Source organism: Bacillus sp. A260 (assembly GCF_009861435.1).
Classification (GTDB): Bacteria; Bacillota; Bacilli; order Bacillales; family Bacillaceae_G; genus Bacillus_A; species Bacillus_A cereus.
The window spans coordinates 3,439,338-3,497,008 of record NZ_CP046398.1; the positions used below are offsets into that span (position 1 = coordinate 3,439,338).

Here is a 57,671-nt window from a genome sequence, read left to right on the forward strand (position 1 = left end):
GAATGAGATAACACGCAGTTCGAATTGCTTCTAAACCAGCACCACATTGCCGATCAATCGTTACACCAGGAATATGATAGCCAAGTCCCGCCTCTAAAGCAGATAGTCTCGCAACATTCCCTCCTGGCCCAACAACATTACCTAATATGACATCATCTATTTCCCTCTCAATCCCTTTACTTAAAAACGTAAGAAGCGGCGTTGTTAATTGCTGAACTTCATACTCTTTTAACATCCCATTCTTCTTACCAATAGGTGTTCTTTTCGCCTCTACAATGACTGCTCTATTCATATATTTTCTCCCGGTTTTCAATCATACTTTTTGCTTCCATACGAGCGATTTTCCCACTATTTGTATAAGGTATTCCATCTACAAAATGCCATTCTTTCGGTATTTTAAAAGAGGATAATCTCTGTAAGCAAAAACTCTTTAATTGTTGTTTCGTAGCACTTCCTTTTACGATCGCGACGGGCTTTTCACCCCAGTAACTATCTTTCACACCAATTACAACTATTTCATCAACAGCTGGGTGTTCATGTAATACACTTTCTATTTCTTCTGGATAAATATTGATTCCTCCAAATAAAATCATATTCTTCTCTCTACCAACAATATATATAAAGCCTTCTTCATCTTCATAGCCTACATCTCGCACTGTCATCCAACCTTCTGCATTCAACTCCCGTGTTAAAACCCCATCTATTATGTATCCCATAAAAAACTGATCACTTTTCACATAAACAGTTCCTATTTCACCTTTTTGTACTTCTTCGCCTGCTTCATTACATATTCGAACTTGCACATTATGACAAGGTTTTCCTACTGAATTTGGCCTTCTTTCGCTTTCTGCATCGACTAGTGCTGTTACAAAACTTAACTCTGATGCACCATAAAATTCATATCTTTTCGCATAAGGAAATATATTCTTTATTTTTTCTTTCGCTTCAGCTTCCCATTTCGCTCCTGACGAAATAATTTTCACTTTATTTTCTATTAATCTACTTTCTTTATATAAAGATTCAAGCATTGTCGGAACTGTATACATAACTGATATATTTTCAGTTTCTAACTTATCTAATACTTGATTTGGAAAGAACTTTCTCATAATGTGCACTGTTTGTCCTACATATAATGCACTTATTGCCCCGTATAAGAAAAGAGAATGAACGAGCGTCCCAGCTATTAAAATTGAATCCTCCCTTTTCATATGAAAGTCATGTACATTACAATCAAAACTATGAACCCACGATTGCTGTGCACGTAAAAATGCTTTTGCTGTTCCTGTTGATCCTGATGTAAATCCCATATAAAAAGGAGCATGTTGTACACTTTCTACAGTGGAATATGTAGGAAGATATTTCTCTATCATTCTTTTCCACTCATCAATTTCAATTACTCTTCCTTCTTCATCCAATAGATCATTCACCTTATATCGTTCTGTCACAATCATATCCGGATTACTAATTTCAATTCTTTCTCTGAGCTCATCTTGTTTCCACTTTATATCTAACGGAACACAAACCCACCCGGCCATAGCGGCACCAGAAAATAGTTGTAAAAACTCTATATGATTTTCTAATAGGATTGCTATCGTTTTATTCTTCGATTTTTTTTCATTTAACCAGCTTGCTACTTTACAAACTGATTCAAACCACTCTTTATATGTTAAAACTCTATCATTTTCCTTTATCGCTATTTTATTTGGTTGTAAAGAGGCATGCTTTTTATATTCTTTTGTAATCCCCATATGAGACGTCCTTTCTTTACAATAATAATAAAAAGAAACACGCAATTAACGTGTTTCTTCCCTTTATCATCCCGCATTTGTATATTTTCCATTCTTTAAAGCGGGCGTAATAATATGTTTCAATGAACGATGTAATTTTGTTACGAGAACTGCCGCAATAATTGCTTTTATACAATCCCCTGGTAAAAACACAGCACTCACTTTCATTGTCTCCCATACAGAAACATCCATTAAGAACGCTTGTACAGTAATACCAAATACATAAACTACGAAAATACCACCAATTATATTAATACATAATACTTTTATAATAGAAACTTCACGTAAACGCTCAATTAAATAACCAATAACAAACGCCCCAATGATGTAACCAAGTAAATATCCTGCACTTGGTCCAACAAATACACCAAGGCCACCGCGTCCACCAGCAAGCAATGGTGCTCCAACTCCTACAATAAGTAAGAAAATAAGCTGACTTAACGCACCTAGACGTGATCCTAACAACCCACCCGCAAGCATAACACCGAGTGATTGCAATGTAATTGGAACTGGTGTAATAGAAAGAGCAATCGGAGGTATTAACCCTAACACTCCCATAATAGAACTAAATAAAGCGACAAAAACTAAGTTTTTTGTATTCATATTTGCTTCTCCTATTTGTAAACTTAAAATTTATTTTAGGTAACATATCACAAAAATCATATTATCTTTCCATTCTTCTTTTGTCAACCATTAATGTATTAGAGTTTACAAATAGAAGTTCACTTATTTCTCTCTATGCAAATGCTCCAGTTCTTTCCGAAGCGCCTGTTTTAAAAACTTCCCAACAGATGTTTTCGGTATTTCTTCCATAAAGACAATATCGTCTGGCAACCACCACTTCGCAAACTGTGGTTTTAAAAACTCATATATTTCTTCTTTTGTAACCGTACTATTTTTCTTTTGAACAACGCAGGCAATTGGTCGCTCTTGCCACTGAGGGTGAGGAACTGCAACGACAGCCGCTTCAAATATAGCATCATGTGCCATTAAAGCATTTTCAAGATCGACCGAAGAAATCCATTCTCCCCCGCTTTTAATAACATCCTTCGTACGGTCAACAATTTTCACGCAACCTTCCTCATCCACTGTGACAACATCACCAGTATATAACCATCCATCGCGAAAACCTTCGACAGTACGATCATCGTTATAATAGCTTTCAGCGATCCAAGGTGCTCGTAAACATAGTTCTCCCATCTCCGTACCGTCCCACTTCACTTCACCATTTGTACCGACTACTTTCATCTCTACACCAGGGACAAGATACCCTTGCTTTGATCTAATTTCTAATTGCTCTTCATACGATAATTCTGTTTCATAACTTTTTAAACGTGCAAGTGTTACGAGTGGGCTTGTTTCGGTCATACCATATGCATGGATGAAAGGAACATTGTGTTTCTGTTCAAATGCTTTAATAACACTTTTCGGTGCGGCTGCACCACCACATAGTATTCTCGTCATACTAGATAAATCATAACTATTATTTTCTAACTCTTGTAATACACCGAGCCAAATTGTCGGCACACCGGCAGCTAACGTCACTTTTTCAGATTGGATCATTTCTAATAAAATTTTCGGCGTAAACATCGGTCCTGGAAGAACTTGTTTTGATCCAAACCAAGTAGCAGCGAAAGGAAGTCCCCAAGCATTCACATGGAACATCGGTACAATTGCCATCGCCGCGTCACTTTCCGATAAAGCAGCTGTATCCGCTAAACCGAGTGCCATGCAATGCAGTACAGTACTACGATGCGTATATACAACACCTTTCGGATTTCCTGTAGTCGCTGACGTATAACACATACCAGCTGGTGTATTTTCATCAATATCTTTTACAAATTGGAAATTGGGATCGCCTTCTTCTAATAGCTTTTCATAATGATATACAGGCTTCAGCGTAGTGTTTGGGAGTTCATCTTTATCAGTCATAATAATGTAAGCTTGTACAGTTGATAATTGTGATTGAATATTTTCAACAAGCGGTACGAGATCTTCATCTATAAGTAGAATTCGGTCTTCTGCGTGCTGAATAATGTATGAAATATGTTGAGGAGATAAACGAATATTAATTGTGTGTAAAACGGAAGCAATACCAGGAATAGCAAAATACGCCTCCACATGTCGATGATGATTCCACGCTAACGTTCCTACACGTTCGCCTTCCTTAATCCCAAGCTTTTTTAACGCACTAGAAAGTCTTCTCGTCCTTTCTCCTAGCTGCTTATACGTTAATGTCGTAATGGTATCATGTGTACGAGAAACAATTTCTTTCTTTGAGAATAACTTTTCTGCTCTTTCCATCATAGAACTAATTGTTAGCGGTACATTCATCATCATATTGGTTACATCCCCCTTTAAAGCGTTTTCATTTTTTCGTTTATTATAACAGACTTCCGCAAATGATTACGACATTTTTCTGTATTTTCTGAATTATTTCTTTGGAAATAATTCAGAACGATAAACTATCTACCTTTTTTCTTACTTTCTTTTTCAGTTTAAAAATAAAACGATTACTGTATTCCTTATTTTCTACTAAAATTCGATATATCTCCCATACTCCTAACACACGAACAAAAAGATAAACTCCGATTTGTTGTTATCAAAATAAAAAAACTCCTTGATTTATTTAAAGGAGTTTTTCAATGTAAGATATTTCATTGATTCATATATCCTTCTCTAGATATACAATATCTTTTTGTATCGCGATTCTTACCTTTAATAAACATATCCTTCTGAATTGTATATTTGTACTCCATATTCAAACGTTTCATTAATTTTTCAGATGCTTCATTTTCTGAATCACATCCCGCTTCAATACTATTAAGATGCAACTCATGAAAACCATAGTAGAAAAAAGCTAATGCAGCCTCCGTGGCTAATCCTCTTCCCCAATATTTTCGAGATAAGGCGTATGCAATTTCTGCTGTATGTGTGACCAAATCATATTTTATAAATCCACACGTGCCTATAAGTTTTTTCTCCTCTTTTAATACAATTCCAAGAGGTGCTACTTGCCCTTCATTATATTGCCCCACAATCTCTTCTACATAGTTATATGTGTCACATAACGATAGATGAGCATCCCATACAGTAAAAGTTGTCATCTCTTTATCTGTAGCATACTCATATATATGTAAACTATCACTCATATTCATTTTCCTTAACATAAGTCGTTTCGTATACAACGTTGGATATGACCATTTCTCAATGATCATAACGGCTTCTGCTTAAACTTTTCATAATGTCGTACTTTTAATAGAAGGATATTCCCACAATCTGTACAAATATACGCATCCACCGGTGAAGATGTGAACATCGTTTCCTTTTTCCGTATTTGTGCATATCCGACAAACTCACCTTCTCCTATGTTTTGAGAACCACAATTAGAGCATGTCTGCACGGTTTTTTGTTTCATGAGAGCACCACCTTTAATCTGTTTCCACTCCCTTCGACAGCTCACTTCCATTTCCCTTCCAAAAAAACTCTTATTCTCTCACATTTCAACAGGAATCTCAAAACAAAAATCGTATATGTACTATGAAATATATTTATTAACGGAGGAATTTTATGACTACTGTTATGACACACGATATAGCAACAGAAATTGAAAATGCAGAAATTGACATGCTCTCTTCTAGATTAGAGAGACTACAAACAATAAGCGGAAACCCAATGCAAGTGCAAATGAAAAAATTCGGTAGCGCCACTGCCTTTTCATCAAAAATAATTGCTGGTCCTGCTTTTAATACAGTAAAAGGTATTACAAATGCAGATGCGATTGATGCAATCATTTCTTATTATGAATCACTACAAATCCCTTGTCGTTTTGAAATTACCCCAGCACAAGGTACAACTGAATTATTTCAATACTTATCTCAAAAAGGGTTTTATCAATCTAGCTTCCATACTGCTTTGTATAGTATACCGAGAGAGGGTTCATCACTTCTTCCTTCTAATATTACAATACGAAAACTAAAAGAAAATGAGTTTGATATTTTTGCAGACATTTATGTACGTGGATTTAATATGCCATCCTTTACAAAAGATAGCGTGCGCCAAAATAATGAAATTCTTTACAATGAACCAGGGTGGCATTTTTTCATAGCTGAAGTTCAAAATATCCCTGCTGGTATTGGTGTCCTGTATATAAATAAGGGTGTCGCATCATTAGCTGCTTCTGCTACTTTGCCAGAATTTCAGCGTAAAGGCTGTCATACTGCATTAATTCAAAAACGAATTAAGACAGCTATTGAATCCAATTGTACTTTAATAGTTGGACAAGCAAGGTTCGGTAGCGGCAGTCAAAATAACATGGAACGTGCTCACATGAAAATCGCTTATACAAAATCAATATGGACCGCAAAAGACATATTATAATTTACTTTATTTCTCCTTCCGTTACATTTTTAAACATTTTATGACAATTCCTTTTCTATCCTATTAATCATTTGAATATTCAAACTAGATTTGTTACGATATTACTAGATACATCATTCAACTTGCAATATGAAAAGAGAATTCTAATCAAACTACAAGGAGGAGAAATGTATGACTAAACATGATCATGGTTTAAAAGAAAAAGTAGAAGGTGCCATTGATAAGGTAAAAGGTGAAGTAAAAGAAGTTGTTGGGAAAGTAACTGACAATAAGAAATTACAAGCTGAAGGAAAATGGGATAAGGTGAAAGGCACTGCTAAAGATACAGTTGGTAATGTGAAAGAAAAAGTACATGAATATAAGGAACATAAGAAAGAAAAATAAAAAAGAGCCCATCGGCTCTTTTTTTATTTCCCTTCATTTTTCTCTAACACGTATAAATCTTCTTCCATATTCGTTAATTTCTCACTTACAAGCTTTCTTGCATCTCCAATTGCTTGATTGTATGCAAATGGTCCAACTAATTTAATCATTTCTTCTATTAAACGCTCTGCTTGGAAACGTCCAATTTCATCTAGATCTTCTTCCATGAAAAATTGCTGAATTTGTGCTACAAGCTCTTCTTTTTTATCATTTGGTATTTTTATATTCATCATCGTTGTTACTCCTCTATATTTAAGATAATATCTTCCTTAACTCTACCATAGAAAAACGATTACCAGGACAGCTTTTTGTAACTCCTTCTAACTCCCTATGACCTAGTATATTTTCTTTCTTTATAGCAAATTGCTTCATAAACATTTTGCATAAAGAATATAATGCATTCACTTGCGGGGGAGTGGGATCGTATTTATCGAAATTTCCCGTCATACATATTCCAATTGTATGACGGTTATGGTCTTTCGCGTGCGCTCCAATATGTAAACCTCGCCCTTCCACTACAGTTCCATCCTTTTCGATAAAATAGTTGTAACCAATTCCGCTCCACCCCCTTACAGTTTGATGAAATTCATGCGTTTTATACACGTCCCATCCATCTTCAGCTGTATGGTGAATAATCAGTTTGTTTACTTTTTCTAAAGGAACTAATTCATCTTGAAATGTTAGATTGACACGTTTAATTTCCATTTGAACTGCCTCCTCTTAAAAATCAATCATAATAATCGTTTTATCATCTGGCCTTATTCTCTTTTCCGCTTCTAGCTCTTCAATAATTGCTATATATTCGTTTATACTATTCTTTCTTATATATGCAACAGTTTGTTCTAATGACCAATCTGGGTGAAATAACCCGTCTGAACAAATAAAAATCCCACTCACTTCATCTGTATGTAATTCACCATGTTGTAAATAATGTATCGCTTCTTTCATTCCATTTGCAACTGAATAACCATTTGGCATATTTGCAAGATAACGATTGTATTTTAACTGTTCTCGAACATCTTGAAAAACATATTCTTCTGGTACAGATAACCCTTTTTTACGATCTTCTTCCCTCTTCTTTTTTGCTCTTTTACTAATTCCTTCAACTGTGTCTTTCGTTAATACTTGCATCGTTCCATTTTGAAAAGTTGCGACAATCATACAGTCCCCAAGCTGCGCATATTCAATTTTCTCACCAACTATTTGGACTGCCGCGATACATGTGCACCACAAATGCTCTTTTTTTCTCGTGTCTACTTCATATTCTAACATTTTGCTTTGCAATGCTTCATTTGCTTTGGCAACTGCAAATTGTAAACTATGATTCTCTCGTAATGCAGTAAAATAACTTGCAAATAAATGCGAAGCGATGTATGCTCCATTATGTCCCTTTTCATCACGAAACGGGACAAGTGGTGTTGCACCGTCACATACACCATAAATCTTTTTTTCTTTATTACAAAAATAAGAATCCTCACATTCTTGCTTCAACGGGCTTTTCTGTTGATATGTTTTTATCTTCACAACTGTATCCCCTTTCAAATGATAAAATACTCAAATTCTTTTGATTAATCTAATTTACCTAAATAAACTGTTTTTACCCAAAACTTTCAATATCATATATAATCTTGAAATAATATGAATTTTTCAGTGAAGGACGGGAAAGAAATGGTCAGATTCCTTGGTGTTATTATCGGTTCTATTATTATTGCGGTTGCCTTTAATCTTTTCCTTATCCCCCACAAAATTTTAAGTAGTGGAATTGGCGGAATTGCTATTATTTTAGGGATTGTAACCCCTGTAAACACAGGCATTATTAACTTTGTATTAAACTTACCTATCCTTATTTTAGGGTACATAGGTCTTGGAAAAAAAGTAATTTTTAACACAGTTGTCTCTGTAGTTGTATTATCTGTTGCATTATACTACGTTCCAGTAAAAGTCGTAGCAACAGATCCATTGTTATCTTCTATCTTCGGAGGTGTAATCGCTGGAGCTGGTATTGGTCTTGTTTTTAACTGTAATGGATCCACTGGTGGATTTGATATTATCGGTATGCTTTTATCCCGCAAGCGAGACATTAAACTTGGCGGATTCCTTATTATTTTAAATGCAGTCGTTGTAATAATCGCAGGATTCTTCTTCACCTGGGATGTTGCACTTACAAGCTTACTTTCAATTTATGTAACTGGTAAAGTAATTGATGCTGTTCATACAAAACATCGTAAAGTTACACTTATGATTGTAACAAATGAAGCAGAAAAAATGAAAAAACAACTTCTTTCAACTGTTGTACGTGGAATAACGTTACTTGATGGCGAAGGTGCTTATTCAAGCGAGAAAAAGCGTGTACTTATGACCGTCGTTTCTCGTGAAGAATTAGCAAGTATGAAACTAACAATTTCTGAAATCGACCCGAATGCATTCGTTAATATTACAGAAACTGTAGAAGTGTTAGGACTTTTCAGAAGAAGTTAAAGACTAGGTGGGAATCCACCTAGTCTTTATTTTGCATAAATTCAATTCGGTTTCCAAATGGATCTGACACGTAAAATCGAATTACATCTGGCCGTGCATAATCATCAATCACTTTAACACCTTGCTCTATAAGTGTTTGCTTAAATTCATTAATTTCATTCACATAAAAAGCTGGATGAGCCTTTTTAGCTGGTGTAAAGTTCCGCTCGACACCAATATGGATTTCTTGATTTCCGCATTTAAACCAACATCCACCTCGTTTTTTCAACTCTTCTGGCTTTGGAATTTCTTCCATACCAATCGTATTCCCATAAAAATCACGCGCCTCTTCTTCACACCCTACAGGTGCAGCTACTTGCACGTGATCAATCCCTTGAATATAATTTTTCATTTTCTCTCCCCCTCCTCTACCCTAATGCTATACGGAAAACAGCCGTCTGTAACTTACAAAAGGTTTATAAAACAATATAAGCTCCCCTTATTACCATCCTGCATTCACCTTGCAAAAAATAAAAAAAACAAAATTTATTCTATAACTTCCATTTTTTATAGAAATACACATTACATCTATATTATAGTTATGAATAGACAAATCTTTTTAGATGCTATTTGTACGGAGGAACTATTATGAGTCGTAAAAAATATTCACCAACTCAAAACAAACGTCATCCGAACATTTCTAGACGTTTGCGAAACCATATACAAGATCGTTCATTAACAGAAATGTACGCATCTCTGTTCGAACACAATCCTGATAGTATTATTTCATTAAATTTAGAAGGAGTTATTCTACATATAAATCCTTCTGCCGAAAGAATATTAGGTTACACTTCTTTAGAATTAGAACAGAAAAATATTACCTCTATTTTAGAAGCCCATATTTCTGAGCAAGTATTACAAAATATAAAGAATACTGAAGCGGATAATCAACAAGAGTATATCTTATCTATTTATCATAAAAATGGATTCTTATTAGATGTTGTGACAAAACTAGTTCCTATTTTTGTTCAAAATCGTCTTACTGGCGTATATGCTATTATGAAGCCGCTTGAAAAATCAGAAAGAATTGAGAATATGCTAAAAGAAAGTGAGAAGAGATTACGTACATTAGTAAACTCCATGCCTGCGTTTGTTATTTTTAAAGATCATGAAGGGCGCTGGCTTGAGGCAAATGATTACGCACTTTCTTGCTTCAATTTCCATCATGTACCTTACCACGGGAAAAAAGATAGCGAACTCATTCAATATAATGAAGCATACCGAGAAGCTTTTTTACATTGTGAAGAAATCGATGAACTAGCATGGCAACAAAGACAAATTCTTCATGGCGAGGAATTTATTATACATAGAGATGATTTCGATCTAATCTTAAGTATATCAAAAGTTCCGCTTTATCATCCTGATGGTTCTCGCAAAGGTCTTATCGTGATGGGGAGAGATGTTACTGAGCTAAAAGAAACTGAAAAGTTACTACGAAAATCAGAGAAGCTCGCAGTAGTCGGACAACTGACAGCTGGAATTGCCCATGAAATTCGAAATCCACTCACTTCTCTAAAAGGTTTTCTAACGTTGCTCCTCCCTGAAATAAGTGAGGAGCAGAAATGGTATATCGATGTTATGTTAAGTGAGATTTCACAAATGGAATCCATCACGAGTCAATTTATGGCGATGTCTAAGCCACAAGTATTATCTATCCAAACTTGTAACATACAAACTTTAATTGAAGAGGTAGTTACATTTATTTTACCGACTGCAATTATGCATAGCGTTCATATCATCATGGATCATTTTGATTACGTATATGATATTCAATGTGACGGTAACCAATTAAAACAAGTTTTTATAAACATATTAAAAAATGCGATAGAAGCAATGCCAAATGGCGGAAATATTTTCATCCAAACAAAACCATTAGAGGATAATTTCATCTTAATACGAATTATCGATGAAGGTTGCGGCATTCCTGAAGATCGTATCTCCCGTCTAGGCGAACCTTTTTATAGTTTAAAAGAAAAAGGCACAGGACTAGGATTAATGATGTGTTACAAAATAATTGAAGAACATCATGGTAGATTACACATTTCAAGCGAATTAAATAAAGGTACGATTGTTGATATTGAGCTACCACTTTCTTCATCTCATCTTGCAATCCAGTCTTAAATAAAAAAGAAGCATCTGCTAATCGTTAGCAGATGCTTCTTTTTTAAAATGCTTTGTCATACCACTCTTTTGCTTTTTCTACTTCACCCATCGTTAATTGATGCCCTCGATTTTCCCAATGCATTGTTACATTCGCATTTGCATTTTCTAATAGTACCTTCAATTCCTCTGACTCTGCTGATGAACAAATTGGGTCATTTGTCCCAGCAGCAATAAACACAGATTTCCCTGCTAAATTTGCTAATTGAATTCCTCTTCTTGGTACCATTGGGTGATGAAGCACAGCACCTTTCAATGCATTTTCGTAATGGAATAATAAGCTTGCTGCGATATTTGCCCCATTCGAATAACCGATAGCTACAATGTTATTTCTATCGAATTTATATTCTTTAGCCGCTTCATCTAAAAATTCATTTAATTCCTTCGTACGGAAAATTAAATCCTCTTCATCAAAAATGCCCTCTGCTAATCGGCGGAAGAAACGCGGCATCCCATTCTCTAACACATTTCCCCTAACGCTTAATACCGACGCTTCCGGATCAATTATTTCTGCAAGTGGTAGTAAATCTAATTCATTACCACCTGTGCCATGAAGTAATAACAACACTGGTTTTGACGTATCTTTTCCTTTTTGAAAAACATGTTTCATCATAATCCTGTTCCCCCTCCAATCACTTTAATCTAAATTTCTCACTTCAAATGGTAAAAGCGTTTGTTCAATCTGTTTTCTATGTTGTTCATATTGTTCCGGTAACTTTAATTCCTCACCCATCGTCTCTAACGATTCATCATGAGCGAAACCAGGAGGATCTGTTGCAATTTCAAATAAGATTTCACCATGTTCTCTAAAATAAATCGCGTTAAAATAATTTCGATCTTGTACAGGAGTTACGTGATATCCAAAACGCGACACATACTCTTTCCAGTCTAGCTGATCAGCATCATCACTCGCTCTCCAGGCAATATGATGAACTGTGCCAACGCCCATTTGGCCACGACCGATTGTTGATAATTTCAAATCAATAATATTTCCAATGTCAGCAGAAGAACGGAATCGAACAAATTCGCCCTCTTCTCCAATTTTTTCAAGACCCATAATATGTTCTAACAATTCAGCTGTTTTTTGAGGCTGTGCAGATAAAAGAACAGCACCTCCAAACCCTTTAATTGCTACTTCTGGTGTAACTTCTCCAAAACTCCAATTGTTTAATTCGCCTGCTTCTCTTTCAACTAATTCTATATGCAAACCATGCGGATCATCAAATTCTAAATACTGCTCTCCAAAACGAGTCATTTTTGTATACGAAACATCGAATTTTTCTAATCTATTTTCCCAAAACTCCATTGTACCTTTTGGTACAACGTAAGACGTAATTCCTACTTGACCGTCCCCAATAATACCTTGACGAGCACCTGCCCATGGGAAAAACGTAATAATTGTTCCAGGCTTTCCTCCTTCATTTCCAAAATAAAGATGGTACGTACCTGGATCATCAAAATTCACTGTTTGTTTCACTAAACGTAACCCTAATACACCAGCATAAAAGTCTACATTTTCTTGTGGATGCCCTACAATCGCTGTAATGTGATGGATTCCCATTGTTTTCTTTTCCATTTCTTCCACTCCTTTTTTATTTCATTATAAAAATTCTTTTACATTTAAATTCATTATTCATTTTGTCCATGCTACAAAGTAAAATCCGTTATAATAATTTTATCTCGAATTCGAGATATTAATTACAAAATTACACACTAGCGTCTAACTTATCGGGATTATCTCGATTTCAAGATAGTTTCCAAAAAACATTTACTCACTCTAAAATCATAATAAAACTTGATTTAGAATGTCATTTATCTCAACCTCAATACTTATTATAAGTTACTTACTTTTCTTTGTCAATAAGTTACTTATTTCATTTAAAAAGAAAAGAGAGTAAACGTTATTCACCGTCTACTCTCTTTTCAAATCATTTCGTTTCTTCTTCCAGTACTGCTTCCATCTCATTAAATTCACGATGAACTGCCTTAACGGGTTCTTTCGTTAATAAACTTACAACGATAACAGTTAATAAACTACAGAAGAATCCAGGTACCATTTCATACATAATTGCTTTTAAACTTGGAATTTGTACCCATGCTATAACAACTACTGCACCGACAATCATACCAGCAAGAACGCCCCATTTGTTCGTTCTCTTCCAATATAAACTTAATAAAATAGCGGGTCCAAATGCTGAACCAAATCCTGCCCAAGCATAACCTACAAGTGTTAAAATTGTATCACTTGGATGATACGCTAAAACAACTGCTATCATAGCCACTACTAATACTGATAATCTACCGATAAATACAAGTTCTTTGTCACTTGCGTTACGACGGAAAAATGTTTTATAAAAGTCTTCCGTTACTGCACTTGAAATAACAAGTAATTGTGAGGAAATACTACTCATAATCGAAGCCAAAATAGCTGATAATAAAAATCCTGTAATGTATGGATGGAATAAAATATTTGAGAATGTTACAAAGACCATTTCTGGGTCTTGTAATATCGCATTATTTTTAGCATAATAGGCGATACCAATTAGACCAGTAAGCATTGCACCTATAATTGAAATCGTCATCCAACCGATACCGATTCTACGAGAAGTTTTTAAATCTTTAATAGAGGTAATTGCCATAAAGCGGACAATAATATGTGGTTGACCAAAATATCCAAGGCCCCATGCTAAAAAGGAAATAATCCCTAATACTGTAGTCCCTTTAAACATATCCAAATGCGATGCATCGACTTGCTTAATCGTATTAAATGTTTCTGTTACACCACCGACATCCGTAAAAGCAACAATTGGCACTAATACAAGCGCAATAAACATAATACAACCTTGCACAAAGTCCGTCCAACTTACGGCTAGAAAGCCACCGAATAGTGTATACGCAACAACGACACCCACTGTTACAAATAAACCAATTTTATAATCAAGGTTAAAAGAATTTTCAAACAAACGTCCACCTGAAACTAAACCAGCCGACGCATAAAATGTGAAAAATACTAAAATGACGATAGCGGAGACAAAACGAAGTATTTTCGTACGATCTTTAAACCGATTCTCTAAAAAGTCTGGAATCGTAATTGAATCATTTGCCACTTCTGTATACGTTCGTAAACGCGGGGCAATGATTAAATAGTTTGCATACGCACCTATTAATAAACCTATCGCAATCCATACACTTGATAATCCTGTTGCATACATCGCACCAGGTAATCCCATTAGCATCCAGCCACTCATGTCAGAAGCACCAGCTGATAAAGCTGTAACTGCTGGACCAAGTCCCCTTCCGCCTAACATATAATCTGATAAATCGGATGTCTTCTTATAAGACCAATATCCGATATACAACATACCTGCCATATAAATAGCAAGCGATACCATAATTTCAATCTTCACCAAATCTCTCCCTTAGTCCATAAGCCATTCAAAATTTCGAAAAATGACTTTTTCTATTTTCTTGTTTTCGCTTATGGTTCCCTACCTTAACAAACATTTTTTGTTCTTTCAAGTGAACGAGCACTTTTTATTACATGTGAAAACCTTTATAAACGCCTTTATCCCAGTGGATTACAATGATTTTTTAAGGAATTAAAGTAATAATATTCAGAAAATCAAACGGTGTTTTTTCACACCTTATTTTCATTCGTTTACCCGATAAATTTTAAAAGAAAAAAGCCATACAAATGTATGACTTTTAGCTTATTGACGTCTCAATTTTCTCTTTCTCTACATATACTTTACGAAATTTCATATAACATCCAATACGCCAAGGTACTATATAACAAACCGCAAGAGTGTAGAAAAGAATGCCGATTGACTTTGGATCTAGACCTTGTAAATGTCTTCTAAAATAAGCACGTAAAAGAACGATAACTAAAAATGTAGCAATAAAAGCGATACTTTTTTTTGCATAAATTTGACCATCTTCTCTGACTTCATACCCACTTAAAATAATAAGTGGAATTGACAATAGCAGTCCGATCCCAGCAGCTATACAAATTTGCCAACCAGCAAGTTGTATCGGTGCTGCGTATAAAGAAAAACCTGGTAATAAGAAAAATAATGGCAATAGTAGTCGTCTTCCTTTATTATTAATTGGTCGATTCATAGAGCGCATGCGTCTAAATATAACGAGCCCTATGACGAGTAAAAAAATTGTAATACTGTAAGAACCTTGTTGCAAGTGAATCTCTCCCTAAAAATAGTCATTTTTAAAAATACTTCCCTATTATACTCCTAATTTTTCCAAAAATATGATTATTCCTTAAAAAAATCTTACATATCAAATATACTTTTAGGTTTGATTTACTATAGGAAACAATTCCGAAAGAGGAACTACTCTCCCCACCTCGTCTTTAAACACAATATGCTCTCTAGTTAAATGGCGCGGGCTCTTCACTCCCGCCGCTGCCGCTAATGAAAATAAACTATATCTCATACTAATAATATAATTCATGACTCGCCACTTCTTCTCATACGGATCTAACGCTTTTTGATAATGCGGATTCGTCGTGGCTACACCAGATGGACATTGGCCAGAATTACATTGAAGGGCCATAATACAGCCGCTTGCCATCATAAATCCGCGGGCTGAACTTACAGCATCCGCCCCAATCGCTAAAGCAATCGCTACTTTATCTGGTGTGATTAATTTACCCGATGCAAATACTTTAAACTTGTTACGAACACCATAATGGTTTGCTGTATCAATAAATGTAAGTAATGCTGGAATAAGCGGCAGTCCCATACAATCTGCCATCGATTTATACGTTGCCCCTGACCCGCCTTCTGAACCGTCTATTGTAATAAAATCTGGATAAATGTTTAGTTCTTTCATTGTTTTTATTAAATCTTCCAAAGGCTTCTGCTGACCAATTACAATTTTCATTCCAACTGGTTTACCGCCGCTTTCTTGCAACTGTTGAATAAAATAAAGTGTATCCGCTGCATTCTTTAAAAATGAAAATCGATTCGGTGAATTAATCGTCTCTCCCTTTCGGACGTTGCGAACAAACGCAATTTTCTCATTTACTTTTTGCCCCTCTAAATGACCACCACGTATTTTAGCACCTTGCCCAAATTTCAATTCGAATGCTCTAATATTACTTTCTTTCACTTTCTCCATGAATTTTCCCATTGAAAAATTACCGTCTTCATCACGGTATCCAAATAACCCTGGACCAATTTGCGCAACGATATTCGCTCCTGTATGTAAATGTTCTGGAATAACGCCACCTTCACCCGTATTAATCCACGACCCGCCTGCCATTTTTGCTCCAAGACCACTCGCTAAAATATAATTTTCTCCAATCGCACCATAAGAAGTCGCAGATGCACCAAACATGCCATGTAGCTTCCACGGATATTTACGGTTCTCACCGACTATAATTGCATCATCTTCTTCGTACAGCCAAAGATTCGTTGTATCCGCTGTCAATTTTTCTCTTCTTGAAAATAACCCTTCTTTATGAATCACGTACTTTTTACCTTCTCGCTCTTGCGTGAGATTCACACTTAATTCCTCCGTTAATATCGGAAATAATGTATTAGCAATATAATATCCAGAAGCTTCAAAATCTCGTTTTGATCCAAAACCAAGTATTTCAGAGCGATATTTCGCTAAAAACATAACACTTTGAAAATCATAACGTGAGAAAGGCTTTCCATCCGTATCATGATCAAACCAATATTGTCGAAATTCAGGCCCTATCTTTTCCAGTAAGTAGCGCATTCTTCCTAAGTACGGATGTAATTTTAAAATAGAATGATGTGTTCGTTTTTTTATAAAAAATGTAATGATAAAAAAGACGATTAAAAGCAACATTAAAAATAGTAATATACTAATAATAACGAGTAGCGTTTCACTCATCCCGCTTCCCCCTATGAAATTCCATAATAAAAAGAGAACACTAGATGTGTTCTCCTTTTATCTTTATTCATACTAACGTAACAAGATGCTCTTTCGCGTCATATTCAACTAAACTTTCAGCGTGTTTAATTCGATGAACAAAGTCTGGATTAGCAATTAACGGTCTTCCGAATGCCGCTACATCAATCGTTCCTTCTTGCAACGCTTCTTCGGCCTCTTTCGGATTTAAATTACCAACCCCAACAATCGTACCATCCCAATATTTTCTTACTAGTTGATGAAAATTCTTTCCGTCAGCAATCTCTTGGGTATAATTCATCGTTGAAGGATGGATCATCGTTAATCCAACCTCTTTAAACATATTTATGAACGTTTCAATTGCAAACTCAGGGTTTTCCCACATATAAGTAGGATTATCACCTTTGAAAGCAGAGAAACGAAGAAGTGTTTTATTAGCTCCAACAGCTTCTATTACAGCTGCCGTTACTTCTTTCATAAACGTTAACCTTTGTTTTAAATCACCGCCATATTTATCTGTTCGCTTATTCGCAAACTCATACGTAAATTGATCGATTAAATATCCGTGTGCACCGTGAATTTCTACTCCATCAAATCCAGCTTCGATCGCATTTTTCGCAGCTTGTGCGTATTGATCGATCACTTCTTGTATTTCTTCTAACGTCATTGCTTCTGGCATATCAAACGGTTTACGAAAGCGTGGAACATTTCCCTCTGCAGCGATAGCCGACGGCGCTTGTGGCATTTGACCACCAATTATTTCATGATGACTCATACGCCCAACATGCCATATTTGAGCAATAATCGTCCCGCCTTCTTTATGTACTGCCTCTGTAACAGGTTTCCAAGAATCGATTTGTTCTTGTGTATAAATACCTGGTACTCCTGGGTTTCCTTTTGCTCTCGGACTAATGACAATTCCTTCTGTAATAATTAGTCCAATTCCATCCGCAGCACGTTTTCTGTAGTACTCCACTACATCCGCACCAACTACTCCAGTCTCATTATCTGCAAAGCATCTTGTCATCGGTGCCATCGCTATACGATTACGAAGAGACCAAGCTCCAACTTGAATTGGATCAAACAACTTTGTTTCTTCAACGTTTTCAAAAAATCCCCCAGCATTTACATTTGTTCCTTCATAAATACTCGCTGCTTTATTACTTGAACTTGTCATTTTTCTTCCCCCTAAAAAATCTTACTATAATCGCATCATACTTACTTTTAGATAGTAACGTCAATTTTTACGACTTTAAAATAAAAAATTCGAATATTCAAAAAAAAAAAAAAAAAAAAAAAAAAAAAAAAAAACAAAACGCTATAAATAATATTAAAAAGGTTTCCTTAGGAGGAAACCTTTTTTGTTGACCATATATGGCTGTCAATTCGTTTATCTCTTTAATAAAAAAGCACCTTATCAATAGAAGTGAAAATGGTTCAGTATTCTTCTAAAAATAATAACTTATATACCTAAAACAATGAAAGCCCTACCTCTCTTTCATCCTTACGGCTCCTCGTCCGTGCCAGTGTGAATCAGGATTGCAAAAATCAAGTAACTATTTTATCGAAGTATTCAATTAAACTTCGAACATTCATAAATGAAATTAAAAAATAAAAATGGATTTGATTGTAGTAATAACAATAGAGGTAATGCTCTAAAAGTGGTTTGAAAGAGTTGAATGTCTTTGAAATGATAAATTTTCTATAATTATGTTCCCAAAAAATTCAAGATCTTTTTTGGGATATAATACATTATTTGTAATGAACCTTAACAAAAGCTTTTTATCTGATTTTCTGTGATACCTTCAATTAATCCCAGTTCACTAATCAAAAATTCATATGCGTTATCTAACATCTTCTTTTCGCTTGCATTAAGTGCTTTTTCTTTCTGTATACGCATTAAATCACGCACAACTTCAGCACCTTCTTGCATTTTACCCGTCTTTATTTTATCAGTGTTCAATTTATACCTTTGTTTCCACGTAAGTAATCTATCTGATTCCCCATGTTGAAAAATATCCATTATGTGTGCTAATGCGGTTATATCCGTAACTGGACGTATATTCGAATTCAATATTCTCCCTGCTGGAATCATTAGTTCCATATTACTAGCCGACATTTTTATAACATAATACTGTTGTTTTTCTCCTGAGATTTCCTTCTCTTCTATGGCTTTAATTATACCTGCTCCCTGCATTGGATAAACAATGTTATCGCCAATTTGAAACAAATAATCCACCTCCATATATGGTAACCTTCTCAAGCTTAACATACTTTTAGTTTTTTAGCAAAATTTTTATTTTATCATAAAATTATTTTACACGTCAACACTTCAGAAGCAAGAAATTAAATTTACACAATAAACTATAAAAATCGCAATTCCATTAACGGTTCCACACACATTCATTCTCTTTTAATACAAAAACACATCACTACATTTAAGTAGTGATGTGTTTTTGTTAAGGCATAAATAAAGATCTACTTTTCCGTCTATATACTAACTTGCTTACTAACCGTTTCCCTCGCTAAAAGAAAACTCATAATCACTTGCGCTGCTACTCTACTCGTCATATCTCTGAAATCAAGAGTTGGATCAATCTCTACTATATCCATCCCTTGAACGAGCGGTTCTTTACCAAGGAATTCAATCGCATCTAGTAAAGTCGTACTATCCATTCCACCAGGCCCAATTGCTGGACAACCTGGTGCAAACGCTTGGTCTAGCACATCCATATCAAGAGAAATATAAATAGAAGTCACACCTTGATTTCTTAATAATTCAATACTTTCCGTGATAATATCTTTTATTTCTCGCTCTCGTACGTCTTTCATTGTATACACTGTTACACCATGCTCTATTGCATATTCATGGTACGCACGTGCATTAGAAAAATTACGAATTCCAATTTGAACAAGTTGTTTCCCTGTAATGACATCATTTTCTAGTAAACTACGGAATGGTGTACCATTTGACGGGCCTCCATCATCTAAATTACGTAAATCATGATGAGCATCAAATTGAATAATCCCGACCTTTCCTTTACTGTTTGCAAAGCCTGTTATACTCGGAAAACTAATCGAGTGGTCACCACCAAGAACGATTGGTATCATGTTCGGATTTACTTTCGTTACATGACCAACTGTTTTCGCAATTCGGTTATGACTTTCTTTTATATCCGTCACATGCATCGTAATATCGCCGCAATCATATAAGACACTTTCTTTCATATCGTGTTCTTCTGTAATTGCATATGTGCTGTATGCATCTAACATCGCACGAATTGTCTTTGGAGCAAAACTCGCTCCTGAATGACTAATAGATGGTTTAGAAAGGGGTGCTCCAATTAAGGCAGCACCGAATATTTCTACACCTTCCTCCCAATCTTTAATCATCTCACTCCATTTTGTCACTTCACGATCAATAAACTTTGCGTTTTTCTTTAAATAGTGGCCGTGCTCCACGATTGTTCACCTCTTGTATATGCAATATTACCATTCTTCCATACTGTATTCACATGACTTACGCCGTAATGATACGGTACGTAAGCATAATTGTAAGCATCCCATAAAACTAAATCTGCCTTACGACCAACTCTAATTTTCCCAGCTACATCACCACGGTTAATGGCATATGATGAGTTAACCGTTACGGCATTCCAAACTTCTTCTGGTGTCATTTTCAGTTTTAGCATCGCAATGCTCATAATAAGCTGAATATTTTCAGTTGGACAGCTACCTGGGTTAAAGTCTGTAGCTAACGCAACTGCAACACCTTCATCAATCATTTTACGACCACGAGCAAAGCTTTCTTTATTTAAATAGAAAGTTGTTCCTGGTAATAATGTTGCTACTGTATTCGAGTTTGCAAGCATTTCAATCCCTTTATCAGAAGCGCCAACTAGATGGTCTGCTGATGCTGCACCGATTTCTGCCGCTGCTTCCGCACCACCAAGAGGGTCGATTTCATCTGCATGAATTTTCACATCAAAGCCAAGCTCTTTCGCTTTTAATAAAAATTCTTTTGATTCTTCTACTGAGAACACACCTGTTTCACAGAAAATATCAACGAATTCCGCCAATTGTTTCTCTTTCATTTCTGGTAATAGGTCTAACATCCATTGTAAAAATTCTTTCGATCTACCTTTATATTCTTTCGGAACTGCATGAGCACCTAAAAATGTGGAAACTAAATCGATTGAATGCTCTTTTTGTAATTGTGCAGTTGCCTCTAATTGTTTCCATTCCGTCTCATCATCTAATCCGTAACCACTCTTCGCTTCTACAGTTGTAACGCCGAAAGATAGCATACGGTTTAAATGGAATTTCGCTTTTTGAACAAGTTCTTCTTTCGACGCCTGTTTCGTTGCATTTACAGTTGAAAGAATACCTCCGCCTTGTTCTAAAATTTCTAAGTACGGAACTCCTTGTAATTTTAGCGCAATTTCATTTTCACGAGATCCACCAAATACAAGATGGGTATGCGGATCAACAAGACCAGGAGAAACCATTTTCCCCCCGCAATCAATAACTTCTTTCGCTTGTAATCCTTTCGCTTCTTCCGCTGTTCCAACGAAAGTGATTACACCATTTTCAATTCCAACCGCACCGTTTTCGATAACAGGAAGCGTGTTCATCGCTTCTCGTCTTAACAAGCCATCTTCTTGATCCATTGTTAGTAATTGACCGATATTTATTAGTAAAGTGTCCAGCATGTTTTCTCCTCCTTATTTCATCATTGGAATGTTAACGCCTTTTTCTTTCGCAGTTTCCACAGCTAAGTCATATCCAGCATCCACGTGACGAACAACACCCATACCAGGGTCAGAAGTTAATACGCGCTCAATACGTTTTGCTGCTGCTTCTGTTCCATCTGCAACAATAACCATTCCAGCGTGAAGTGAATAACCCATACCAACGCCACCACCGTGGTGAACAGATACCCAGCTCGCACCGTTTACACTATTAATTAATGCATTTAAAATTGGCCAGTCAGCTACTGCATCACTACCGTCTTTCATCGCTTCTGTTTCACGGTTTGGAGATGCTACTGATCCGCAATCTAAATGGTCACGACCAATAACAATCGGTGCTGATAATTCACCATTTGCAACCATTTCATTAATGATGCGACCAAATTTCGCACGCTCACCGTAACCTAACCAACAAATACGTGATGGAAGTCCTTGGAACTCAACTTGTTGACGTGCCATACGAATCCAGTTACATAAATGTTCATTATCAGCGAACTCACGTAAAATTACTTCGTCTGTTTTATAAATATCTTCTGGATCACCAGAAAGTGCTACCCAGCGGAATGGCCCTTTTCCTTCACAGAATAATGGACGAATAAATGCTGGAACGAATCCTGGGAAATCGAAAGCATTTTTCAAACCTTCATCGAAAGCAACTTGGCGAATGTTATTTCCATAATCAAATGTAATTGCACCTTTTTCTTGCATCGCAAGCATCGCTTCCACATGTTTTGTCATACTTTCTTTTGATAATTGTACGTAACGTTCTGGATCTTTTTCACGAAGTTTCGCTGCTTCTTCTAATGTGTAACCTACTGGAATATAACCGTTTAATGGATCATGAGCAGATGTTTGATCTGTAACTAAATCTGGCGTAATATCACGCTTCACTAGTTCTGGTAAAATCTCTGCCGCATTTCCTAGCAAGCCAATTGAAATTGGTTCTTTCTTCTCTTTATACTCGTTCGCAACAGTTAATGCTTCTTCTAATGATTCTGTATACATGTCACAATATCTCTTTTCAATACGACGATCGATGCTACGCTTATCAACATCAATAGCAATGACAACACCGCCGTTCATCGTTACAGCAAGAGGTTGTGCACCACCCATACCACCTAAACCAGCAGTAAGTGTTAATGTACCTTTTAATGAACCGTCGAAATGTTGACGAGCTGCTTCACCAAATGTTTCATATGTTCCTTGTAGAATCCCTTGTGTTCCAATGTAAATCCAGCTACCAGCTGTCATTTGTCCGTACATCATAAGACCTTTTTTCTCTAGTTCTCGGAAGTGATCCCAGTTTGCCCATTTTGGTACTAAGTTTGAGTTCGCTAACAGAACGCGAGGTGCATCTTCATGTGATTTAAAAATGGCAACTGGTTTTCCTGATTGAACAAGTAACGTTTCATCGCTTTCTAACGTTTTTAATGAATCTACAATCGCCTGATAGCTTTCCCAGTTACGAGCTGCACGGCCAATTCCGCCATACACAACTAATTCTTCTGGTTTTTCAGCAACTTCCGGATCTAAATTGTTCATTAGCATACGAAGTGCAGCTTCTTGCACCCACCCTTTCGTTTGTAACTCTGTACCTCTTGGCGCGCGAATTGTTTGTTGTACTTTTTCCATTTCAATCTCTCCCTTTTCTCATTTTATAGTGCTGCGTTTACATCCAATCTTTCTTTTATCGAATAATTCGTTTTTAACCAATGTGCAATATTTTCAATATCCGTTGAGAAGATGCGATCATTTGTAATAGATGGTACTTGCTGACGCCCTTGATGGTAGAAGCTCTTCGTCACTGTACTCATGTTTTCAATTCCACGATATTCTGCCGCTTGCATCGCACAAATCATTTCAATTGAAAGAACACGTCTTACATTTTGAATAATTTGATGTGCATGACGTGAAGCGATTGTTCCCATACTTACGTGATCTTCTTGGTTAGCTGATGACGGGATTGAATCAACACTCGCTGGATGTGCTAACGTTTTATTTTCAGAAACTAGTGACGCTGCAGCATATTGCATAATCATTGCACCAGACTGAAGTCCTGGTTCTGGACTTAAAAATGGCGGTAAATCGTTTAACTGCGGATTTACTAAACGCTCAATACGACGCTCTGAAATGTTTGCAAGTTCCGCCATTCCTACTTTTAAGAAGTCCATCGCAAATGCAATCGGTTGACCATGGAAATTACCACCTGAAATTACTTTTTCCCCGCCATCAAAGATTAGCGGATTATCTGTTGCGGCATTCATTTCAATTTCTAATTTTTCTTTCACATAATTCAAAACTTGCCAAGAAGCACCGTGTACTTGCGGGATACAACGAAGTGAATAGGCATCCTGTACACGTAGTTCTCCTTGTTTTGTTGTTAACTTACTATCATGAAGAATGTCACGAATTCTGCTTGCTACATCCACTTGCTCTTTATAGCCACGTGCTTTATGAACATTTTCATCAAATGCATCAATAATGCCTTGTAACCCTTCAATTGTCATCGAAGCAATTAGTTCAGCTTGATACGCCGTTGCTTCTGCTTCTATATAAGAAAGAACTCCTTGTGCTGTCATCGCCTGCGTACCATTAATTAACGCAAGACCTTCTTTCGCTTCAAGTTCAATTGGCTCAAGCCCTTCTTCTGTAAGAGCAACCATTGCATGAACGCGTTTCCCTTTATAGAACACTTCACCTTCGCCTAATAATACGAGCGCAAGATGAGATAAAGGTGCTAAATCTCCACTTGCACCAAGTGAACCTTGTTGCGGAACGACTGGATGAATTTTACGATTTACAAACTCAAGAAGCATATTTACAACAAGCGGCCTTACGCCTGATACTCCTTTAAGCATCGTGTTCGCTCGTAAAATTAACATTCCGCGCGATACTTCTTCCGGGAATGGATCACCTATCCCACATGCATGTGACTGAATTAAATTATGTTGAAGTGCCTTTACATCATCTTTTTGGATAAGCACATCACTAAACTTTCCAAATCCAGTTGTAATACCGTAAACGACTTTTCCGTCCTCTACAATTTTCTCAACTACTTCGCGGCACTCCGCTACCTTTTGCATACTAGTTGGACAAGCTGTTACACCTTCTCCTTCCAGTAATAACCTCTTCATTTCTTCAACTGTCAATGTATGTCCTGTTAACGTAATCATCATTTTTCCTCCTTAAAAAGGCAAAAGGGGACCTTATCTTTTTAAGACAGACTTCTGTCCTAAAAAAGTAAGGCCCCCTTCTAACTAATAGACTATGGGCAAATCATATGTGATTAATTCCTAAACCAATCGCCTCATGCTCAGATCCTTTTACAGGTGCACCAATCGTTCCATATAATGCAACAGCAACCCATTCGCCTTCTTTTTTCCCGTCGTATGGTGTACCGCGCACAATCGCAAAACGAAGTCCTACTGTACGAAGAACGTCTGCTAACTGAATTTGACCTCTCGTCACTCCGTACAAAGCTTCCATAATTGCATGATAAAGTGCATGTGTTTCTCTGTAAACGTCTGTTTCAATAACTTGGTTGCTTTTAGCCGCTGTTTCCATTGCTGCGACAACCTTTTGCGAATTCATCGAACCCACTTTCCCCGTACAATACTTCCAACCTTTTGGAATGGATAATACAGGACTTTCATTCTCATCCGCAAGTGCCAACAGCATGGCCATACGACCAATTCGATGTGTTCCTTGAAGAAGCATGTGACTCTCTCATTTCTTTTGAATTATTTGAATATTACTTAATTTAAGAATATATGAAAACGGTTAAATCGTCAATAGTTTAAAATCATATTCAAACATTTTTTTCATCCCCCTAATTTTGTGTACACAAATGATTTACACAAAATTTCCAGACGTGCTATAGTCTCACTAACAGATGCAAAGGGGCGAAATTTCAGTGACAAAACGAAAAGATATTCATTTTCGAATTGAAGAGAAATTACTTGAAAGGTTTGAATCAGCACTCCATTACGAAGGTTTAAAGAAAACAGATGTATTAACACATGCAATCCAACAATTTTGCACAAAGGTGGAATGTGACAAAATGAATGATGTAAAACGACAATATAACGTTAGCAACCATTTACAAACACGCATCGACACACATACACATTACGAAGAAAAACACGTAGATTTAGATAAGATCGTCATTGAACATTTACACCTTCAAGGGGATGAAAACATATTAGAGGTTGGGTGCGCTAGTGGAAAATTCCTTTCCCTTTTACAAACAAATGGTCATAAAGGCCCATTAACCGGGTTTGATCAATCCGAAGCTATGCTTGCTGAAGCTGCTAAAATAAATAACTTAATAGAATGGAAACGAGGGGACGCTAGTAAACTTCCTTTCGAAACAAATTGTTATGACCTAATAATTGCAAGACATATGTTATACCATGTGAAAGATGTTGAAAAAACAATTCAAGGCTTTTATAAAGTCATTCGTTCTGGCGGAACACTTTTAGCTACAACAAATTCTAAAGTTTCATTACCTCGTATAGTTGAAATGTGTAACAACATGCTTGACGCATTTGATCTACCGAAAACATCACCAGCAGTCTCTCCATTTTGTTTAGAAAATGGTAAAGAGATAGTAGCATCTGCTTTTCCAACGGTTGAAGAAACAGTTATTCATAATGCGCTCGTTTTTCATCATGCTACCCCAATAGTAAACTATATTTCCAGCATGTTTCCATCGTTAAATATACCCGATAATATGTATCTTCAAGCCGAGATGAAAGAATGGCTAACAGAAGAAATCAACAAGGAATTATCGCTCCATAACGGTATATGGCGCGATCCAAAAACGTTAGTAATTTATCGGTGTAAAAAAGCTAGCATTTGCTAGCTTTTACACGTTTTCTCGTAAAAGTTTCTCCATTACTACATTGCCTTTACCACAATAAAAATCTGTATTATGTTCGTCTGCCACTCCAAAATAAGAGGCAATCGCTATTCCAAATGGTACAAATGCATGCCCTTGTGCTGTAATGATATTTGAGTGTTGCACAACTTCTTCATACACGAAATTTTCTACTGGAAAACAATCGAATTTTTGATAATCTATAGTCGCAGTATAAGAAATCCCTTTAAATAACCCTGCTTTTGCTAGCGCATACGGTCCAGCACAAATTGCCGCCACTAATTTTTCTTGTTCGTGAAATTGACGAATGACTGAAAAAAGAGATTTCGCATCTTTCAACTGTACTTCTTCTCCACCTGGAATAAGTACCCCCTCATACTCATCTACACGTACTTCACTTACTTCTATATGTGGTTGCACTTGCAAACCTGTTTCACTTATAATCAATTCTTTTGTTAAGCCCGCTGTAATGATTTCAAATTTATTTTTCAGCAACGCCGTCGCTACTGTTATTTCAAACTCCGCAAATGTTGGGTATACAAATAAAAGTATTTTTTTCATAGCCCTCTCTCCTTTAACCAGTCCATAAAATATACCTCTAAATCGTCAACTGTTAATCTATTTGTGTCCACATAAGTTACAGGAAATTGTTTATACCAGTCTTTTTCAGTTTCTGCTAATTTAAATTGCTCCTCAAATGTACTTCTGTTTCTTGTTCTATCATTATTTTTTCTATCATATACATTCTTTTTCGTAACATCTAAGTAAAAAATCACATCCGAACGGCATTCTCTTAATTTATATAATTCATCTTTCAATTCAGTTTCTATATCCCACTCTTCTCCTATAATCGTTGGATAAAAGAGTGTAAAAAACTCAATGTCTTCTGGTCCGCGATCAAAAATTACGACTGAATCTTTCACATTTTGAAACTCCTTTATTTTTGCTTCCATAAACATTTTTTGATTCATAATAAACCCTACTTTTGAATTCATATCTAAATTCAATTTTTTTCGCTTCTCTACAATTGGATATGGATTTTCATATATAACTCGAAACCCTCTCTTTTCTAACCTTTTTGCTAATGTTGTTTTTCCGCTAGCCATCGGCCCTTGCAGTGAAATTACGTATGTCACACCTCTCATTCCCTTACACTTTAGTACACCTATAATATACAGAATCTTGAAAACTCTCAACATTATATATATCATCTTGTTTCTTATTCTTATCTAACTTATAATGAAAAATAGAGATTATGACGGACGCATCAATAATGTAAGCTTGGAAATCCAAGCTTACATTATTTTTTGCTTTCCCTTTTCTAATAAAAAGAGTATACTAGATTAGAACGTATGTTCTTAATAATTACATACAGTAAGGAGATAGAACAATGGTATACGACACAAAAGCAATTTCTTGGAATGAATCTTTAAAACAACTTCAACGCCGCTATACAAACAAACAAGTTGACCGAAAAGAATTTGAGGATATTGAACTGATGGAATTCTTCCGCGATAACGACTACATTTCTTTACCTACACACATAAGCGGCCTATCAAAAACACGTTTTACTTCTTACTCTATTTTCACAACTGAAGATAAAGATCGTAAAGTTGGCACATTAATCATTGAATATGTAGAAGATGATAATAATAATTTACATGTGGAACAACTATACTTTGTTTAAATGATAACGCTTGGTCAAAATGACCAAGCGTTCTTGCTTTCTATGAATCTCACTGTATATAATATGAATAAAAGAAAACCGCTATCATTAAGGGGGGATATGCTTGCTCGAAGGATGGTTCAGTTGGTTCATTGTATTATGGACGGTTATTTTATTAGGGCTTATGTCTATCGGTGGATACTTTATGTTCAGAAAATTTTTAAAACGTTTACCAAAAGAAGACGGCATGTCCATTTTGGATTGGGAAGAACACTACATAAATAAAACGAGACATTTATGGGCTGACGAACAAAAACAATTGTTAGAAGAGCTTGTAAGTCCTGTTCCAGAACTATTTCGCGATGTTGCAAAATCAAAGATTGCTGGAAAAATCGGGGAACTTGCATTACAAGAAAATGCCTCTCAAATTACACAAGACTTAATTATTAAAGGATATATCATTGCCACACCAAAGCGTGATCATAAATTTTTAATTAAAAAACTACAAGAAAAAAAGATTGATTATTCTAACTATCGATCTTTACTCGCAAAGTAACTTCATATTATTTTCGATAAAAAAGACAGCGCCTTTGACGCTGTCTTTTTATTTGGTACATATACAGTTTTTAAGTTAGCTTCATATCTTTTTCATTATAAAAACCATCTTCTTTTTCCATTTCCTTTTGTAATTTCGTAAAGGAACGGTACATGGCAATTCTCCATGACACAATCATCGCGAACGCCAGTAAGAAGAACATGCCACTAAGTTGTCCTAAATCAAGAGATTGGCTTAAGTATGTTTTAAATACAATCCGCACGACAAGTAATCCAATTAATATAAAAACAAAGGCTTTTGAACGCTTCAAATAAATCTCTTGTCCTCTAATTTCAAATTTAGATGTTTTAATAAGAAAAATAGAGAAAAACAAACCGACGCCAATTGCTTCTAACATTTCCGCTGGAGTTAATCGAAATTCAGGAAAAACATACATCAATGCTCCCGTGCTCATAAAAAATGGCGGAAGTATAATTTTTTTCAATGTTGCAGGTTTCTTAGCTGCTTTTAAACGAATAAACATCGCACCGACAGCCATACAAACAGCAACGATACTTGATAAAAGAACTATGTTCATATTTTCTCATCCTTTTTTGTGGCTATATGCAAAATATACTTTCATTATATGCTTTTCCGTTAGTATTTCCAACATTTTCGCAGAATAATACTAAAAACCGGTAAAACCACCAAATAAACTTGAGAAATATACGATAATTTTCGTCATCCAGTTAAAGTATAGGAAGACCCCCATAACAATCATAATATATCCTCCGACTTTCATGAAGGCCATACTATTTCTTTTAATCCAAGACATTTTCGTAATAAAGAATGACAGTACGAAAAACGGGATAGCAAATCCAAGTATGTAAGCAATCATGTAAATCATTGCTGATTCTGGGTTTGTTGCTGCTAATCCAATTACCGACACTAGAATTGGTCCGGTACATGGCGTCCACCCTGCTGCAAAGGCTAATCCAATTAGTACTGATCCAAAATAGCCACTTGGACGATTTTTAAATGTAAATTTACGGTCTTGCATTAAAAATTTCGGCTTAAACACCCCGACAATAATTAAGCCGAACACGATGATAAATATACCACCTAACTGTCTGATTAAATCTTTATAGTCAGTAAAGATTCCTCCAATAAAACTTGTACCAAATCCAATTGCAATAAATATAATTGAAAATCCAAGTAAGAAAAACGCTGTATGTATCATACTTCTTTTGCGAAGCATTGCATTTTCTTCTTTCAATTCAGAAACCGACATACCTGTTATGTACGATAAAAATGCCGGATAAAGCGGTAAGCAACATGGGGAAATAAATGATAAGAACCCGGCGCCAAACGCTAAAAAAATACTAATATCTTGCATCATTCCACTCCTCTCCCTAAATATTGTAACAAAAACACATAAAAATACTATGAACAATTCGTGAAATCACTTTTACAACGTGGCAATAAGAAAAAAGTACTTCCTCACAGTTTCTAATAAAACGTTTTCATTTCCTTCTATTATATAGAAAAAACTCAAATGGATTATGAAACTCCTTTAATTGTCATTACCATAACAAAGGTAACATAGTTTCTCAAATAATTAGCACGTTACTAGTACGTCGATATACATATTGGTTTAAAAAATATTTTTTTCAAATGCTGGCTCTATACAATGCAAAGTTTATTTTATAATACTTCTACTATTAATAATTTCAAGATTATGCATAAATATCATACTTTTATTATTATTCTATAAAATGTCATACTTTTCTTTCATTTGACCCTTTATTTCTAATTTTGTATACTTCCCTCTAGTTATATATTTTCGATACGGAACAACTTCATATAGATGGGAGGAATTTTTCATGCTTCGTTATTCTCTTTTAGTTTTATTAGGAGCGTGTAGTTATGGAATTTTAGCTATTTTTGTTAAGCTTGCATATGCAGAAGGATTTTCACTTGGAGAGGTAATTGGCAGCCAATATTTGTTCGGTTGGATTATTTTGCTTGCTATTACACTTCTATTTTCTAGACATCGCGTTCCTTTAAAGCAAGCATTACTTTTATTCGTTGCAGGAACATCTGCAAGTTTTACCGGAATTTTTTATTATGCTTCATTAAAAACTGTACCAGCTTCTATTGCAATTATTCTTTTATTCCAATTTGTTTGGGTCGGAATTATCATTGAAGCAGTCGCAACAAAAACATTACCTTCAAGAGAAAAAGTTATTTCTGTTATTTTCTTACTTGTAGGGACATTTTTATCAAGTGGTTTACTTGAACAATCAGCAGGTGCTTTCGATACGACTGGGATCATTTTAGGTTTATTATCTGCTGTTACATTCGCAACATACATTTTCGTGAGCGGAAAAGTTGCTGTTGAAGTACCTTCATTACCGCGCGGTGTTCTCTTAATGACTGGTGCTTTAACTTTAGTCATGATTGTATTCCCACCAACATTTATTTTTAATGGTGCCATTTCTCAAGGTCTTTGGAAATACGGTTTAGGATTAGGAACATTTAGTATCGTAATTCCATCTATTGCCTTTACAATCGGTATTCCAAAAATCGGTTCTGGCTTAGCAACTATTCTTGGTGCAGCGGAACTACCAGTTACAACAATTATGTCCGTATTCGTTTTAAAAGAGGCTGTACTATCTTCACAATGGTTCGGTGTATCACTTATTTTAATCGGGATTGCAATCCCGCAAATTGCATACGCAATGCGTGGACGTTATCGTAAACATCATACGCATAAAAAAGTCGCAGCATAAAGTGAAACTTTAATTAGTTGAACCAATCGGACTGCCCATTAATACGGGATAAACGAGAGAGGATTTTCATTTGAGAATCCTCTCTTTTATTGTTGTATACTTATGATAAATATTTTGCTGAAGAAAGAAGGCATACTACATGGTATCTATTTCAAATCAACTAAAAGAAAAACTTATTTCCATCCGTCGACATTTACATGAGTATCCAGAACTATCATATGAAGAGTTCGAAACAACAAAAGCAATAAAAAATTGGTTAGAAGAAAAAAACATTACTATCATTGACTCCAATTTAGAAACAGGAATTATCGCTGAAGTGTCTGGTAATAAAAACGGGCCAATTGTAGCAGTTCGTGCTGATATTGATGCCCTTCCTATTCAAGAAGAAACACATTTGTCCTATGCATCTAAAGTACGAGGGAAAATGCATGCTTGTGGACACGATTTTCATACAGCTGCCATTTTAGGTACTGCTTTCTTATTAAAAGAAAGAGAATCTTCCCTAAATGGAACGGTTCGCTTCATATTCCAACCAGCTGAAGAAAGTAGTAATGGCGCTTGCAAAGTTATTGATGCTGGACATTTACGTAATGTGCAAGCGATTTTCGGCATGCATAATAAACCTGATTTACCAGTAGGTACAATTGGCATTAAAGATGGTCCACTGATGGCTGGAGTTGATCGATTTGAAATTGAAATTCACGGAGTTGGTACACACGCGGCTGTACCAGATGCTGGCGTAGATCCTATTGTCGCATCCTCTCAAATTGTGATGGCACTGCAAACAATTGTAAGCCGAAATATAAGTTCATCTCATAATGCGGTTGTTAGTGTTACAAATATTCACGCAGGAAATACGTGGAACGTAATTCCTGAAAAAGCTACGTTAGAAGGAACGATTCGCACGTTCCAAGCTGAAACACGTGAAAAGATTCCAGCACTCATGGAGCGTATTATTAAAGGTGTATCTGATGCATTAGGTGTAAAAACGAAATTCCGTTTTTATTCAGGTCCTCCTGCTGTTCACAACGATAAAGCTCTTTCAGACTTATCTACTCAAGTTGCCACAAAGATGAATCTTAATATCATCTCGCCTAGTCTATCAATGGCTGGAGAAGATTTCTCATTTTACCAACAGGAAATACCAGGTTCATTCGTCTTTATGGGAACGAGCGGTACACATGAATGGCATCATCCTGCTTTTACAATTAATGAAGAGGCACTGCCTATAAGTGCAGAATACTTTGCTTTACTAGCCGAAAGAGCACTTAAACAATTCTCATAAAAAAAGCCGTTCAAAGTGCATCTCAGCACCCTGAACGGCTTTTCTTATTAAGTTAAATCACGTTTTAAAAACACAGTATATGAAATACATAAAAATACGAACAAATAAAGTAGCAACATACATGATGCAAACGGGAATGTTACTCCATCAATAAAACTTCCGTTCTTTGAAATACTATATAAATCTGTGTTTGCTGGCAATAAATATTTCGCCCAGTTATATCTAGTGGCTGCTAATAACGCAATATTGCCTGATAAAGCAAGGAATAGTGAAATACCAATTGCACCTCCACTAGATCTCGTTAACACAGAAATCATAAATGCAAACGATGCGTACACAACCGTTGGTAACCACGATAAAACATAATATTTACTTGCTTCTACAAAAATGTTTTGTTTTATTATATTTCCATCGTGGAAAATAAACTCACTCCATGCAGGCTGTTGGAATTTATAAATAACAAGTCCACATAAAGCGGAGAAGATCATATTAAATATAAATAATAAAGCTGCAAATATAACGATTGCTAAAAATTTTGCTGTTAAAATTTTAAAGCGACTCGCTGGTCGTATCGTTAAAAATTTATATGTTCCCCAGCTATATTCATTCGCAAAAATTGTACTTGCATACACGAGGATAAATGGGAGCAAAATTGGAAATACGATAAAACCTGTATCTCTCATGAAAGAAAGTGGAGAACTGCTTGCCGGTGCTGTATCCGTATCTAAATGCTTCATCTTAAGCTGGTATTCTTTTACAAGCTCATCCCCTGATTTTTCTGCTAAAATAGCTTCTTTTTTCATGCCAAGCTTTTTCTCAATTTCTACAGTTCGTTCTGTATAATCTACTTTCCATCCTTTTGTTTCCGGTTCAAAATACTTTACCGTAACCCATCCTAATCCGATTATTAATACTGCAATAACTGCAAATGGAATAATCGTTCGCTTCCGCTTAAATATTTTATACAGTTCGTTATATACTAAATTAAACAATATCTTTTCCCCCTGTTAATTCTAAAAATTGCTCTTCTAACGTTTTTCTTTCTTCATATACACGATACACTTGAATATTTTTCTCAAGCAATGTACGAATAACATTTGGGATTTCTTCATCTTTTACATTAATAAGTAATTCATTATCTTTTACTAAAACATCATGCCCTAATATTTCTGCTGCTTTATTCGCATCATCTACACGTATACGGATCGTCTCCATCTCTTCGCTTTGGCTATGCTGAATATTTTGCGTAGCCACATATTCCCCGTGCTGAATAATGATAACTCTGTCACACATTAATTCAACTTCTGAAAGTAAGTGACTTGATACAAGTACAGCTTTTCCTTGTTCATGTGCAATTTTTTTTATGTACATTCTCATTTCATGTATTCCACTAGGGTCTAATCCATTTGTCGGTTCATCTAGTATCAACACGTCTGGATCGTGAATAAGTGCCTGAGCGATTCCTAAACGTTGTCTCATGCCGAGTGAATACGCTTTTACTTTGCGATCAATTACTTGTCCCATCCCTAACAATTTCACTACTTCATCGATACGTTCTTCGGTCACATTACCATTCATTCGTCCGAAATATGTTAAATTTTCATAGCCGCTCAAAAAAGGATAAAATTCAGGTGTCTCAATTACCGCTCCAATTTTCGCAGCTGTTTTTTCGAATTGCTGTTTCACAGATTGACCATCAATCCATACTTCACCTTCTGTCATACGGATCATACCAACCATCATTCTCATTAAAGTCGTTTTTCCAGCACCGTTTGGTCCGAGTAAACCGACAACCTCGCCTTTTTTCACTTCAAAACTAATATTTTGTACAAGTGTCTTTGATCCGATTCGCTTCGTTAACCGATCGACTTTTACAATTGATTGTTCATTTGTCATTCTATACAACCTTTCCTTCCCATTCTTTGTCAGGTCTTTTCACTGTAACATGATTATTTTTATGTGTAAAATGGAAAAAGGCATGATTTCTCATGCCTTTTTCTTGAAATGCAACGAATTTTTATCTTGTAAACTTTGAACAAATCGAAAACATTGCACCATCGATAATAGAAGGATAACAATCATAATTATACTCACTACTACTATTGCATATATTGTAATCGGTGCACTATTTATCCCTTGTATTCCTGCTATTCTTATAAAGATAATCGTAAATAATTTTAAAAATAACATCCCATTAACTAATCCAAAAACAAACGCTGCTCCATAAATGAATAATTGCTCCTGACATAATAAACATAGTACTTCTTTTCTTTTTATATTTTCTGCTACATAAGATGTAAACTCCTCTCTCCTCACTAGCAAAAGGGAGTACATCATTTTATATGTAGTAAAAATACATATGAAAATTAGTACAATAAACAGTGTGTAAAAATACATTTGAAATACAAATGCATCCCCTACTTTCAAAATAGCTCCTTCATTAAATTGTAACGATATCATAAAAAACAAAATCATAATACTCATAGCAATCCACATAAATTGCTTCATCCTTTTGGTAGCAAATGTTCTAATATTTTTTCTCGCTAACCGACATAAAGACATAAAATTCTTCCCCTACCTTATTACATACGCATTCTATACTACTAGTGTATAAAAATATGACATTTTAAACATCGCACTACAATCGGAATTTCTTCTAAGTCTTTAGTCCTAGAAAACGAAATGATAAAAAATCACATTTAGAATATAATTGTAAAAAGGAGGAGATTGCATGCGTATAAAATTACTATCAATCTTGTTTTTATTATTACTCACAAGTTGTAGCCAAATAAAAAACAATGAAGTTACCATTGTTGAGCCATACAAATTAACAAAAGAGCAAGCTTCTATTTTACAAATGACTCCTTTTCAAGAAGGAAATAGCATGTTTTATAACGTTACGCTTAAAAATGATAAAGATGAAATAAATGCTACAATTGATTATTATAACAATGGTAAAAAAACAAAAGAAATTGCTAATATAGCTACCTCACATTTTTCAAAAAAGAAAGTAAAGCTTTCTTTTTTACCACCACATTTCCAATTCGATAAAGATATACAAGAAAAAAGGCAGTGGTATATGAATATTGAAGGTGCTTCAACGCTTGTTCATGAAGAAGCACCACCAAGCGTAAATAGCTCCGCAACTACTACAATCCAATCTATAAAAAATTTAAAATACAATCAAAAAACAATTTTAGCTGCTGTAATCCAAACAAGTAAAGAAACTGTAAGCGTCCCTACAATTGACGAAGACAAAGGTATTGATTTACTCTTAAAAGAAAATGAACACGTTTATCTATTTAGTATCGAGCTAAAAAAAAACAATAAAGCGGAAATGCAACTTAAGTTGCATTTCCGCTTTATTGTTTAACAAGGTGTACTTTTATAAATCTGAATTAACTTCATTTTCTGTTACTACTATTACTCATCTTCTACTTCTATTCTTTTCTTCTCTCTTGCAATTTTTAAAAACTCTAGCAACTCTGGATTACTATTCATTTTTTTGTAAGCCACTGACATTTCTGCCACAAAATTAGAATCATATAATTCTTTATATACAACTTCTGTTTTATATAACTTATTTGCCGATACGGGTATTACTGTAATTCCAATCCCTGCCGCTACAAGCCCCATAACTGTTTGATACTCTGTTGCTTCTTGTACAATACGTGGACTAAATCCAACTTCTCTGCAAAGAGATAAAATTGTATCATACAAAGCTGGCCATACTGGTCTCGTAATAAATACAAACGGCTCATCTCGTAAATCTTCTATATGTATTTCATCTTTCTCTGCAAGTGGATGTGCCTTTGGTAAACATAAGGTACAAGATAACCTTTGAATTGGCTCTAATTCTAATAATTGTGTTGGAATTGGTGGACGTAAAAAGCCAATATCAATACGGTTATCATGAAGTGCATGAACTTGATCTGGTGTTGACAATTCATGTAATGCAACAGACACTCTCGGAAATTTCTTTCTATATTCCCTAACAATTGATGGTAAAATATCATATATCGCCGCACCTACAAAACCAATTGAAAGTGATCCTACTTCTCCCCTTTGCGCACTTTGTGCAACTTCTACTGCTTTTTCAATTTGTTCAAACGCTTTTTTTACTTCTTTTAAAAACATTTCTCCTGCTTCTGTTAGTTCAACCTTTCTTTTCGTTCTTGAAAATAATGTAACTCCCATTTCTTTTTCTAATTGCTGTATTTGTTGACTAAGTGGTGGTTGTGTCATTTGTAAACGAGCAGCTGCCCGTCCAAAGTGTAACTCTTCTGCCACAACAACAAAATATTGCAAATGCCGTAATTCCATTTTTGGACACCCTTTTCACTTTCGATTAATATGTCTAATATATTAATAACATATAATTTATATATTAGACAAATATTTTGAATGAACGTATAGTAGAAATTGTTAATTCTTTTTTACAATTTTTATGTAAAAAAAGAAAGAGGTGGTTACTGTATGAAATGGTGGAAGTTAAGCGGACAAATTTTATTACTATTTTGTTTCGCTTGGACAGGTGAATGGATTGCAAAACAGGCACACCTCCCAGTTCCAGGAAGTATAATCGGTATTTTTTTATTATTAATTTCGTTAAAATTTAACCTAGTTAAAAAAGAATGGATACAGGACGGAGCAGATTTTTTATTAAAAGAACTTATTTTATTTTTCATCCCTTCTGCAGTCGCTGTCATACGTTACAGAGATACACTAACACAATATGGAATCGATCTCATTTTAATTATTATGATTAGCACTCTTTGCGTTACCTTAGTTACAGGACTTTTAACAGAATTGCTACTAAAGCGGAAAGGATCAACGCAATGATCGGATTTCTTTGTTTACTATTAACACTATTCACATATTGGATATCAAAAAAAATGTATCAACGTTGGAATTGGAGTCTACTTTCTCCTCTTCTCGTCTGTCCCATTATTTTAATTGCTTTATTGCTCGGATTAGATACACCTTATGAAACATATGAATCTGGTGGTCACTGGTTAACTGAATTATTAAAGCCCGCAACAGTTGCTTTTGCATGGCCAATCTATAAATATTTTGATTTATTAAAGAAACATGGAATGGCTATCTTACTTAATGTCATTGTCGGTTCGTTTTTATCAGTCATTACTTCAGCACTACTAGCAAATTATTTTCAAATTGATTCATCACTAGAACATAGTTTAGCGCCACATATCGTAACAACACCAATCGCAATGGCTATTTCAGAAATGATTGGTGGTATGTCACAATTAACTGCTGTATTTGTCGTTTTAACTGCCTTAACAGGAGCATTGCTCGGTCCTTCTCTCATACGCATTTGCCGCATTAAAACAGCAATCGCAAAAGGTATTATGTTAGGAACGAGCGCAAATGGAACCGGTACATCAAAAGCATTCGAAATCGGTCCTGTGGAAGGAACAATTGCAAGTTTATCCATGCTTTTAACAGCAGGCGCTAGTTTAGTTATCGTTCCGCTTTTCTTGTCTTGGATACATTAAAGAAGCAAGTATTTACATACTTGCTTCTTTATCTATATATTGGCACAGCAATTCATAATCCTCTGGAAAAGCTAAACACAATTGTTCAATTTCATGTATCCCTTTCCAAGCAATTTCATGTATTAACTCATCAGGATCTTGGATTTTCATATTACCGCCTATTTGTTTAACAAAATAATAATGGACATACACTGGAACACCGTATGTAATACCCTCTTTTTCATATATTTTATTTACCACTTCCACATTGTAACCTGTTTCTTCCCAAACTTCCCTGATACAACATTCTTCTAGTGTCTCTCCCTTTTCAAGTCCTCCACTTGGGACAGACCATCTTTTTTCTTCTCCCTCTTTGCCCTGCAGTACCATTAAAACTTCATTTCTTTCATTTACACATACCGCTGCACTACCTATCCATCTCTCCATAAACATCCCTCCCCTACTAAAATTCGCCCTCTTTTTTATTTTCCCCTTGAAAAAAAGAGGAAAATAATAAAACAATGACGAAAAATTACATCAACTTCATAGACAATCCTTTTTTAGAAATTAAAACTGGAAGGATGAAAATATGATTTCTAATTATGTTGTGGAATGTGTCTTTTGTGAAGAAAATCGTAAGGCTCGCCAAGCTATTGTCACAGTTCCCGCGACTACTCAGCTACTAGCCATTGAAAAAGTGCGTGCGGAATGCAAACGTCGCTTCGGAAAAACTGTATTATTACAAACAGAAATTAAAGAAAGAATTGTTTTTGAACAAAAAGAAAGCCGACCATAAATTGGTCAGCTTTCTTATCCGATCATATTTTCACATGAAGATTAGGGGCATCCTCTTTAAGGATCGGGATTTTCCCATTATGTACGTTCCATAATGGTCATCGAACAATATATTTCTATGCAATTAACTATTGAATAGAATAGGGCAAAACTTGTTCGCATTTTTAGAAAAGGGATAGGGATATAATTCAAGTAGTACTTCGAATACTCGAACTTTACACTCATAATATTAAAACAAATCCTTTTATATGGGAAATATGAATTACCTACATAATTCATTCGTAAAATATATTAATAGTTTGCTATATTAATTTTATCCCGCTATTTGTAAGCAGTAACCCCCTACTGATTATAATTTCACTTTATTCCATCAATAGCATACACCCAGCTAAAACCGGTGTCATAATCATCGAAAACCTCAAAAGCGTTCGCGGTGCATAATTTGTAAACTTCGCGCCAATGTATGCCCCTAACATGGTCCCAATTAATACTTGCAATAACAATATATAATCTAAATATCCTTCCGAACTATATCCTATCCCGCCTCCAATTGCAATCGGTAATATAACAAGCATTGTTGTCCCTACAGATTGCTGAATCGTTAATCCCAATAGAACCATTAATCCAAGTTGAATAAACGGTGCAGAACCAATCCCAAATGAACCAGCCATCATTCCAGTAACTAATCCAAGGCATATACATTTCAACAAGTAGTTCATGGAAAACTCTTTATGCTTATATAAAGATGACTGTTCTTTGTTTTGGAACATAATTAATTTAATAAACATAAAAATTGCCGATAAAAATAACATCCCAGCTGTAAACCAATGAAGAAGATGTGCTGGTATAAGTGAACCAAATTTAGAACCAATATAAGAGCCAATTGCGCCAAATCCCCCAACAATCCCGCCTATAATAAGTGCTACATTACCTTCACGGTAATGACTGACAACACCTGATAATGTCGTAAACGCCATTGCAGTTAAAGATGTTGCAAGAGCAACATGAATAGGAATATGAAATACTAAAGTGAGTATCGCGATAATAAACCCAGCTCCTCCAGCTCCAACAAATCCTAATAAAATACCCATTACTAACATTGTTATAATAATTGCCACAGACTTTCCCTCCAGTAACACAATTATCCATCATATTTATCCTTACATACAAATAAAAAGCATCCTAGATGGATGCTTTTTATTTCAATGATATGTACTTAATCTTGATTAATCAAAATAACCGCTGGACCAGCTACTACTACTCCAGCTACTTCTATTTTTTCAAATTCCTTTACTGTAATAGATATAACTCCTTCTCTTTCCATCAATTCTTTACTCAGGACATCAGTCGGGATTGCTTTCACCGTCTTACCTCCTTTTCATTTATACAATATGATAAAGTGAAACTTTCATCAGTGGGGTTTTGGTCCGTACTTATTGATTATTAACCCTCACCAATCGGGCGAATAATCGCCCAATGCATCTATATATATGCATCACCTCCGCTTTCATTCCTTATTCCACTCAAAAACCTTCTCCCCCTTCCTTGACATATTGAAAAATAAAAAAGAAGCTATAACATATAGCTTCCCTCCACGTTTCTTTAATCTTTATGCACCGTATATTCCATGACTTTACCATCTCTATCAAATTGTAAAATAAGCTGTTCGCTATCTATTGGGATAAAGCCACGTTCAGTCCCAAGATAATACAAAGTGATAACTCCTTCTCCCCCACTTCTCGTTTCCGTTGGGGCTCCTAACAATTGTGTAATTTCTTCATTTGATTTCCCTATTAATTTATATTTTTGTAATAGATCATCTACCATATGTACCCGCTTATCTGCATGATTTAACCATCTATTTTGATTAAACTTTGATGTATATTCATTTACACTTAGTTGTACAGTGCACACTATTAATGGTATGAGTGCTACTATTAACCCCCCCAACATTTGCTTCTTTTCTTCATTACGATTTTTAGAAACATATAAAATAGCCCTTTGAATCATGACTAATAAAACAAATGGTATGAATACTACAAAAATGCTCCTTACACTTAAGGGTATATGGACCATATCAATGACGAATATAAATACAATGTACATTACTATATACAAACAAAAATAGACATACAAAATGCCACGTAGCATAGCGTTCAGAAAGATCTCCCCTTTTAACTCACTATATAATTCATCCGGCTAATCATTTCTCGAATCTGTTCTAATTCTTGCACTGTATATACTATTTTTCCTGCTAAGATTTCATTTCTGAAGAACGTTACAATTTGCTCCCGATCTTTTAATCTAGGTGTTTCCTCACTTGAAAGATCTATTATTTCTTTTCCATTTTCATTATAAAAATATACAACTGGTTTTACCTTTTCTTTTATACTATTAGCCTGCATTTCTTTCAAACAATTGTATAAAATTTGAGATAGTTTCTTCGCCTTATATACTGGATTCCCTTCATTTTTCACTTGTATAGTTGCCGAATCTTTACCTACTATATATTCAAATGTCTCTTCTTTTTCAAGTTCTTGTTGATACTTACCCATTTCATCAATCATAAATGAATATATACCAGCATTTTCTTTCGTTAAACCATGAATTAATTTCTCTTCCCATTCTTTCGTCTCAAGTAGATAAATACCAGTTTTGCACAAAATGAGATGATGGATTCGATTATCGTTTATTTCACTATTATTTTTAATAAAAACATTCGGCATGATTTCAATTTCAGCATCTAATATGATGCCTTGCTCTATGAATCCTCGCTTCATATAATGTAATGTTTCGTACGTATTCATTTCAGCGCCGTTTTTAGTATATTCTCGTAAATTTGCAATTAATTTTTGAAACATATGTATTTCGTTATTATGTTTATTTTGTATTTCACCACGTTCTTTACTATGTTGCATAGCTAATTGATTCTTCATCATACGCATATTTTCAATTTCTCTATTTGCACTTACTTGTAAATCATTGTATTTTTTCTGTTCCATATTTTTTAAATTATTTTGTTGTTCTTTATGCTCTATCACCGTAGCTGCAATTTCGTTTTCATACGTTTCAATTGCTTGTTTCTTTTCAAATTCTACTTGCTGACTCTCTGATTCTAACTGTTTATTTTTATAAAACAGCACAAATACTACAGCTAATAATATTAAAACCGCACCTATTAGCACATAATCCATATTTTTACCCCTTTATTTCATTTTCGATTATTTTTTATAAATATATCTATTATAGTATACTATGGTTTCGATATAGACTTTGTAAAAGTTGTATATTTTTAATAAAAGGCACCTCTGACGGGGCACCTTTTATTTTCACTCTATTGTACACCATACTGAATATAACTTGGATCATAGTATATCCATTGATTTGTCCCTAAGCAAAGCCATCCATCTTGCTTACTCCATACTCGATACGATTCACCATGATGTAACTGTCTTATAACATTTCCATTTAATGATGGAGCATCACGCAAATTTACATTATCACCAGTAATAGTCGCCACATAATGTTTATACTGAATATAACTCGGATCATTATATACCCACTGATTTGTCCCTAAACAAAGCCATCCATCTTGTTCTCCCCAAACTTCATATGTTTCGCCACGATTCAATTGGCGAATTACACTAGACTGCAAAGATGGTCCACTTCTCAAATTCACATTATCTCCATTAATTATAGCAACCCCGTACACTGGAGTTGCATTATTAGGCGGGGAAACATTACCTCCACCACTTGCTCCATTCCCTTTTAAAACTTCTAATGAAACTGCAGCTGATACATCACAATTTCCTACGCCTGAAATTTGTCCTGAATCTGTGTACTGCCACGCTGTCCACGTTGTCCATCCACCAGCATCAGCAGGCGGTGTACTCGAGTATTTAGCAATCCAAAGCGGTATATCACTTAATCCGCTAATTCCGAACTCATTAATATACCAAACTCCTGTATATAACATTACATCTTTTCCAGTAGCCTGTTTCACATAATTTATGAAGCTTCTTGCCCAATTCGATATAGCGTTACCAGTTAAATTACTGTTACTCGGATCTATTGGTGATTCTAAATCCAGAACTGGCATTAAGTCTGTCTGGTTATTTTGTAATATACTCACAAAATATTTTGCCTCTGAAATTGCATCATTTTGTTCTGGGCGTGCAAAATGGTATGCACCAATTAATACATTCGCATTTCGTGCTGCTTGTACATTCTTAGTAAAAGTAGGATCAATGTAGTTTACACCTTCTGTCGCTTTTGCATACGCTGCTGGAATTCCAGATGCCTTCACTGCATTCCAATCAATATTCCCTTCCCAATGAGACACATCAATAAACGTAACATTTGAACTTGATCTGTTTTGCATATAAAATCTCCTATCATTTTTTTACTTCGTATACATACAATATGTACAAGTTTCATAAGAGGACACGACATTTATGCTATAGAAACAAAGAGTAAACATATTTTGTATACAAAATAAAAAAGACCTTGTATTACAAGGCCTTTTGCAAACTCACTTTATTTTGTAGCAAATACATATTATAATACAAACCTTGCTCACTTAATAATTCTTGATGTGTCCCTCTCTCTACTATCTCTCCATCATGCATCACAAAAATTTGATCCGCATCTTGAATTGTAGATAACCTATGCGCAATGGCTATCGTCGTTCTACCTTTTCGCATTTGTTGCAACGCTGTTTGAATAGCCTCTTCTGTTTCTGTATCGATATTAGCTGTTGCTTCATCTAATACTAATACTTTCGGATTCGTTGCTATCGTTCTAGCAAAAGCAATTAATTGTCGTTGACCGCTTGAAAATGCTGCACCTCTTTCTACTACTTCTGTTTCATACTGTTTTGGTAACTTTTCAATAAACGTATTCGCTTGCACAAATCGAGCAGCTTCTTTTACTTCTTCATCCGTAATTTCTTCATTATACATACGAATATTTTGCTTTACATTTCCAGCAAATAAAAATGCATCTTGCAATACGAGTCCTATTTTCTTTCTAATTTCTCGTTCTTCAAATTTTTCTAAATCTACACCGTCTATTACAATATTTCCTGACTTAATATTATAAAATCGCATTAACAAATTCATAATCGTACTTTTTCCGCTACCAGTATGCCCAACAAAAGCAACCGTTTGCCCTTGTTTCACGTGAAATGATACATTTTTTAAAACGTTACGCTTTCCATCATATGAAAAAGTAACATTTTTAAATTCAATATCTCCATCCACGATTTGAGGATTCTCATTGCCTTTTTGAACCGGTGCTAAATCTTTCTCGTCCATTAAATGAAATACACGTGATGACGAAACAAGTGCCTGTTGGAAGAAGGACAATTTCATCATCATCTCATTTACAGGTTGGAAGAAACGATGTATATAGTTAACAAAAGCATATAAAACTCCTACTTCAACAGGACTCTTTAAAGCATCAATCCCAAATAAACCTAGTACTAACGCAATAGCTACAATATGTACTAAATCCGTAGCTGGTCGTAAAAGTAATGCGTCTAACTTCAAAGTACGTCGCCCTGCACTATAATGTTTATTATTCACTTCTTCAAACTCTTTTCTCATACGTTTTTCTTGTCTGAACACTTGAACAATATTCATTCCTTGTATGGACTCGTTCAACTTTGCATTTAACACGCTTAGTTGATTACGTACTTCTAAATAAAAAGCTGCACTTTTCCGGCGATATAATACCATAATCGCAAACATTATCGGAATTAATACGAGAGAAAATAGCGCTAATTTTACATCTAATAAAAACATCGCTACTAAAATACCTACTAAAAAGACTACATTTTTTACAAATGTTGATAATACACTGACATAAAAATCTTTAATCGCTTCCGTATCATTTGTTATACGCGATACAAGTGTACCAATCGGCGTACGATCAAAGAAACTTAATGACAGCTTTTGAACATGTTCATATACTTCAACTCGCATATCTTGAACAATCTTAAAAGCAATGTTCTGAAAGTACAATAGATTTAAATACGTAAATAGTACTTTTAATAAATGAGCAACTATGTAAATTACAAATAAAGTAACGAGCGCTGATCGTTCAAAATCCCGCGGTACTAGGTGTTCATCGAGGAATTGTTTAATTAAAAAAGGACCCATCATTTCCGTTACTGTCGCACCAACTAAAAAGATAAATGCTAAAGATAGTAACCCTTTATATGGCTTCATATAGGAAAGCAATCTACTTAAATCACTTCGCTTCTTCTCTACCATCATACGCCTCCTTTCTCGACTAAAGCTTCTAATTGCTGGCTTTCATACATTTCCTTATACCAGCCGTTTTCCTTCATTAATTCCTCATGTGTACCTCTTTGTACAATTCTACCTTCATCAACAACAAGAATAAGATTGGCATGCTGAATTGCACTTAATCGGTGTGCAGTAATAATCGTCGTTTTCCCTGCTCTCTCCCTCTTTAAGGCACTTAAAATCGTCTCTTCTGTTTTTGCATCTACCGCTGATAAACAATCATCCAAAATTAAAATTTCAGCATTTGTTAATAAAGCACGAGCAATAGAGATTCGCTGTTTTTGACCACCAGATAACGAAACACCTCTTTCCCCTACTACTGTTTCATATCCTTCTGAAAATTGGAGGATGTCATTATGAATACAAGCAATCTCTGCTGCTTGGGTAATTTCATTATATGTAGCATCCGCCTTTCCAAAGGCAATATTCTCGCCAATACTTGCTGAAAATAAAAAATGATCTTGCGGCACGTATGAAATGGCAGAACGGACACCATGAAGTGTTATATCTCGAATATCTCGCTCCCCAATTTTTAATTCACCATTAAAATGATCATACTCACGGATTAAACATTTTAATAAAGTCGTTTTCCCTGCGCCTGTACGTCCTACAACTCCTAGCGTTTCGCCCTTCTTCAAATCAAAGTGAATATCGTTTAAATGTAACAATTCATTTTTCTTATACGAAAATGAATCAACGGCAAACGAAACATTACCGCTCGCTATTGTATGTACAGCATTTTCGCTATTTACTACATCTGATTTTTGTGAAAGAATTTTTTCTACACGGTCATATGAAGCACGCCCACGCTCCATAATATTGAATAACCATCCAAACGCTAACATTGGCCAAACGAGGGTACCTAAATATGTCGTAAATGTAACGAGATCACCTACTGTTAATTCACCTCTTACAACTAATACCGATCCGTAACATACTGCGATTAAAAAAGAAAATCCAACGATAAGAGAGATTGTCGGATCAAATAACGAATCAATACGTGCAACTAACACATTTTTATGTACAACATCTTCTGATTTTCTTCGAAACGCCTGTAAATCTTCTTTCTCTTGTCCAAGCGAGCGAATCACTTTCATTCCACTCATACTCTCTTGCACTTTATCATTGATTTCCGAAAACGATTGCTGTGCTTTATGAAACCTTTTATGTAATAAAGTTCCATAATAATTTGTCGAAATAGCTACAATCGGCATTGGAATTAAACTTAATAATGTTAACTTCCAACTAATTGTAAAACCCATCGCTACGAGTACACATCCTCCGACAGCTAATGAGTCAACAAGCGTCAAAACACCTGCTCCAGCAGTTTGCTGGATCGCTTGAATATCATTGGTCGCATGTGCCATTAAATCACCTGTCCGATTTGACTGATAGAAAGATGGACTCATCTTTGTAAAATGTTCATACAAATTTTTTCGTAATTGGCGAGCTAATTTTAATGAAGACCCGAAAATCATAATACGCCATATGTAACGTAATATGTACATCGTAATACCTACAATTACTAATAGTACAACCCATTTTAGTAACTTATCGGTCGTCAATGTTCCATCATTAATTTCATCTACAACGATTCCAATTACTTTTGGTGCTACAAGTTCTAAAAGTGCAACGCCAAACAATAAAATAATTCCAGTTATGTACGCTCGTTTTTCTTGTTTAAAAAACCACGCTAAATTCATAAACACTTTCATTTTTTTCCTCCTCCCTTAAAATGAGCGATGTTTTCAGTTTACCAAAAATACAGAATTTTTAAAAGTTTTAAAAACTATAACTAACAAAAAGAAAGACACTCTTAGCGAGTGTCTTTTAGCGCTTATTTCATTTGTTGCTTGTTCATTGCGCTCATCATTTGATTGATTTTCTTTTGGGAAGGTTTTTGTCCCATTTGCATCATCATCATTTTTAACATTTGTTCGTTAATTGGTGGATTTTTTTGTAAGTAATTCATCATGTATTTGCGGGCAATGAAAAATCCTAACGCCACGCCTGCTACTAGTGCTACTACGCCCACTAGAATACCTAACCAAATTGGCATATATTTTCCTCCTTCATGTTGTCTACCTTACAGTGTACTAAAACCTTTTCAATAAGACAAGATACAATTCGACATTTTTTACACATATGTTCGTACTTGTTTTAGAGGATTCAGCCATCCGTACTTTGTATTTTCATAATCCATAGCTAAAAATGTTAATTCACACTTTCTTAACACCTCAAAGAACGTCGTTTCCATAGAGACATTTCCAGAGGTATTCATACGAATATAGTGCGGTTTCACCATTATTTCGCCGTACTCCGCTCCCGTATAAAGTGTATGTGTATGATGTGTTCTATCATATTTACCAAGAACGCGCAAAGCTTGTTCTAATTTATGATGAATTTTCATTACTTGCAATGGCATCGTTATATACATCATTTGCTTATATAACACTTTTTTCTCCGAAAGGGACCCAGATTCTGAAAATCGAGCAAATAAATCAAAAAACAAATATTCACGACCAAAATAAGCTTTCGCAATATCCTCTTGAATTAAATACAATTCATACGTTTTCATTTTTCCACTCCCAATCTGGACAACCTTTTCTCTTCATTATATATAAGAAAATTTGCAATGATTGTCTGACTGCGGAGAGATAAAAAACTTTTTCTGTCGAAAAAACTCATTTACATAGAAAAACCTCTCCATGCCGGAGAGATTTTTCTGAAATGATTAAAGCATTTCTTTTACTTTACGAACAACGTTCTCTACAGTAAATCCATACTCTTCCATAATCTTCTCACCAGGAGCAGAAGCACCGAATGTATCGATACCTAACACATCTCCTTCAAGACCTACGTAACGGTGCCATCCGAATGTAGCACCCATTTCGATTGCGAAACGTTTTGTTACTGCTTTTGGTAATACAGATTCTTTGTACTCTGCAGTTTGAGCTTCGAAGCGATCCATAGATGGCATGCTGACAACAGCTGCGTCAACGCCGTCTACTGCTAATGCTTTTTGAGCTTCAACAGCTAGGCTTACTTCAGATCCAGTTGCAAGTAAGATTACGTCAGCCGTTTCTTTCTTGCTTGCAGAAACTACATATGCACCTTTTGCTACTTTTTCATACGTATCATCTTTTGCACCTTCTAATGTTGGAAGGTCTTGACGAGTTAATACTAAAGCAGTTGGTTTGTTTGTAGATTCTAAAGCTAGTCTCCAAGCTGCAACAGATTCGTTACCATCAGCAGGACGGATAACAGAAACGTTTGGCATTGCACGAAGCGCTGCTAATTGCTCGATTGGTTCATGTGTTGGACCATCTTCACCAACAGCGATACTGTCATGTGTGAATACATACGTTACTGGCAATTGCATTAATGCTGCAAGGCGAATTGCTGGACGTAAGTAATCAGAGAATACGAAGAACGTACCACCGTAAGTTTTTAAACCACCATGTAGTGCAATACCGTTCATTGCTGCACCCATTGCGAACTCACGTACACCGTACCAAATGTTTTTACCGCTGTAATCATCTCTTGTAAAGTCTTTTTCGTTATTCATGTATGTTTTGTTAGAACCAGCAAGGTCAGCAGATCCACCGAAGAATGATGGTACAGACTCTGCAATTGCATTAATTACAGCACCAGAAGAATTACGAGTTGCTGCTTTTGATCCTAATTCATAAGTTGGTAAGTTTTGCTCCCAACCTTCTGGAAGTTGACCGTTCATTGCTGCTTGGAATTCGTTTGCTAATTCTGGGTATGCTTGTGCATATTCACCTAGCATCGTGTTCCACTCAGCTTGCGCAGTTTCACCAACATCTTGTACTGTTTTACGGAAGTTGTCATATACTTCTTCTGCTACGTGGAAGTCTTGCTCAGCAGTCCAAGCATATGCTTCTTTCGTTAATTTTGTTTCTTCTACACCAAGTGGAGAACCATGTGAAGCTGATTTTCCTGATTTGTTTGGAGAACCGAAACCAATTGTCGTTCTTACTTCAATTAGCGTTGGGCGTTTTTCGTCAGCTTTCGCTTCTTCAATTGCTTTCGCGATTGCTTCAATATCGTTTCCATCCTCAACACGGATTACTTGCCATCCGTATGCTTTGTAACGATCTTCTACACTTTCAGAGAATGAACGATTTAAATCGCCATCTAATGAAATATCGTTTGAATCGTAAAGCACAACAAGACGACCTAATTGTAAATGAGCAGCTAATGAAGATGCTTCAGCAGAAACGCCCTCCATTAAATCTCCATCACCACAAATAGCGTATGTATAATGATCTACTACATTATACGCATCACGGTTATATTTAGCAGCTAAATGTCTTTCAGCCATTGCCATACCTACAGCAGTTGCAATACCTTGTCCAAGTGGACCAGTCGTTGCATCTACACCAGCTGTATGACCATACTCAGGATGTCCTGGAGTTTTGCTTCCCCATTGACGGAAGTTCTTTAAGTCATCCATTGTTACATCATAACCAGATAGGTGAAGTAGGCTGTATAATAACATTGAACCATGACCTGCAGATAATACGAAACGATCACGGTTAAACCACGTTGGGTTATTTGGATTGTGTTTCATAAATTGAGTCCATAATGTATAAGCCATTGGTGCTGCACCCATTGGCATTCCTGGGTGACCAGAGTTTGCTTTTTCAATCGCATCGATGGATAATGTGCGAATCGTGTTGATAGAAAGTTGTTCGATTGAATGTGACATGCTATTCTTCCCTTCGCTTATATTAGTAAACGTTTTATACATTTATATGATAGCTTCCCACGCAAGATTATACAACATGTATCGACAAATATGTTGATATTTTTTTGATTTTTTATAAAAAAATCAATGTATCCGGGAATGTATGGGCATTCAATATGACATACTTTTTCATTATTTTTATTTTAAAAAGAAAGGGAATTATCTGTATATTTATACAAATTTCTTCTACACTTACTTTTTTAAATAAGTTTTTAAAAACATAAAAAAGCATCTAACTTCGATGCTTTTCAAATAAGTTAAACAATCCGTTTCCGAATCGAGCTTGAAATCAAATCAATTATAATTACCATTAAAATAATACCTAATAAAATAATACCAACACGAGACCAATTCCGTGAACTCAGCGCAAAAATTAAAGGTGTACCAATCCCTCCTGCTCCGATAACTCCTAAAATCGCAGCGGATCGTACATTAATTTCAAATCTGTATAACGTATACGATAGAAAATCTGGTAACACTTGCGGTAACACCGCATACCAAAGTATTTGAAAACGATTTGCTCCTGTTGCTAGTAACGCTTCCGTCGGTCCTTTATCTATGTTTTCAATTCCTTCTGAATATAGTTTTCCTAACATTCCAATAGAATGCAATCCTAAGGCTAATACTCCTGCAAAAGAGCCTGGACCAACAGCTTTTATAAATAAAAGAGCCATAACTAATTCAGGAAACGTACGAACAAAACTAAGTACAAATTTCCCAAATCCTGAAGTTAATTTTCCACTACTCATATTCGTTGCCGCCCAAAAAGCAAACGGAACAGATAAAAATGCAGAAATAAATGTACCTAATATCGCAATTGCCAACGTATCAATTAATCCATGTAATAAATCTTCACCATCTGGCAAAGATACATACGACCAGTCTGGAGTCAATATCCCTGTCATAATTGCTTTTGTAATTTCTCCCGCCGTTTCCTTTATTCCCTCTAGCGGTACTCCTGAAAAAGCCCATATATAAACAAATGTAAGTGCTATAAAAATAAACGAGCGATACACACTCGGTTTCTTCGGTTTTGGTACGATTATCGTCGTTTTACTCATTATAATTTCTCCCGCAACAATGTACTTACATAATCAATTACCAATACAACAACAAGAGTATAGATGATAATTGATGCAGTTTGTTGATATTGTAAAAATCCAAGTGTACGATCATAATATAGTCCAATACCACCTGCTCCTACTAAACCTAGGACAGCCGCTGCCCGTACATTCACCTCAAATGTATATAGTACATAGGAAACAAAGTGTGCTTTTACTTGTGGAATGACTCCATAAACAATCCATTGCACCTTATTAGCCCCTACAGCTGTCATCGCTTCTAGTGGGCCAGGGTCAATTGATTCAATTGATTCATACAACAATTTCGCCACGAGCCCAATTGAGAAAAAAGTAAGAGCTAAAATACCCGGAAGTGGTCCTATTCCAAAAATAGCTACGAAAATTGCCGCTAATAATAAATCTGGTATCGTTCGAATAAAATTTAAAATCAATCGAGCTGGACTGTATAAAAATGTACTAGTAAACACATTACTTGCCGCAAACAGTGCAAGTGGAATAGCTAAAATCGCTCCTAAAGTCGTCCCAATAATCGCCATACGTATTGTATCTAACATTGCTGTTGTAATAACTTGAAAATAACTCCAATCTGGCGGCACCATTTCTTTTAACAAATCCATTATATTAGGAAAACCAACTACTATCTTTGAAAATGATGCGTCGACCTGTATACTACTTCCCCACAACAGTAAAATGAATAGAATAAACGTTAACATATGTTTTAACTTACTCGGCGGCTTCGGTATCGACTTCGAATATATCGTCACATCATTCATTTAGCTGCCACCTCTAACAATTCACTTTTCTGTGCTACGTCACCATAAATTTCAGCAAACTTTTCATCCGTTGCTGCTTCTACTAAACCATCAAAAACAATTTCGCCTGCATGTAATCCAATAATACGCGTCGCATATTGCCTAGCTAAAGCAATAGAATGTAAGTTTACAATTGTTGTAATTCCAAAATCTTCATTAATTTTCTTTAAATCATCTAATACTTGCTTTGTTGTTAGCGGATCTAACGACGCAACAGGTTCATCTGCCAATATGATTTTTGCTTCTTGCGCCAATGCTCTAGCTATCGATACACGTTGTTGTTGTCCTCCTGATAATTCATCAGCACGTGCATATGCTTTTTCTAAAATATTCACTCTTTTTAACGCTTGAAATGCGAGCTCCACATCCTCTTTCGGAAACAAACCTAACGTTGTACGCAATGTCGAATGATATCCAACACGGCCAGCTAATACATTCTTCAATACTGTTGATCGCTTTACAAGGTTAAAACTTTGAAAGATCATACCAATATCCCGGCGCATACGTCGTAAATCTTTTCCTTTTGCAGCAGTAATAGACTCACATTCAATCATGATTTCGCCTTCTGTAATCTCATGAAGACGATTTACCGATTTTAGAAGTGTAGACTTTCCAGCTCCGGACAGCCCTACCATTACAACAAACTCACCTTTTTGAATTTTCAAGTTTATATTATTCAATCCTTTTGTACCATTTGGATACACTTTGGAGACATTTCGAAATTCTATCACACATCTTACCTACCTTCTATGTATTCAAAACGACAAACTAACTGAAAACATTCCCTTTCAGCTAGCTGCCATTTCCATATGTATTATTGCGTTTTTACTTTCTTCCCATATTCACGAACGATGTCAAATTTACTATCATCAGATTTAACATATCCTTCATGTGAATATACTTCTTTAATGATTTTGTGACCTTCCTCATTTTTTCCAATTTCAATGAAAGCATCCTGTAATTTCTTGCTCCACTCTTCATCTAAATCAGAACGTACCGAAATCGTATCGTTTGGAATTTTCTCCGTAAATTTCACTATTTTCGTTTGCTCGAATATATTCGGATAATCTTTTTTTACAATATTACGAGCATCTTGGAATACAACAGCTGCATCTACGTCACCATTTAAAAGAGCAATAAGCGACTGATCGTGACCTTTTAATGTAACAGGTTTCACATCTTTTAACGGATCAATTCCCTCTTTTAATAGAACAGCTGCAGGCCATACATACCCTGCTGATGATGTTACATCTTGATAACCAATCTTTTTACCTTTTAAATCTTTTACACTATTTATATTAGAGTCTTTTTTAACAACAAACTCAGATTTATAATAATCTACTAAATCTTTTGTAGGAGCTCCTGTTTCATCCTCTACTCCAAAACGTTGTGCTTGTAAAATTACATTTGCAGCCTTCTTTTCATGTGCTAATACGTACGCTGTTGGCGGTAAAAATCCTACATCTACTTGTTTAGATGCCATCGCTTCTACAATTGTATTGTAGTTCGTTGAAATACTAACTTTTACTGGAATATTTAACTTATCACTTAATAGCTTCTCAAGCGGTTTTGCCTTCGCCTCTAACGTATCTGCATTTTGAGAAGGAACAAATTGAACATTTAAAGTCTTCGGTACATACCCTTTTTTCGTATCTTCATTTTTACTTGCACTTGATTCCTTCGTTCCACAGCCACTTAATAATCCCGCTGCTAGTACAACTGTTGTGCTCATTGCAAAAACTTTTTTCAACATATTAATGCCTCCATTTTTCATTGTTATAAAATAACCTTTCATAAACATGAAGAAATATATCACATATTTTTACAAATAATTGATTATTTACAGAATCTTTACACATTCTATACACTCACATTAAAATTCTCTTCACATATTTGATATGATGAATTGGAAGATAACAATAGAAAAGGTGAGTCATATTGGAACAAAATCAAACTGTAACTTTAAACATCTTATTAACAAGCGATATACATGGCACTGTTTATCCTATTCACTACCAAGATAACTCCCCAGCAGAACTTGGTTTAGCTAAAATTTCTACTCTTATAAAAAAAGAACGTTCCCAAAATACAAACGTTCTTTTAATTGATAATGGCGACTTTATTCAAGGAACACCATTTACTTATCATTATGTTACATACGAAAAAAACAAAAAAAACCCAATGTCCTTATTAGCGAATTACTTACAGTATGACGCTGCAATTATCGGCAATCATGAGTTTAATTACGGGATGGGTATATTAAATAACGCTGTGACTACTGCGAACTTCCCGTACCTATCAGCAAACATTTTAGATAAAAACATAAAGAAACCTTATTTCGGAAAACCTTATATAATCAAACAGATTGAATCCAATATAAAAATCGCTATTTTAGGGGTGACAACGCACTACATTACCAATTGGGAACAACCCCATCACATTAAAGACTTACAATTTGAAGATGCATTAGAAACAACGAAAAAGTGGGTTTCTTACATTCGCAAACATGAGAAACCAGATTTACTAGTCGTAGCGTATCACGGGGGAGTTGAACGAGATTTACAAACCGGGGTACCGACTGAAGTTTTAACAGGAGAAAACCAAGGATATGCAATGTGCCATGAAATTGAAGACATAGATATTTTATTAACAGGTCACCAACACCGGGAAATTGCTCACACAATGGCTAACGGTGTAACAATTTTACAGACCGGATGTAGTGGAAACTCAGTTGGAAAAGTAAAAATAACATTCGAAAAAACAAAACATAAATGGGTTAAAAAAGAGAGTTCTTCTGAATTATTATCTGTACAAGGAGTTGAGGCTGACCAAGATGTACTTTCATTGGTAGCCGATTACGAAGAGAAAACACAAAAGTGGCTTGATCAACCTATTGGAATCATTCAGGGGGATATGCAAATTTCAGATGCTATGCAAACTCGTTTGCATGATCATCCTTTTATCGAATTCATAAATAAAATACAGATGGATATAGCTAATGTATCAATTTCTTGTACAAGTTTGTTCCATAATACATCTCCAGGTTTCCCGGAACATGTAACAATGCGTGACATCGTTTCTAATTATATTTATCCAAACACATTAAAAGTAATTAGAATAACTGGAGCGGATATAAAAAATGCTCTTGAACTCTCTGCTTCTTATTTCACATTAAAAACAGATGGATCCATCACCGTAAGTCCTACCTACATAGAACCAAAGCCACAACATTATAATTATGATATGTGGGAAGGGATTTCATACGTATTAAACATTTCAAAACCAATTGGTGAGAGAGTAGAATCTTTACAGCATAACAGTGCTCCTCTTAATATGAATGAAGAATATGACGTTGTAATGAATAATTATCGTGCAAGTGGCGGGGGAAATTTCTTTATGTTTCAAAACAAACCGGTAGTAAAAGATATACCCACAGATATGTCTGAACTTGTCGCTAATTATATATTGGAACATAAAACGATAGAAGCAACAGTTAATAACAACTGGAAAGTTATTAAATAACGATTTTTACATATAAAAAAGATGGGCTTCGCCCATCTTTTAATTTAATTTTGCATTATCTTGCTTTTTTAAAGCTTTTAATTTCGTCGGTGTAACATCTGTACCTTCTTCGTTAACAACTTTAATACCTTTAAGTTCGTTTAACATATTTTGACGAAATCCTTTTAAATATTGTTCACGTAGCGATTGACGCTCACGTTGCTCTTCTTCAGTTAAACCTTCAGCTTTTGCTTTTTTCGCTAAGAAGTTAATGCGTTCAACGAGTTCGTGATTAATCATCTCGAATCCCCCTTCTAATCAAAACTGATTATTATCATACAATAGTTACTCTTCTTTATCAAGCAATTGCTTCGTATACTCTACATATCTACGATGTACAGTCGCCTTTGAAACATTATGACCAAATCCACGTAATGTTGCTGCAATTTCTTCAAACGTGAGTTCACTTTTTCGCAAACGTACAATTTCCTCAATTGGCACTTCTTTTTTCTCTCTTCCTACACTTAAATGACGATTTTTTAAATTTTTTTCTGGACGATAACCTTTTTCTACTGCACGTTGCATACCTCGTTTAATTTTCAAATTATGAATCTTTCTTTGATATTCTTCAACAATACCAATAATATCTAATACCATTGAATCAGAATCCGACAATTGTAATTCACCATTATGTGTATGCGTATATACTTTTATGCCTTCTTTATGTAAACAATGCATTAACGCGATCTTCGCATTTCCTCTACCAAGACGCGTTTCATCTTGTATAAGTAACACATCAATTTGTTCGTCTCGAATTGTATCCAACACCTCTAATATACCGTCACGTTCAATTGTATATCCACTAGCCTGCTCTTCAATCACCTTAGTAACATTCATTTGATAGCGCTCAGCTAAATGCAATAATTCATCTTTTTGACGTAATAATGATGTTTCTTGCGCTTCTTTCGTTGTACTCACACGTGCATAAATAATTGCATTCATTTTGAACCCCTCTTTCTCCCTATTATTTCCCTATAGTGTAACATAAATCCGCCATTTGTTCGAACTTATGTTTGTAGAATGTTTTTTCACATGTTATACTTATTAATAAGAAAAATGAAAGAAAACGAGGTGTTAGAAAACATGGAAAAGTTAACGAAACGCCAGCAAGACATTCTCGACTTTATTAAGCTAAAAGTACAAGAAAAAGGATATCCACCTTCCGTACGTGAAATTGGTCAAGCAGTCGGCCTCGCTTCTAGTTCTACAGTGCACGGACATTTATCACGATTAGAAGAAAAAGGATACATTCGACGCGATCCAACAAAACCACGTGCCATTGAAATTTTAGGTGAAGACCGAATGGATACGGAAACACAATCTGTTATTCAAGTTCCAATTGTCGGAAAAGTCACTGCTGGTTTACCAATTACAGCGGTCGAAAGCGTAGAAGAACATTTCCCACTTCCAGCTAGTATTGTTGCTGGAGCAGACCAAGTGTTCATGTTACGTATTTCTGGAGATAGTATGATTGAAGCTGGTATTTTCGATGGAGATTTAGTTGTTGTTCGCCAACAGCAGTCTGCATATAATGGTGAAATTGTAGTCGCTTTAACAGAGGATAACGAAGCAACAGTTAAACGTTTCTATAAAGAAAAAGACCATTTCCGTCTACAACCAGAAAACTCTTCATTAGAACCTATCATTTTAAAACAAGTGTCAGTTATCGGGAAAGTAATTGGCGTATATCGTGATTTACATTAAAAATAACAAAAAGAAGATAATTACCTTATTTATATACGGTAATTATCTTCTTTTTGTATTTTGA

General features: G+C 35.3%; 62 protein-coding genes and 2 pseudogenes (1 of these 64 only partly in view). 15 read left to right on the top strand and 49 right to left on the bottom strand.

All coding sequences use genetic code 11. The annotated features are described in order from the left end of the window. The 7 genes and pseudogenes from GD442_RS17210 to GD442_RS17240 form a co-directional block, all read right to left on the bottom strand. Nucleotides 1–292: the 5' end (the start) of an acetyl-CoA C-acyltransferase gene (locus GD442_RS17210; protein ID WP_001078008.1), read on the bottom strand. The gene continues 800 nt to the left of window position 1, outside the view; 292 of the gene's 1,092 nt are visible here — the first part of the coding sequence; it begins with the start codon at nucleotides 290–292; the stop codon falls past the left edge of the window. After that, entirely contained in the window at nucleotides 285–1,748 is a 1,464-nt protein-coding gene (locus GD442_RS17215; RefSeq protein ID WP_000513152.1) for an acyl-CoA synthetase, read from the bottom strand. The genes GD442_RS17210 and GD442_RS17215 overlap by 8 nt, the downstream gene beginning before the upstream one ends. A 66-nt stretch (nucleotides 1,749–1,814) precedes the next feature. Continuing rightward, nucleotides 1,815–2,390 carry a biotin transporter BioY gene (locus tag GD442_RS17220; protein WP_001093334.1) on the bottom strand — a complete coding sequence of 192 codons (576 nt, stop codon included), beginning with the start codon at nucleotides 2,388–2,390 and terminating at the stop codon, nucleotides 1,815–1,817. 123 nt (nucleotides 2,391–2,513) lie between these two features. Further along, nucleotides 2,514–4,127, bottom strand: a complete 1,614-nt coding sequence (locus GD442_RS17225; protein ID WP_000980172.1) for a long-chain fatty acid--CoA ligase — start codon at nucleotides 4,125–4,127, stop codon at nucleotides 2,514–2,516. Nucleotides 4,128–4,239: 112 nt separating this feature from the next. After that, nucleotides 4,240–4,380, bottom strand: a pseudogene (locus GD442_RS17230) (helix-turn-helix domain-containing protein); the annotation flags it as partial. Nucleotides 4,381–4,444: 64 nt separating this feature from the next. After that, nucleotides 4,445–5,005, bottom strand: a complete 561-nt coding sequence (locus tag GD442_RS17235) for a GNAT family N-acetyltransferase (RefSeq protein WP_000582839.1) — start codon at nucleotides 5,003–5,005, stop codon at nucleotides 4,445–4,447. Next, complete coding sequence (locus GD442_RS17240; RefSeq protein ID WP_000810948.1) at nucleotides 5,002–5,205, bottom strand: hypothetical protein; 204 nt, start codon at nucleotides 5,203–5,205, stop codon at nucleotides 5,002–5,004. The genes GD442_RS17235 and GD442_RS17240 overlap by 4 nt, the downstream gene beginning before the upstream one ends. A 152-nt stretch (nucleotides 5,206–5,357) precedes the next feature. Between GD442_RS17240 and GD442_RS17245 the strand changes: the two genes are divergently transcribed. Then, nucleotides 5,358–6,167: a GNAT family N-acetyltransferase gene (locus tag GD442_RS17245; protein WP_000214332.1), complete on the top strand. Its 810-nt coding sequence runs from the start codon at nucleotides 5,358–5,360 to the stop codon at nucleotides 6,165–6,167. A gap of 171 nt (nucleotides 6,168–6,338) precedes the next feature. Continuing rightward, the gene (locus tag GD442_RS17250) at nucleotides 6,339–6,551 is read left to right on the top strand and encodes a CsbD family protein (RefSeq protein ID WP_000160410.1); all 213 of its coding nucleotides are present in this window, start codon (nucleotides 6,339–6,341) and stop codon (nucleotides 6,549–6,551) included. Nucleotides 6,552–6,574: 23 nt separating this feature from the next. Here GD442_RS17250 and GD442_RS17255 read toward each other — a convergent pair whose 3' ends face one another. The 3 genes from GD442_RS17255 to GD442_RS17265 are packed head-to-tail and all read right to left on the bottom strand — an operon-like array spanning nucleotide 6,575 to nucleotide 8,132. Continuing rightward, on the bottom strand, nucleotides 6,575–6,823 hold the full coding sequence (locus GD442_RS17255) for a DUF2164 domain-containing protein (protein ID WP_000981066.1): 249 nt from the start codon (nucleotides 6,821–6,823) through the stop codon (nucleotides 6,575–6,577). Nucleotides 6,824–6,842: 19 nt separating this feature from the next. Continuing rightward, the gene (locus tag GD442_RS17260; protein WP_000404002.1) at nucleotides 6,843–7,295 is read right to left on the bottom strand and encodes a peptidoglycan recognition protein family protein; all 453 of its coding nucleotides are present in this window, start codon (nucleotides 7,293–7,295) and stop codon (nucleotides 6,843–6,845) included. 15 nt (nucleotides 7,296–7,310) lie between these two features. After that, the gene (locus GD442_RS17265) at nucleotides 7,311–8,132 is read right to left on the bottom strand and encodes a protein phosphatase 2C domain-containing protein (protein WP_002041632.1); all 822 of its coding nucleotides are present in this window, start codon (nucleotides 8,130–8,132) and stop codon (nucleotides 7,311–7,313) included. A gap of 126 nt (nucleotides 8,133–8,258) precedes the next feature. On the opposite strand from GD442_RS17265, the gene GD442_RS17270 reads away from it, so the two are divergent. Beyond that, nucleotides 8,259–9,068, top strand: a complete 810-nt coding sequence (locus GD442_RS17270) for a YitT family protein (protein WP_000251344.1) — start codon at nucleotides 8,259–8,261, stop codon at nucleotides 9,066–9,068. 19 nt (nucleotides 9,069–9,087) lie between these two features. Here the strand turns inward: GD442_RS17270 and GD442_RS17275 are convergent, their stop codons facing one another. Then, complete coding sequence (locus tag GD442_RS17275; RefSeq protein ID WP_000800772.1) at nucleotides 9,088–9,459, bottom strand: VOC family protein; 372 nt, start codon at nucleotides 9,457–9,459, stop codon at nucleotides 9,088–9,090. Nucleotides 9,460–9,695: 236 nt separating this feature from the next. Between GD442_RS17275 and GD442_RS17280 the strand changes: the two genes are divergently transcribed. Continuing rightward, nucleotides 9,696–11,228, top strand: a complete 1,533-nt coding sequence (locus tag GD442_RS17280; RefSeq protein WP_000087662.1) for a BA3702 family sensor histidine kinase — start codon at nucleotides 9,696–9,698, stop codon at nucleotides 11,226–11,228. A 43-nt stretch (nucleotides 11,229–11,271) separates the two neighbouring features. Here the strand turns inward: GD442_RS17280 and GD442_RS17285 are convergent, their stop codons facing one another. From GD442_RS17285 to hutP, 12 genes are all read right to left on the bottom strand, one after another. Further along, nucleotides 11,272–11,880 (bottom strand): alpha/beta hydrolase, encoded by a 609-nt coding sequence (locus GD442_RS17285; protein WP_000975454.1) that lies wholly within the window; start codon nucleotides 11,878–11,880, stop codon nucleotides 11,272–11,274. Between the two features lie 24 nt (nucleotides 11,881–11,904). Beyond that, nucleotides 11,905–12,843, bottom strand: a complete 939-nt coding sequence (locus tag GD442_RS17290; RefSeq protein ID WP_000412739.1) for a ring-cleaving dioxygenase — start codon at nucleotides 12,841–12,843, stop codon at nucleotides 11,905–11,907. Between the two features lie 352 nt (nucleotides 12,844–13,195). Next, nucleotides 13,196–14,674 carry a sodium/proline symporter PutP gene (putP, locus tag GD442_RS17295; protein ID WP_000687595.1) on the bottom strand — a complete coding sequence of 493 codons (1,479 nt, stop codon included), beginning with the start codon at nucleotides 14,672–14,674 and terminating at the stop codon, nucleotides 13,196–13,198. A gap of 298 nt (nucleotides 14,675–14,972) precedes the next feature. Further along, nucleotides 14,973–15,461, bottom strand: a complete 489-nt coding sequence (locus GD442_RS17300; protein ID WP_001183921.1) for a CcdC family protein — start codon at nucleotides 15,459–15,461, stop codon at nucleotides 14,973–14,975. Between the two features lie 111 nt (nucleotides 15,462–15,572). Continuing rightward, on the bottom strand, nucleotides 15,573–17,147 hold the full coding sequence (locus tag GD442_RS17305) for an FMN-binding glutamate synthase family protein (RefSeq protein ID WP_000005167.1): 1,575 nt from the start codon (nucleotides 17,145–17,147) through the stop codon (nucleotides 15,573–15,575). A 67-nt stretch (nucleotides 17,148–17,214) separates the two neighbouring features. Next, nucleotides 17,215–18,342 (bottom strand): alkene reductase, encoded by a 1,128-nt coding sequence (locus GD442_RS17310; protein ID WP_000204580.1) that lies wholly within the window; start codon nucleotides 18,340–18,342, stop codon nucleotides 17,215–17,217. A 591-nt stretch (nucleotides 18,343–18,933) separates the two neighbouring features. Next, on the bottom strand, nucleotides 18,934–19,395 hold the full coding sequence (locus tag GD442_RS17315; protein WP_170317877.1) for a CarD family transcriptional regulator: 462 nt from the start codon (nucleotides 19,393–19,395) through the stop codon (nucleotides 18,934–18,936). Nucleotides 19,396–19,655: 260 nt separating this feature from the next. Then, nucleotides 19,656–20,627, bottom strand: coding sequence for a formimidoylglutamase (gene hutG, locus GD442_RS17320; protein ID WP_000399838.1), 972 nt, complete (start codon nucleotides 20,625–20,627; stop codon nucleotides 19,656–19,658). Beyond that, the gene (gene hutI / locus GD442_RS17325; RefSeq protein ID WP_000887533.1) at nucleotides 20,606–21,877 is read right to left on the bottom strand and encodes an imidazolonepropionase; all 1,272 of its coding nucleotides are present in this window, start codon (nucleotides 21,875–21,877) and stop codon (nucleotides 20,606–20,608) included. The genes hutG and hutI overlap by 22 nt, the downstream gene beginning before the upstream one ends. 12 nt (nucleotides 21,878–21,889) lie before the next feature. Next, the gene (hutU, locus tag GD442_RS17330) at nucleotides 21,890–23,548 is read right to left on the bottom strand and encodes a urocanate hydratase (RefSeq protein ID WP_000416944.1); all 1,659 of its coding nucleotides are present in this window, start codon (nucleotides 23,546–23,548) and stop codon (nucleotides 21,890–21,892) included. A 23-nt stretch (nucleotides 23,549–23,571) separates the two neighbouring features. Continuing rightward, nucleotides 23,572–25,089: a histidine ammonia-lyase gene (hutH, locus tag GD442_RS17335; protein WP_000631874.1), complete on the bottom strand. Its 1,518-nt coding sequence runs from the start codon at nucleotides 25,087–25,089 to the stop codon at nucleotides 23,572–23,574. Between the two features lie 103 nt (nucleotides 25,090–25,192). Continuing rightward, nucleotides 25,193–25,633 carry a histidine utilization transcription antiterminator HutP gene (hutP, locus tag GD442_RS17340; RefSeq protein WP_000926516.1) on the bottom strand — a complete coding sequence of 147 codons (441 nt, stop codon included), beginning with the start codon at nucleotides 25,631–25,633 and terminating at the stop codon, nucleotides 25,193–25,195. A gap of 196 nt (nucleotides 25,634–25,829) precedes the next feature. Between hutP and GD442_RS17345 the strand changes: the two genes are divergently transcribed. Next, nucleotides 25,830–26,780 (top strand): class I SAM-dependent methyltransferase, encoded by a 951-nt coding sequence (locus tag GD442_RS17345; RefSeq protein WP_000166759.1) that lies wholly within the window; start codon nucleotides 25,830–25,832, stop codon nucleotides 26,778–26,780. 3 nt (nucleotides 26,781–26,783) lie between these two features. Here the strand turns inward: GD442_RS17345 and GD442_RS17350 are convergent, their stop codons facing one another. Together GD442_RS17350 and GD442_RS17355 are read right to left on the bottom strand one after the other, a co-directional pair. Continuing rightward, nucleotides 26,784–27,356, bottom strand: a complete 573-nt coding sequence (locus GD442_RS17350) for a DJ-1/PfpI family protein (protein WP_000722200.1) — start codon at nucleotides 27,354–27,356, stop codon at nucleotides 26,784–26,786. After that, nucleotides 27,353–27,940 carry an AAA family ATPase gene (locus tag GD442_RS17355; protein ID WP_002041639.1) on the bottom strand — a complete coding sequence of 196 codons (588 nt, stop codon included), beginning with the start codon at nucleotides 27,938–27,940 and terminating at the stop codon, nucleotides 27,353–27,355. The genes GD442_RS17350 and GD442_RS17355 overlap by 4 nt, the downstream gene beginning before the upstream one ends. 245 nt (nucleotides 27,941–28,185) lie before the next feature. On the opposite strand from GD442_RS17355, the gene GD442_RS17360 reads away from it, so the two are divergent. Next, on the top strand, nucleotides 28,186–28,482 hold the full coding sequence (locus GD442_RS17360) for a hypothetical protein (protein WP_000262401.1): 297 nt from the start codon (nucleotides 28,186–28,188) through the stop codon (nucleotides 28,480–28,482). 103 nt (nucleotides 28,483–28,585) lie between these two features. Next, nucleotides 28,586–29,017, top strand: a complete 432-nt coding sequence (locus tag GD442_RS17365; RefSeq protein WP_000889373.1) for a DUF2621 domain-containing protein — start codon at nucleotides 28,586–28,588, stop codon at nucleotides 29,015–29,017. A 70-nt stretch (nucleotides 29,018–29,087) separates the two neighbouring features. Here GD442_RS17365 and GD442_RS17370 read toward each other — a convergent pair whose 3' ends face one another. The 3 genes and pseudogenes from GD442_RS17370 to GD442_RS28410 all read right to left on the bottom strand — a co-directional run bounded on the left by GD442_RS17370 (nucleotide 29,088) and on the right by GD442_RS28410 (nucleotide 30,557). Further along, a complete protein-coding gene (locus tag GD442_RS17370; protein WP_001028439.1) occupies nucleotides 29,088–29,594 on the bottom strand; it encodes a CcdC family protein in 507 nt (168 codons plus the stop codon). Nucleotides 29,595–29,684: 90 nt separating this feature from the next. Continuing rightward, nucleotides 29,685–30,392 (bottom strand): cytochrome c-type biogenesis protein CcdA, encoded by a 708-nt coding sequence (ccdA, locus tag GD442_RS17375; protein ID WP_001152676.1) that lies wholly within the window; start codon nucleotides 30,390–30,392, stop codon nucleotides 29,685–29,687. Nucleotides 30,393–30,408: 16 nt separating this feature from the next. After that, a pseudogene (locus GD442_RS28410) lies at nucleotides 30,409–30,557 on the bottom strand (peptidase T). Nucleotides 30,558–30,879: 322 nt separating this feature from the next. Here GD442_RS28410 and GD442_RS17380 point away from each other — a divergent pair. Further along, nucleotides 30,880–31,788 (top strand): EamA family transporter, encoded by a 909-nt coding sequence (locus tag GD442_RS17380; RefSeq protein WP_000947043.1) that lies wholly within the window; start codon nucleotides 30,880–30,882, stop codon nucleotides 31,786–31,788. Between the two features lie 139 nt (nucleotides 31,789–31,927). Next, nucleotides 31,928–33,073 (top strand): M20 peptidase aminoacylase family protein, encoded by a 1,146-nt coding sequence (locus GD442_RS17385; protein ID WP_000253674.1) that lies wholly within the window; start codon nucleotides 31,928–31,930, stop codon nucleotides 33,071–33,073. A 47-nt stretch (nucleotides 33,074–33,120) separates the two neighbouring features. Here the strand turns inward: GD442_RS17385 and GD442_RS17390 are convergent, their stop codons facing one another. From GD442_RS17390 to GD442_RS17400, 3 genes are all read right to left on the bottom strand, one after another. After that, nucleotides 33,121–34,065 (bottom strand): ABC transporter permease, encoded by a 945-nt coding sequence (locus GD442_RS17390; protein ID WP_134208878.1) that lies wholly within the window; start codon nucleotides 34,063–34,065, stop codon nucleotides 33,121–33,123. Continuing rightward, the gene (locus GD442_RS17395; RefSeq protein WP_000180622.1) at nucleotides 34,058–34,969 is read right to left on the bottom strand and encodes an ABC transporter ATP-binding protein; all 912 of its coding nucleotides are present in this window, start codon (nucleotides 34,967–34,969) and stop codon (nucleotides 34,058–34,060) included. The genes GD442_RS17390 and GD442_RS17395 overlap by 8 nt, the downstream gene beginning before the upstream one ends. 90 nt (nucleotides 34,970–35,059) lie before the next feature. Then, complete coding sequence (locus tag GD442_RS17400) at nucleotides 35,060–35,635, bottom strand: ABC transporter permease (RefSeq protein WP_000050617.1); 576 nt, start codon at nucleotides 35,633–35,635, stop codon at nucleotides 35,060–35,062. A 169-nt stretch (nucleotides 35,636–35,804) separates the two neighbouring features. On the opposite strand from GD442_RS17400, the gene GD442_RS17405 reads away from it, so the two are divergent. After that, nucleotides 35,805–36,446, top strand: coding sequence for a histidine kinase (locus GD442_RS17405; RefSeq protein ID WP_159365134.1), 642 nt, complete (start codon nucleotides 35,805–35,807; stop codon nucleotides 36,444–36,446). Between the two features lie 50 nt (nucleotides 36,447–36,496). On the opposite strand, the gene alsR is transcribed toward GD442_RS17405, so the two are convergent. Next, nucleotides 36,497–37,396 (bottom strand): acetoin biosynthesis transcriptional regulator AlsR, encoded by a 900-nt coding sequence (gene alsR / locus GD442_RS17410; protein ID WP_000423234.1) that lies wholly within the window; start codon nucleotides 37,394–37,396, stop codon nucleotides 36,497–36,499. 153 nt (nucleotides 37,397–37,549) lie between these two features. Here alsR and GD442_RS17415 point away from each other — a divergent pair, with 153 nt between their 5' ends. Next, nucleotides 37,550–37,915 carry a CidA/LrgA family holin-like protein gene (locus GD442_RS17415; protein WP_000872365.1) on the top strand — a complete coding sequence of 122 codons (366 nt, stop codon included), beginning with the start codon at nucleotides 37,550–37,552 and terminating at the stop codon, nucleotides 37,913–37,915. Then, complete coding sequence (locus GD442_RS17420) at nucleotides 37,912–38,589, top strand: LrgB family protein (protein WP_000578954.1); 678 nt, start codon at nucleotides 37,912–37,914, stop codon at nucleotides 38,587–38,589. Before GD442_RS17415 ends, GD442_RS17420 begins: the two co-directional genes overlap by 4 nt. A gap of 12 nt (nucleotides 38,590–38,601) precedes the next feature. Here the strand turns inward: GD442_RS17420 and GD442_RS17425 are convergent, their stop codons facing one another. Further along, nucleotides 38,602–39,015 (bottom strand): NUDIX hydrolase, encoded by a 414-nt coding sequence (locus tag GD442_RS17425; protein WP_000442981.1) that lies wholly within the window; start codon nucleotides 39,013–39,015, stop codon nucleotides 38,602–38,604. A gap of 142 nt (nucleotides 39,016–39,157) precedes the next feature. On the opposite strand from GD442_RS17425, the gene GD442_RS17430 reads away from it, so the two are divergent. After that, the gene (locus tag GD442_RS17430) at nucleotides 39,158–39,364 is read left to right on the top strand and encodes a DUF3903 domain-containing protein (RefSeq protein ID WP_000625223.1); all 207 of its coding nucleotides are present in this window, start codon (nucleotides 39,158–39,160) and stop codon (nucleotides 39,362–39,364) included. Nucleotides 39,365–39,725: 361 nt separating this feature from the next. Here the strand turns inward: GD442_RS17430 and GD442_RS17435 are convergent, their stop codons facing one another. The 14 genes from GD442_RS17435 to GD442_RS17500 all read right to left on the bottom strand — a co-directional run bounded on the left by GD442_RS17435 (nucleotide 39,726) and on the right by GD442_RS17500 (nucleotide 54,095). Beyond that, on the bottom strand, nucleotides 39,726–40,481 hold the full coding sequence (locus tag GD442_RS17435; RefSeq protein ID WP_000974658.1) for a sulfite exporter TauE/SafE family protein: 756 nt from the start codon (nucleotides 40,479–40,481) through the stop codon (nucleotides 39,726–39,728). 98 nt (nucleotides 40,482–40,579) lie between these two features. Beyond that, entirely contained in the window at nucleotides 40,580–40,726 is a 147-nt protein-coding gene (locus tag GD442_RS17440; protein WP_000644411.1) for a BC1881 family protein, read from the bottom strand. A 239-nt stretch (nucleotides 40,727–40,965) separates the two neighbouring features. Further along, nucleotides 40,966–41,514: a hypothetical protein gene (locus tag GD442_RS17445; protein WP_000943753.1), complete on the bottom strand. Its 549-nt coding sequence runs from the start codon at nucleotides 41,512–41,514 to the stop codon at nucleotides 40,966–40,968. A 23-nt stretch (nucleotides 41,515–41,537) separates the two neighbouring features. After that, complete coding sequence (locus tag GD442_RS17450) at nucleotides 41,538–42,557, bottom strand: NERD domain-containing protein (protein WP_000386791.1); 1,020 nt, start codon at nucleotides 42,555–42,557, stop codon at nucleotides 41,538–41,540. Between the two features lie 140 nt (nucleotides 42,558–42,697). Continuing rightward, complete coding sequence (locus tag GD442_RS17455; protein WP_016125127.1) at nucleotides 42,698–43,744, bottom strand: GH25 family lysozyme; 1,047 nt, start codon at nucleotides 43,742–43,744, stop codon at nucleotides 42,698–42,700. Between the two features lie 130 nt (nucleotides 43,745–43,874). Further along, the gene (locus GD442_RS17460) at nucleotides 43,875–45,638 is read right to left on the bottom strand and encodes an ABC transporter ATP-binding protein (RefSeq protein WP_000229521.1); all 1,764 of its coding nucleotides are present in this window, start codon (nucleotides 45,636–45,638) and stop codon (nucleotides 43,875–43,877) included. Then, nucleotides 45,638–47,389 carry an ABC transporter ATP-binding protein gene (locus tag GD442_RS17465; protein ID WP_000862455.1) on the bottom strand — a complete coding sequence of 584 codons (1,752 nt, stop codon included), beginning with the start codon at nucleotides 47,387–47,389 and terminating at the stop codon, nucleotides 45,638–45,640. Before GD442_RS17465 ends, GD442_RS17460 begins: the two co-directional genes overlap by 1 nt. Before the next feature lie 122 nt (nucleotides 47,390–47,511). Then, a complete protein-coding gene (locus tag GD442_RS17470) occupies nucleotides 47,512–47,733 on the bottom strand; it encodes a YneF family protein (RefSeq protein ID WP_001123317.1) in 222 nt (73 codons plus the stop codon). A gap of 78 nt (nucleotides 47,734–47,811) precedes the next feature. After that, on the bottom strand, nucleotides 47,812–48,252 hold the full coding sequence (gene sirA / locus GD442_RS17475; protein ID WP_000860645.1) for a sporulation inhibitor of replication protein SirA: 441 nt from the start codon (nucleotides 48,250–48,252) through the stop codon (nucleotides 47,812–47,814). 156 nt (nucleotides 48,253–48,408) lie between these two features. After that, nucleotides 48,409–50,409, bottom strand: a complete 2,001-nt coding sequence (tkt, locus tag GD442_RS17480; RefSeq protein ID WP_000019766.1) for a transketolase — start codon at nucleotides 50,407–50,409, stop codon at nucleotides 48,409–48,411. Between the two features lie 296 nt (nucleotides 50,410–50,705). Next, entirely contained in the window at nucleotides 50,706–51,509 is an 804-nt protein-coding gene (gene phnE / locus GD442_RS17485; RefSeq protein WP_000047897.1) for a phosphonate ABC transporter, permease protein PhnE, read from the bottom strand. After that, complete coding sequence (gene phnE / locus GD442_RS17490) at nucleotides 51,509–52,303, bottom strand: phosphonate ABC transporter, permease protein PhnE (protein ID WP_001000760.1); 795 nt, start codon at nucleotides 52,301–52,303, stop codon at nucleotides 51,509–51,511. The genes phnE (GD442_RS17485) and phnE (GD442_RS17490) overlap by 1 nt, the downstream gene beginning before the upstream one ends. Beyond that, entirely contained in the window at nucleotides 52,300–53,073 is a 774-nt protein-coding gene (gene phnC, locus GD442_RS17495) for a phosphonate ABC transporter ATP-binding protein (protein ID WP_000569244.1), read from the bottom strand. Before phnC ends, phnE (GD442_RS17490) begins: the two co-directional genes overlap by 4 nt. Nucleotides 53,074–53,156: 83 nt before the next feature. Then, nucleotides 53,157–54,095 (bottom strand): phosphate/phosphite/phosphonate ABC transporter substrate-binding protein, encoded by a 939-nt coding sequence (locus tag GD442_RS17500; RefSeq protein WP_000915065.1) that lies wholly within the window; start codon nucleotides 54,093–54,095, stop codon nucleotides 53,157–53,159. Nucleotides 54,096–54,280: 185 nt separating this feature from the next. Here GD442_RS17500 and GD442_RS17505 point away from each other — a divergent pair, with 185 nt between their 5' ends. Then, nucleotides 54,281–55,864 (top strand): bifunctional metallophosphatase/5'-nucleotidase, encoded by a 1,584-nt coding sequence (locus tag GD442_RS17505; RefSeq protein WP_086407695.1) that lies wholly within the window; start codon nucleotides 54,281–54,283, stop codon nucleotides 55,862–55,864. 39 nt (nucleotides 55,865–55,903) lie between these two features. Here the strand turns inward: GD442_RS17505 and GD442_RS17510 are convergent, their stop codons facing one another. Beyond that, a complete protein-coding gene (locus GD442_RS17510; RefSeq protein WP_000607015.1) occupies nucleotides 55,904–56,143 on the bottom strand; it encodes a DUF896 domain-containing protein in 240 nt (79 codons plus the stop codon). A gap of 45 nt (nucleotides 56,144–56,188) precedes the next feature. Further along, nucleotides 56,189–56,845 carry a YneB family resolvase-like protein gene (locus GD442_RS17515; protein ID WP_000991469.1) on the bottom strand — a complete coding sequence of 219 codons (657 nt, stop codon included), beginning with the start codon at nucleotides 56,843–56,845 and terminating at the stop codon, nucleotides 56,189–56,191. 141 nt (nucleotides 56,846–56,986) lie between these two features. Here GD442_RS17515 and lexA point away from each other — a divergent pair, with 141 nt between their 5' ends. Beyond that, complete coding sequence (lexA, locus tag GD442_RS17520) at nucleotides 56,987–57,607, top strand: transcriptional repressor LexA (protein WP_000413738.1); 621 nt, start codon at nucleotides 56,987–56,989, stop codon at nucleotides 57,605–57,607. The last annotated feature ends 64 nt before the right edge of the window (nucleotides 57,608–57,671 follow it).

Bases quoted from the DNA above. Each gene is read 5' to 3' on its own strand.
- GD442_RS17515 (WP_000991469.1), bottom strand. From the start codon at position 56,845: ATGAATGCAATTATTTATGCACGTGTGAGTACAACGAAAGAAGCGCAA.
- GD442_RS17250 (WP_000160410.1), top strand. From the start codon at position 6,339: ATGACTAAACATGATCATGGTTTAAAAGAAAAAGTAGAAGGTGCCATT.
- GD442_RS17400 (WP_000050617.1), bottom strand. From the start codon at position 35,635: ATGTCTTTATGTCGGTTAGCGAGAAAAAATATTAGAACATTTGCTACC.
- hutP (WP_000926516.1), bottom strand. From the start codon at position 25,633: ATGCTTCTTCAAGGAACACATCGAATTGGTCGTATGGCCATGCTGTTG.
- sirA (WP_000860645.1), bottom strand. From the start codon at position 48,252: ATGAAAACGTATGAATTGTATTTAATTCAAGAGGATATTGCGAAAGCT.
- GD442_RS17355 (WP_002041639.1), bottom strand. From the start codon at position 27,940: ATGAGAGGTGTGACATACGTAATTTCACTGCAAGGGCCGATGGCTAGC.
- GD442_RS17470 (WP_001123317.1), bottom strand. From the start codon at position 47,733: ATGCCAATTTGGTTAGGTATTCTAGTGGGCGTAGTAGCACTAGTAGCA.
- GD442_RS17245 (WP_000214332.1), top strand. From the start codon at position 5,358: ATGACTACTGTTATGACACACGATATAGCAACAGAAATTGAAAATGCA.
- alsR (WP_000423234.1), bottom strand. From the start codon at position 37,396: ATGGAATTACGGCATTTGCAATATTTTGTTGTTGTGGCAGAAGAGTTA.
- GD442_RS17510 (WP_000607015.1), bottom strand. From the start codon at position 56,143: ATGATTAATCACGAACTCGTTGAACGCATTAACTTCTTAGCGAAAAAA.
- GD442_RS17395 (WP_000180622.1), bottom strand. From the start codon at position 34,969: ATGACAAATGAACAATCAATTGTAAAAGTCGATCGGTTAACGAAGCGA.
- phnE (WP_000047897.1), bottom strand. From the start codon at position 51,509: ATGAGTAAAACGACGATAATCGTACCAAAACCGAAGAAACCGAGTGTG.
- GD442_RS17290 (WP_000412739.1), bottom strand. From the start codon at position 12,843: ATGGAAAAGAAAACAATGGGAATCCATCACATTACAGCGATTGTAGGG.
- hutI (WP_000887533.1), bottom strand. From the start codon at position 21,877: ATGCTGGACACTTTACTAATAAATATCGGTCAATTACTAACAATGGAT.
- GD442_RS17500 (WP_000915065.1), bottom strand. From the start codon at position 54,095: ATGTTGAAAAAAGTTTTTGCAATGAGCACAACAGTTGTACTAGCAGCG.
- hutU (WP_000416944.1), bottom strand. From the start codon at position 23,548: ATGGAAAAAGTACAACAAACAATTCGCGCGCCAAGAGGTACAGAGTTA.
- GD442_RS17215 (WP_000513152.1), bottom strand. From the start codon at position 1,748: ATGGGGATTACAAAAGAATATAAAAAGCATGCCTCTTTACAACCAAAT.
- GD442_RS17385 (WP_000253674.1), top strand. From the start codon at position 31,928: ATGGTATCTATTTCAAATCAACTAAAAGAAAAACTTATTTCCATCCGT.
- phnE (WP_001000760.1), bottom strand. From the start codon at position 52,303: ATGAATGATGTGACGATATATTCGAAGTCGATACCGAAGCCGCCGAGT.
- GD442_RS17430 (WP_000625223.1), top strand. From the start codon at position 39,158: ATGATTTCTAATTATGTTGTGGAATGTGTCTTTTGTGAAGAAAATCGT.
- GD442_RS17260 (WP_000404002.1), bottom strand. From the start codon at position 7,295: ATGGAAATTAAACGTGTCAATCTAACATTTCAAGATGAATTAGTTCCT.
- lexA (WP_000413738.1), top strand. From the start codon at position 56,987: ATGGAAAAGTTAACGAAACGCCAGCAAGACATTCTCGACTTTATTAAG.
- GD442_RS17415 (WP_000872365.1), top strand. From the start codon at position 37,550: ATGAAATGGTGGAAGTTAAGCGGACAAATTTTATTACTATTTTGTTTC.
- GD442_RS17220 (WP_001093334.1), bottom strand. From the start codon at position 2,390: ATGAATACAAAAAACTTAGTTTTTGTCGCTTTATTTAGTTCTATTATG.
- GD442_RS17235 (WP_000582839.1), bottom strand. From the start codon at position 5,005: ATGATCATTGAGAAATGGTCATATCCAACGTTGTATACGAAACGACTT.
- GD442_RS17380 (WP_000947043.1), top strand. From the start codon at position 30,880: ATGCTTCGTTATTCTCTTTTAGTTTTATTAGGAGCGTGTAGTTATGGA.
- GD442_RS17350 (WP_000722200.1), bottom strand. From the start codon at position 27,356: ATGAAAAAAATACTTTTATTTGTATACCCAACATTTGCGGAGTTTGAA.
- GD442_RS17280 (WP_000087662.1), top strand. From the start codon at position 9,696: ATGAGTCGTAAAAAATATTCACCAACTCAAAACAAACGTCATCCGAAC.
- GD442_RS17270 (WP_000251344.1), top strand. From the start codon at position 8,259: ATGGTCAGATTCCTTGGTGTTATTATCGGTTCTATTATTATTGCGGTT.
- ccdA (WP_001152676.1), bottom strand. From the start codon at position 30,392: ATGCAAGATATTAGTATTTTTTTAGCGTTTGGCGCCGGGTTCTTATCA.
- GD442_RS17360 (WP_000262401.1), top strand. From the start codon at position 28,186: ATGGTATACGACACAAAAGCAATTTCTTGGAATGAATCTTTAAAACAA.
- GD442_RS17425 (WP_000442981.1), bottom strand. From the start codon at position 39,015: ATGGAGAGATGGATAGGTAGTGCAGCGGTATGTGTAAATGAAAGAAAT.
- GD442_RS17445 (WP_000943753.1), bottom strand. From the start codon at position 41,514: ATGCTACGTGGCATTTTGTATGTCTATTTTTGTTTGTATATAGTAATG.
- GD442_RS17370 (WP_001028439.1), bottom strand. From the start codon at position 29,594: ATGAACATAGTTCTTTTATCAAGTATCGTTGCTGTTTGTATGGCTGTC.
- hutH (WP_000631874.1), bottom strand. From the start codon at position 25,089: ATGATTACGTTAACAGGACATACATTGACAGTTGAAGAAATGAAGAGG.
- GD442_RS17450 (WP_000386791.1), bottom strand. From the start codon at position 42,557: ATGGATTATGTGCTAATAGGTGCGGTTTTAATATTATTAGCTGTAGTA.
- GD442_RS17240 (WP_000810948.1), bottom strand. From the start codon at position 5,205: ATGAAACAAAAAACCGTGCAGACATGCTCTAATTGTGGTTCTCAAAAC.
- GD442_RS17305 (WP_000005167.1), bottom strand. From the start codon at position 17,147: ATGAGTGAAACGCTACTCGTTATTATTAGTATATTACTATTTTTAATG.
- GD442_RS17405 (WP_159365134.1), top strand. From the start codon at position 35,805: ATGCGTATAAAATTACTATCAATCTTGTTTTTATTATTACTCACAAGT.
- GD442_RS17465 (WP_000862455.1), bottom strand. From the start codon at position 47,389: ATGAAAGTGTTTATGAATTTAGCGTGGTTTTTTAAACAAGAAAAACGA.
- tkt (WP_000019766.1), bottom strand. From the start codon at position 50,409: ATGTCACATTCAATCGAACAACTTTCTATCAACACGATTCGCACATTA.
- GD442_RS17420 (WP_000578954.1), top strand. From the start codon at position 37,912: ATGATCGGATTTCTTTGTTTACTATTAACACTATTCACATATTGGATA.
- GD442_RS17225 (WP_000980172.1), bottom strand. From the start codon at position 4,127: ATGATGATGAATGTACCGCTAACAATTAGTTCTATGATGGAAAGAGCA.
- GD442_RS17255 (WP_000981066.1), bottom strand. From the start codon at position 6,823: ATGATGAATATAAAAATACCAAATGATAAAAAAGAAGAGCTTGTAGCA.
- GD442_RS17310 (WP_000204580.1), bottom strand. From the start codon at position 18,342: ATGACAAGTTCAAGTAATAAAGCAGCGAGTATTTATGAAGGAACAAAT.
- GD442_RS17285 (WP_000975454.1), bottom strand. From the start codon at position 11,880: ATGATGAAACATGTTTTTCAAAAAGGAAAAGATACGTCAAAACCAGTG.
- GD442_RS17455 (WP_016125127.1), bottom strand. From the start codon at position 43,744: ATGCAAAACAGATCAAGTTCAAATGTTACGTTTATTGATGTGTCTCAT.
- GD442_RS17275 (WP_000800772.1), bottom strand. From the start codon at position 9,459: ATGAAAAATTATATTCAAGGGATTGATCACGTGCAAGTAGCTGCACCT.
- GD442_RS17460 (WP_000229521.1), bottom strand. From the start codon at position 45,638: ATGGTAGAGAAGAAGCGAAGTGATTTAAGTAGATTGCTTTCCTATATG.